A 49437-nucleotide genomic window follows, 5' to 3' on the forward strand; every position below is an offset into this window, starting at 1 on the left:
AGGGCATCCAGTTCGGCGTGGGGGGCATGGGTGATCTGGTTGAGGCGCTGAGAGCGCAGGGCTGGGCGGTCGGTCATGGGGCAGTCCTTGGAAAAGGGGCGTCTAGAGACAAGACGAAACAGCGGGGGTGGGACAGTAAAAAAATCGGGATTTCGTGTTGCCTGTACTGGCCTCTTCGCGGGCATGCCCGCTCCCACAGGTCCATCGCAGGCCCAAGGCTTGCGCAGTATCCGTGGGAGCGGGCGAGCCCGCGAAGAGGCCGGTACAGGCGCAAGGGGTCAGATATCCCAAACCACATTGATGCCGAAGTTGCGCCCCGGCATGGTCAGGCGGTCGATGTTGGCCGGCTGGGTCACGGCCGCTTCACCCTGGCCGTCGTAGCTGCGTACCGAATCCCACTGCCAGTACTTCTTGTCGGTGAGGTTGTACAGGCCGGCGTTGATGGTCACGTCGTCGGTGACCTTGTAGTAACCGGTCAGGTCCAGCACCCCATAGCCGGGGGTACGGAACTTGGAACTCGAGCCGTCGGGCGAGTAGAAGGTGCTGTCGTCGACGCGGGTCTTGCGCTTGACCAGTGTCCAGCTCAGCAGGCCGCCGTAGTGCTGTTGTTCGTAACCCAGGCCGAACACGCCCTTGAGCGGGTTGACGCTGTTCAGTGGCTCGCCGGTGTCATCGTTGCGGCCATAGGTGTAGGCGATCGAGCCCTGGGTAAACAGGCCCTGCGGCGCACCGAAGTGGTCGAGGTTCAGGCGGCCCTTGACCTCGGCACCCTTGATGGTGGCGTGCTTGATGTTGTTGGCCTTGAATGTCTGCTCCAGGTTGGCGCTTTTCACGGCGTCCTCGTCTATGAAGTCGCGGTACTTGTTGTAGAACACCGCCACATCGAAGTTGCCAGCGTCGAAGTTGCCACGCAGGCCGGTTTCATAGCTTTTGCTCTTTTCAGGCTCCAGCCCCGGGTTGCCTTCTACCCGGTAGCCCTGCTCGATGTTCTGAAACTTGCCGTACATGGATTTGGCAGTCGGGGTGCGGAAACCTTCGGCGTACTGGCCATACCAGGTGTAGTTGTCGTTGAAAGCGTAGGTCAGGCCGAATTTGGGTGAGACGCGGTGCCACTTCTTGTCCGAGTCGTCCTGAGAGGTAGGCGCGGTACCGGTGGACTCCAGGCCACGCAGGAACTCCTTGGTGAACCTGGGCTCCATGCGCGTGTAGTCGTAACGAGCGCCAGGCATGAAGGTCCAGTTGTTCCAGCGGATTTCATCCTGCACGAACAGGCTGTAGGTGTTCACGGTCGGGTCCGGGAAGTCGCTGACCAGGGCCTGGCCGTCTGCCGGGCGCTCGGCGCCAGCGCCGGAGCAATCTGAGCCAACGGCCAGGCAGGTGCCGGTGCCACTGCGCGAACCGGTGACCTTCTCGTGCTTGAGGGTGGTGCCGTAGGTCAGCAGGTGGTCGGTGGCGCCGAGGCTGAAGGCCTTGTCCAACTGGGCGTCGAATACCCACTGGCGGTCCTTGTAGAGGGTGTCGCGGGTACGCAGCACCTGACGGCCAGGCGGCACATAGACTTCCTCGGTGTGCTGGTCGGTCTTGGCGATCTGGTAGTTCAGGCTCCACTTCACATGGTCGGCCACCAGCGAATCCAGGCCGAACTCATGGTTGATGCCAAAACGTTCGCGGGTGATGGTGTCGTTGCCAGTGCGCGCCTTGTAGTAACCCGAGGCACCAAGGCCAGGAATGAACGGCCCGCCTACCGCACTGAGGATGTTCTGGTCGCGGTCATCCTTGTAGCGTTCGTAGGTGAAGCCCAGGCGCGCGTCGTCGGCGTAGTTCCAGCCCAGCTTGGCCAGCACGTTTGTGGTGCGCACGTCCATCGGGTTGGCTTCGGTACGGGCCAGGCCGTCACCGCTGTGGCCGCCGTGGGTCTCGGTTTCGTGGCCGTTGCGCTGGCTCAGGTGCAACAGGCCGTCGAAGTCGCCCTGGCGGCCGGCGACGGTGGCGGAGGTCAGCCAGCTTTCGTCGGCCGAGCTGTAGCCGGTCTTCAGGCGGGCGCCTGCGTCCTTGCCGGGCTTGATGATGTCGTCCGGGTCGAGGGTGAAGTAGCTCACCGCGCCGCCGATGGCGTTGCTGCCGTACAGCACCGAAGCCGGGCCGCGGAGGATTTCCACACGCTTGACGATCTCCGGGTCCACGTAGTTGCGCTGGGTCTGGGCGAAGGGGCCGAAGAAGAAGCTGTCGGGGATCGACACGCCATCGACCTGGGTGAGGATGCGCTCGCCGTCGATGCCACGGATGTTGTAGCCGTTCAGGCCGCTGCGCTGGCCGGTGCCGGCTACCGACACGCCCGGTTCGTAGCGCACCAGGTCCTGGATGTTGTTGACGTTCTGCCGGTCCAATTGCTCGCGGGTCTGCACGCTGACGGTGCTCGGCACCTGGCTGACGTCCTGGGCGCTGCGGGTGGCGCTGACGGTCACCTGCTGCAGGGCAATCACATTGGCGCTGGCCTGGCGTTCGAGTACCACATTGCCATTGCTGATCTTGCGAAAGCCCAGGCCGGTGCCGTGCAGCAGGCGCTTGAGTGCGGCTTCCGGCGGTAGCGAACCCTGCACCCCTGGCGATGCCACGCCGTCGGCCAGTTCGGCGCTGAAGCCGACCTGCCAGCCGGTGACCTGGCTGAAAGCATTGATGGCCGAAACCAGCGGCTGCTGGCCGATGCTGAAGCGGTAGTCGCCCATGCGCGGGCTGCTGGCCTGTGCCGGCTCGGCGGCCAGTGCCGGCAGGCTGATGGCGCCGCTGGCGAGCAGGGCTAGGCCCAGTAGGGAAAGGCTCAGGAGGGGCAGTTGCCCTCCATGGCGAGGAAGAGTGGAGGGGCGGGTAGGACCTGTGGACATCGGAAGCGCTCCCTGACGCGCGGACTGTTATAGGTGATGGCTGTCCTCGTTTTCAAACGAGAATCAGTTGCATTGGCTATAACGAGACGGGCGGGGTAGCGCGACTGCGTAAAAATAAATTCAGGGGGCCATGATCATGTGCTGCCTGCACGGGCCTCATCGCCGGCAAGCCAGCTCCCACAGGGAAATCGCATTGCTTGAGGCCAATGCGGTCGGGGTGGGAGCTGGCTTGCCGGCGATGAGGCCGAGACAGGCAAAAGATCAGTTCAGGATGACCAGCGCCGGGAACTCATGCAGCTGTGCCGAGGTGATGTGGGCCAGCGCGCGCAGGGTTTCCAGCGGCTGGTCGAGGCGGTAGTTGCCGGTGACCGCCATGTCTTCCAGCTGTGCATTGCGGTTGATGATCCAGCCCGGGTAGTAGCGTTGCACCTCGGCCAGCACCTGGCTCAGCGGGCAGTTCTCGAACACCAGGCGGCCGTCGACCCAGGCCAGGTCCTTGTGCATGTCGGGGCGCTGGCGCTGGCTGAACCCCTGGGGGCCGACGCTGATGCTGTCGCCGGCCCTCAGGCGGATGCGCTGGTCGCGGGCCCCCTGCAGGTCGACATCGCCGCGCTGCACCCGCACCTGTGCCTCGCCGTCGAGGTAGCGCACGGCAAAGTCGGTGTCGCGAACCTGCGCGCGCAACGGCCCGGCCTGCACTTCCAGTGGCAGCAGCGCGCCCTCGGGGACCTGGAAATAGGCCTCGCCTTGTAGCAGGCGGGCGATCTGGCGGCCTTCACGCTGCTCGCTGGCAAATGCCGAATTGGTGTTGAGCAGCACTTTCGCGCCGTCTTCCAGCTGCAGGCGCTGGCGCTCGCCCACCACCGTCAGGTGGTCGGCCTGCAGGCGCATGGGCAGGTTGCCGAGGGTGAACAGCCCGACCAGCAGCAGCGCCGCCGTGGCCAGGGGTTTCCAGTGGCTGCGCAGGCGCCCGCGCCACGAGCGGCGCTGTTGCTGATGCATCTGCACGGCCACCTGGTGCAGCGGTGCGCCGTTCCACAGGGCTTCTGCCTCGACATAGGCCTCGGCATTTTCCGGCGCTGCGCTCAGCCAGGCTTCGAAGGCCTGGGTGTCCTCGGCGTCGGCGCATTGCAGGCGCACCAGCCAGTCCAGCGCCTCGTCCATGGCACGAGCACGGGCGCTGGGCCCGGCGGGTGACGGGCGAGGGAGGCTGTCGGTCACGGTGAATCCTTGAATGGTTTTTTGCGAATGATCAAGGCTGAGGCGGGGCGTGGCAAGGGCTTTGCGTGGCCTCACTTGAGACGGTCGGCGACACCCATGCAGATCGCCATGATCAGTTTCAGTTCCTTCTGTACCGTGCTGGGCGAAACATTCAGTTGTTCGGCGATTTCCAGGTAGGTGGCCCCATGCAGGCGGCTGAGGATGAAGATGCGCTGCTGGCGTTCGCTCAATTGGTTGAGGCTGATGCTCAGGTGCTTGAGCAACTGCTCGGCATGGGCCGCATCCTCGCTGCTGGTGGCCGGCGCGGCCACGCTGTGCAGGACCTCGTCGGGCACGTCGTCGACCAGCATGCGCGATTGCACCCGGCGCGCGCGCAGGTGGTCGAGGGCCAGGTTGCGTGCGGTCTGGAACACGAACGGTTCGATGTGTTCGATGGGCCGCTCACCGAGGGCGCGGGACACCCGCAGGTAGGTTTCCTGCAGCAGGTCCTCGGCCGTATTGGGGTTGCCCACCATGCGCTGCAAGGTGCGCAGCAGTGTAAGGCGCTGGACGAGGAAGACAGAGTTGAACCGGGACTGACTCACTGGGGGACCTGGCCGACGAAAGGTTAATGATAATGCTTATCATCCATATCGAAGGTCAAGCCTGGAAATGTTAGGAAAAGGTAAAGATTGTGAGTCCCAGCCTTGCGCAGTCCCCGTGTAGGAGCGGCCTTGTGTCGCGATGGGCTGCGCAGCAGCCCCAGGATTTTGGCCGTGGCACAGATTGCAGGGGGCTGCTGCGCAGCCCATCGCGACACAAGGCCGATCCTACAGGGAGCGTGCCGAAGCTCAGCGGGCGCGGCACAACGCCAGGCAGTTATCCAGCATGCGGTTGGAGAACCCCCACTCGTTGTCATACCAGGCCAGCACCTTGAGCATGCGCCCGTTGGCCCGAGTATGGTTGGCATCGAAGATCGACGACAGCGGGTTGTGGTTGAAATCGCAGGAAACCAGTGGCAAGGCGTTGTAGCCCAATACCCTGGAATGCTTGCTGGCCTCGAGGAACAGCTGGTTGACCTGCTCGGCCGTGGCCTCGCGCTTGAGGTTGACGGTGAGGTCCACCAGCGACACGTTGATCACCGGCACCCGTACCGCCATGCCGGTAAGCTTGCCGGCCAGCTCCGGCAGCACCAGGCCCACGGCCTCGGCAGCGCCGGTCTTGCTCGGGATCATCGACTGGGTCGCCGAGCGCGCTCGGTACGGGTCGCCGTGGTACACATCGGTCAGCACCTGGTCGTTGGTGTAGGCATGGATGGTGGTCATCAGGCCCTGTTCGATGCCGAACTCGCGGTGCAGCACCTGGGCAATCGGTGCCAGGCAGTTGGTGGTGCAGGAGGCATTGGAAATGATCTGGTGCGAGGCCCGCAGGATGTCATGGTTGACCCCGTACACCACGGTGGCATCGGCGCCTTTGGCCGGTGCCGAGACAATCACCTTGCCAGCCCCCGCAGCCAGGTGTGCGGCGGCCTTGGCGCGCTCGGTGAACAGCCCGGTGCATTCGAACACCACGTCGATCGCCTCGGCCTTCCAGGGCAGTTCGGCCGGGTTGCGGATGGCACTGACCGCGATACGGTCACCATTGACCGTGAGGCTTTCGTGGTCGGCCTCGACGCTGGCGTCGAAGGTGCCGTGCACGCTGTCGTACTTGAGCAGGTGGGCATTCATGGCGCTGTCGCCCAGGTCGTTGATGGCGACGACCTGCAGGTCCTGGCGGTAGCCTTGGGTATACAGTGCGCGCAGGACGTTGCGCCCGATGCGGCCGAATCCATTGATGGCGATGCGTAGGGTCATGGCAGTACCTCTGGCAGTCCGAGTGAAACCTGTGGCACAAAGGAGCTTCACTGAAACGGTTTTGTTGTTTGAATTACAAGATTATTCACCTGCCGATAGAAAACAAGCCTTTTTAGTGGCAGTATTTTGTTTAAACATACAACGAGTGGTTGGGCGACGTGCCTCCACCGATGCAGCGGGCTCCTCTACCTTGAGCCTAGGCCGCAATCGTTTGGAGGGGAAATGCCCGGTAAACCGCCCTTACAATTAGCCTGGAGTCCAGTACATGCATCCGCGCATCCTTGAGGTCACCCAGCGGCTGGTCGAACGTAGCCGTGCCACCCGCGAACGCTACCTGCAACTGATTCGCGGCGCGGCCAGTGATGGCCCCATGCGTGCCAGCCTGCAATGCGCCAACTTCGCCCATGGCGTGGCCGGTTGCGGCAGCGACGACAAGCAGACCCTGCGCCTGATGAACGCGGCCAACGTGGCCATCGTCTCGGCCTACAACGACATGCTTTCGGCGCACCAGCCGTACCAGCACTTCCCCGAGCAGATCAAGCAAGCCCTGCGCGAGGTCGGCTCGGTCGGCCAGTTCGCCGGTGGCGTGCCGGCCATGTGCGATGGCGTGACTCAGGGCGAGCCGGGCATGGAGCTGGCCATCGCCAGCCGCGAAGTGATCGCCATGTCCACCGCCGTGGCCCTGTCGCACAACATGTTCGACGCCGCGCTGATGCTGGGCATCTGCGACAAGATCGTCCCCGGCCTGATGATGGGGGCGCTGCGCTTCGGCCACCTGCCGACCATCTTCGTTCCGGGCGGGCCGATGGTCTCCGGCATTTCCAACAAGCAGAAGGCCGACGTGCGCCAGCGCTACGCCGAAGGCAAGGCCAGCCGCGAAGAGCTGCTGGAGTCGGAGATGAAGTCCTACCACAGCCCTGGCACCTGTACCTTCTACGGCACTGCCAACACCAACCAGCTGGTGATGGAAGTGATGGGCCTGCACCTGCCGGGCGCCTCGTTCGTCAACCCGTACACACCGCTGCGCGACGCGCTCACCGCCGAGGCCGCGCAGCAGGTCACGCGCATGACCAAGGCCAGCGGCAGCTTCATGCCGCTGGGTGAAATCGTCGACGAGAAGGCGCTGGTCAACTCCATCGTCGCCCTGCACGCCACCGGTGGTTCGACCAACCATACCCTGCACATCCCGGCGATTGCCCAGGCCGCGGGTATCCAGCTGACCTGGCAGGACATGGCCGACCTGTCCGAGGTGGTACCGACCCTGTCCCACGTCTACCCCAACGGCAAGGCCGACATCAACCACTTCCAGGCCGCGGGCGGCATGGCCTTCCTGATCCGCGAGCTGCTCGATGCCGGGCTGCTGCACGAAGACGTCAACACCGTGGCCGGCCATGGCCTGCGCCGCTACACCCAGGAGCCGTTCCTCGACAACGGCAAGCTGGTGTGGCGCGAAGGGCCGCAGCACAGCCTGGACGAAAGCATCCTGCGCCCGGTGGCGCGGCCGTTCTCGGCCGAAGGCGGCCTGCGGGTGATGGAGGGCAACCTTGGCCGCGGTGTGATGAAGGTGTCCGCTGTCGCCCCCGAGCACCAGGTGGTCGAGGCCCCGGCGCGGGTGTTCCACGACCAGCAGTCGCTGGCCGATGCGTTCAAGGCCGGCGAGCTGGAGCGTGACTTCGTCGCCGTGGTGCGCTTCCAGGGCCCGCGCTGCAACGGCATGCCCGAGCTGCACAAGCTCACACCGTTCCTCGGCGTGCTGCAGGACCGTGGCTTCAAGGTGGCGCTGGTGACCGACGGGCGGATGTCCGGTGCCTCGGGCAAGATCCCGGCGGCCATTCACGTTTGCCCAGAGGCTTATGACGGCGGCCCGCTGGCACGGGTGCGTGATGGTGATATGGTGCGGGTCGATGGTGTCGAAGGCACGCTGCGGGTAATGGTGTCGGCCGAAGAACTGGCCAGCCGCGACCTGCCGCCAGCGCCACAGGGCAACGACCTGGGCTGCGGGCGCGAGCTGTTCGGCTTCATGCGCATGGCGTTCAGCCCGGCAGAGCAGGGCGCCAGTGCGTTCACCTCGGCCCTGGAGAACCTCAAATGAAGGACCTGCTGGTTGGCGACATCGGCGGCACCAATGCCCGTTTTGCGTTGTGGCGTGACAACCAGCTGCACGAAGTGAAGGTCTTCGCCACCGAGGACTACACCAGCCCGGAACAGGCCATCGAGGCTTACCTTGAAGGCTTGGGCATTACCCGCGGCGGCGTGACTGCTGCCTGCCTGGCGGTGGCTGGGCCGGTCGATGGCGATGAGTTCCGCTTCACCAACAACCACTGGCGCCTCAGCCGCGTGGCCTTCTGCCAGACATTGCAGGTCGAGCGGCTGCTGCTGATCAACGATTTTACCGCCATGGCGCTGGGCATGACCCGCCTGCGCCCCGGCGAGTTCCGCGAAGTGTGCCCAGGCCAGGCGGACCTGTCGCGGCCGGCCCTGGTCATCGGCCCGGGTACCGGGCTGGGCGTGGGTGCGCTATTGCGCCTGGGCGAACAGCACTGGCATGCCCTGCCGGGCGAGGGCGGGCACGTCGACCTGCCGGTGGGCAATGCCCGCGAAGCGGCGATTCACCAACAGATTCACGGGCAGATCGGCCATGTCAGCGCCGAAACCGTGCTCAGTGGCGGTGGCCTGCTGCGCCTGTACCAGGCAATCTGCGCGCTGGACGGCGACACACCCCGACACAAGACCCCGGCACAGATCACCGATGCCGCGCTCGGCGGCGAGCCGCGGGCGCTGGCGGTGATCGAGCAGTTTTGCCGGTTCCTCGGCCGAGTCGCTGGTAACAATGTTCTGACGCTGGGCGCGCGGGGTGGGGTCTATATTGTCGGCGGCGTGATCCCGCGCTTTGCCGAGCTGTTCGTGCGCAGCGGGTTTGCCGTGAGTTTTTCCGACAAGGGCTGCATGAGTGGCTATTTCGCTGGCGTACCGGTTTGGCTGGTGACGGCGGAGTTTTCCGGGTTGCTGGGGGCTGGGGTAGCCTTGCAGCAGGCGCTGGATCACTGACTGGGGCTGCTTTGCAGCCCTTCGCGGGCTTGCCCGCTCCCACAGGGATCGCACAAGTCATGGGCATAGCGACACACCTGTGGGAGCGGGCAAGCCCGCGAAGGGCCGCAAAGCGGCCCCAATAAGAAACAGGCAACAAAGACCTGTAACTAACAAAAGGACGGACCACCTTGAGCACTGCCGGCAAATCGATCCTGATGGTCGACGACGACCAGGAAATCCGCGAACTGCTGCAAACCTACCTGAGCCGCTCCGGCTTCCAGGTGCATGCCGAAGCCGACGGCAAGGGCTTTCGCCGCGCGCTGGAGTCCACCCCCTGCGACCTGGTCATCCTTGATGTCATGCTGCCCGACGAAGACGGCTTCAGCCTGTGCCGCTGGGTACGCCAGCACCCGCGCCAGGCACGGGTACCGATCATCATGCTCACCGCCAGCTCCGACGAAACCGACCGGGTCATCGGCCTGGAGCTGGGCGCCGACGACTACCTGGGCAAGCCGTTCAGCCCCCGCGAACTGCAAGCGCGGATCAAGGCCCTGCTGCGTCGCGCCGAGTTTGGCCAGGCGGCGCCGAGCAGTGCGGTGCTGGCCTTCGACGACTGGCGCCTGGACACGGTCAGCCACCGCCTGTTCCATCGCGACGGTGAGGAGGTGATTCTCTCCGGCGCCGACTTCGCCCTGCTCAAGCTGTTCCTCGACCACCCACAGCAGATCCTCGACCGCGACACCATCGGCAACGCCACCCGTGGCCGCGAGCCGATGCCGCTTGACCGCATCGTCGACATGGCTGTCAGTCGCCTGCGCCAGCGCCTGCGCGATACCGACAAACCCCCCCGGCTGATCCGCACCGTACGCGGCAGCGGCTACCTGTTGGCTGCCCATGTCTGTAATGCGCCCTGAGCGGCGCTGGCGACTGCTGCCGCGCTCGCTACTGGGGCGCATGCTGCTGCTGACCTTGCTGGTAGTGCTGCTGGCCCAGGGGTTGTCGAGCATCATCTGGGTTGCCCAATTGCGCGCCAGCCAGTTGCAGGGCCTGCGTGCCAGCGCCAGCAGCCTGGCTCATTCGATGAGTGCCAGTGTCAGCTACTTCCGTTCGTTGCCGGTGGCCTACCGGCCGATGGTCCTCGACCAGCTGCGCAGCATGGGCGGCACGCGCTTTTTCGTGTCGCTCAACGCCAAGCCGCTGGACATGCCGCTACTGCCCGTTACCCCGCGCAAGCAGGCAGTGATCGATGTGTTCCAGCAAGTGCTGCATGAGCGCCTGGGTTCGCAGATGGAAATTTCCGTGGAGTTCGTCGGGCCGGACGACCTGCGTATCTTCAACAGCGGCCTGAAGCTCGACGAACTGCCACGCTCCTGGGCGCATTACTCGCTGACCCTGGAGCCACTCAACCCGCCGGTGCTGGTCACCCAGATCCGCCTGGGCGAGGGTGAGTGGCTGTACATCGCCTCGCTGCTGCCCGAGCCCTACACCAGCCTGGAGGCCGAGCGCCTGCCGCGTCAGCAGATCGGCTTCATCGTGCTGACCACGGCCTTGCTGCTGTTGTTCATCGGCTTGCTGGTGCACTGGCAAAGCTGGCCGCTCAAGCGCCTGGCGCGGGCTGCGCGGGAGATGTCGCTGGGCGCCGATGTGGCGCCGGTGGCCGAAGGTGGTGGCAGCGAGGTGGTCGAGGTGGGGCGTGCGTTCAACAGTATGCGCGAACGCATCAGCCGCTACCTGACCGAGCGCAGCCAGCTGTTCAGTGCCATTTCCCACGACCTGCGCACGCCAATCACCCGCTTGCGCCTGCGCGTCGAGCTGCTGGAGGACGAGCGCCTGCAGGCCAAGTTCAGCCAGGACCTGGACGAGCTGGAGCTGCTGGTCAAAGGCGCGTTGCAGTGCGTGAAGGACACCGACATCCACGAGAACATCGAGCCGGTCGATCTCAACCAGGTGCTGGAAATCCTGGCCGAGCCTTACCTGGGCGATGGCCGCATCACGCTCGAAGGCCGGGCGCTGGCGCCGTACCCGGGCAAGCCGCTGGCGCTGCGGCGCTGCATCGGCAACCTGATCGACAACGCCATCAAGTACGGCGAGCGGGCACGGTTGCGCATCATCGACAGTGCCGAGGGGTTCGTGCTGCAGGTGGATGACCAGGGGCCGGGGGTGCCGCAGCAGCAACTGGAACAGGTGTTCGAGCCGCACTTCCGTCTGGCCGGGCAGCAGCAGGGGTACGGGCTGGGGTTGGGGATTGCGCGAAACATTGCCCATAGCCATGGGGGGGAGGTGAGTTTGCTGAACCTGCGTGAGGGCGGGTTGCGGGTGACCTTGTATCTGCCGCGGGGCATGGACTGAAGGGTTGTATTGCCTGTACCGGCCCTATCGCCGGCAAGCCAGCTCCCACAGGTACAGCGCAAGCCTTGAGATTTTTGCGGGCCTTGTTGAAGCAACTGTCTTGTGTTGCCTGTCAGTGCCTCATCGCTGGCAAGCCAGGCTCCTACAGGGACTGCGCATGGCTTCAGGTCGATGCGGTCGAGGTGGGAGCTGGCTTGCCGGCGATAGGGCCATTGCGGGTCACACAAATGTAACTACTCGGTGACAAACCCACTGTCCTTCGTGACAACCCACCCAACCCCGCTGGCTAGAATTCGCAGACGACTGGCAAGGATCAAGCTGGCCCATGAGCACCTCCAACCTGGCTTCCACCCGCTGGCTCGACGCCCCGGCCCACACCGCCTGGCGCATGGCCGAAGGGCAGCGCCTGCTGGCCTTCGCCACGGCTTCGAAACTGCCCGATGGCTTCGGCAGCCTCGACGCCGCAGGCCTGCTTGCCCCCGGTGCCCGCGCCGAAACCCTGATCACCGCCCGCATGACCCACTGTTTCGCCCTGGCCCACCTGCAGGGCGTGCCCGGCTACCTGGCCTATGCCGAACACGGTGTGGCCGCCCTGCGTGGCGCGCTGCAGGATGCCACCTACGGCGGCTGGTTCGCCCACCCCGGTGGCCATGACGACAGCGGCAAGGCGGCTTACCTGCATGCCTTTGTCGCCCTGGCCGCCAGCTCGGCGGTGATGGCAGGTGCTGGCGGTGCACCAGCCCTGCTGGCAGACGCGGTGCAGGTGCTCGAAGCGCATTTCTGGAGCGAAGAGGAGGGTGCCCTGCGGGAAGCCTTCTCCCGTGCCTGGCAGTTGCCCGAGCAGTACCGTGGCGCCAACAGCAACATGCATGCGGTCGAGGCCTTCCTGGCCCTGGCAGACGTCACTGGCGACAGCCTGTGGTTGCAACGCGCCTTGCGCATCGCCGAACGCATCATCCATACCCATGCCGCCGCCAACGGCTACCGGGTCATCGAGCATTTCGACGCCCTCTGGCAGCCACTGCCGCACTACAACCAGGCGCACCCGGCCGACCACTTCCGGCCTTATGGTTCCACGCCCGGGCATGCCCTGGAGTGGGCGCGGTTGCTGCTGCATCTGGAAGCCAGCCTGGAACGGGCCCGCCTGCATGCCCCGCAGTGGCTGCCAGACTGTGCCCGCGCGTTGTTCGATACAGCCTGCCAGCAAGCCTGGAACGTCGATGGCGCGCCCGGTTTCATCTACACCCTGGACTGGGACGATCGCCCGGTGGTGCGCGCACGCCTGCACTGGGTGCATGCCGAAGCCTGCGCCGCCGCCGCGGCCCTGTTGCAGCGCACGGGCGAGGCGCACTACGAGCAGTGGTACCGCCGTTGCTGGGACTTCATCGCCAACCATTTCATCGACCACGGCGCTGGCAGCTGGCACCACGAACTCGATGCGCACAACCAGCCGGCCGCGACCATCTGGCCAGGCAAGCCCGACCTCTACCATGCCTACCAGGCGCTGCTGCTGCCGGGCTTGCCACTGGCACCCAGCCTGGCCAGTAACCTGGCCGGCAATGTAACCAAACGATGACATTCACGCATCGCTTCGTTACCTGGCGAGGCGAGCACGCTGTTTAGACTTCATGCAACGCAAGCGATCGACTTGCACGGCATAACAACAAGAAAGGTGCTTCGATGAATTCCACGCTCCGTCTCGCTGCCGCAATCTCACTGGCCTCCTTGTTCCCGCTGAGTGCCTTGGCTGCCGATGCCAAAGGCAGTGTCGAGGTCGTGCACTGGTGGACCTCCGGTGGTGAAAAAGCGGCGGTCGATGTGCTCAAGGCCCAGGTCGAAAAAGATGGCTTCACCTGGAAAGACGGCGCCGTCGCCGGTGGTGGTGGTGCCACCGCCATGACCGTGCTCAAGAGCCGCGCCGTGGCCGGCAACCCGCCGGGTGTCGCGCAGATCAAGGGCCCGGACATCCAGGACTGGGCGGCCACCGGCCTGCTCGACGCCGATGTGCTCAAGGGCGTGGCCAAGGACGAAAAGTGGGACTCCCTGCTCGACAAGAAGGTCGCGGACACCGTGAAGTACGACGGTGACTATGTCGCCGTGCCAGTGAACATCCACCGCATCAACTGGCTGTGGATCAACCCCGACGTCTTCAAGAAGGCTGGCATCGACAAGGCGCCAGCCACCCTCGACGAATTCTACGCCGCCGCCGACAAGCTCAAGGCCGCCGGCTTCATCCCGCTCGCCCATGGCGGCCAACCGTGGCAGGACAGCACCGTGTTCGAAAGCGTGGTGCTGGCGGTGATGGGGGCCGATGGCTACAAGAAGGCCATGGTCGACCTCGACAGCGCGGCCCTGACCGGCCCGCAGATGGTCAAGGCGCTGACCGAACTGAAAAAGGTCGCCACCTACATGGACCCGGATGGCAAAGGCCAGGACTGGAACCTGGAAGCGGCCAAGGTCATCAACGGCAAGGCCGGCATGCAGATCATGGGCGACTGGGCCAAGAGCGAATGGACCCTGGCGAAGAAAACCGCCGGCAAGGACTATCAGTGCGTGCCATTCCCCGGCACCGACAAGGCGTTCCTGTACAACATCGACTCGCTGGTGGTGTTCAAGCAGAACGACGCCGGCACGTCTGCCGGCCAGCAGGATATTGCCCGCAAGGTGCTGGGCGAGGACTTCCAGAAGGTCTTCAGCAGCAACAAGGGGTCGATCCCGGTGCGCAACGACATGCTGGCCGACATGGGCAAGTATGGCTTCGACGCCTGCGCGCAAACCTCCGCCAAAGACTTCCTGGCCGATGCCAAAAATGGCGGCCTGCAGCCGAGCATGGCGCACAACATGGCCACCACGCTGGCCGTGCAGGGCGCGTTCTTCGATGTGGTGACCAACTACATCAACGACCCCAAGGCCGACCCGGCCGATGCGGCGAAGAAGCTGGCGGCGGCGATCCAGGCTGCCCAGTAAAACGCTGACGGCCCTATCGCCGGCAAGCCGGCTCCCACAGGATTTTCATTGCCTTTGAAAATTGTGGGTTACCTGTGGGAGCTGGCTTGCCGGCGATAGGGCCAGTACCGACAACACAAAAGGCAGTGCCCCACACTGCCTGGGCTTTGGGTACCAAATCATGACCACAGCAACCGCCCAACTGCGGGCCTCACCCCTGGACGCGCTACAGCGCTGGCTGCCCAAGCTGGTGCTGGCGCCGAGCATGTTCATCGTCCTGGTGGGCTTCTACGGCTACATCCTCTGGACCTTCGTCCTGTCCTTCACCACCTCGACCTTCCTGCCGACCTACAAATGGGCCGGCCTGGCGCAGTACGCCCGGCTGTTCGACAACGACCGCTGGTGGGTGGCAAGCAAGAACCTGATGCTGTTCGGCGGCCTGTTCATCGCCATCAGCCTGGTCATCGGCGTAGTGCTGGCGGTCTTGCTGGACCAGCGCATTCGTCGCGAAGGTTTCATCCGCACCATCTACCTGTACCCCATGGCGCTGTCGATGATCGTCACCGGCACCGCCTGGAAGTGGCTGCTCAACCCCGGCATGGGCCTGGACAAGCTGCTGCGTGACTGGGGCTGGGAGGGCTTTCGCCTGGACTGGCTGATCGATCCCGACCGGGTGGTGTACTGCCTGGTGATCGCCGCCGTGTGGCAGGCCTCGGGCTTCATCATGGCAATGTTCCTCGCCGGCCTGCGTGGCGTCGACCCGTCGATCATCCGCGCCGCGCAGATCGACGGCGCCAGCCTGCCGCGCATCTACTGGCGCGTGGTACTGCCCAGCCTGCGCCCGGTGTTCTTCAGCTCGCTGATGATCCTCGCGCACATTGCCATCAAGAGCTTCGACCTGGTGGCGGCCATGACTGCCGGCGGCCCAGGCTACTCGTCCGACCTGCCGGCGATGTTCATGTATTCGTTCACCTTCAGCCGCGGCCAGATGGGCATGGGCTCGGCCAGCGCCATCCTGATGCTCGGGGCGATCCTGGCGATCCTCGTGCCTTACCTGTACTCGGAGCTGCGGAGCAAACGCCATGCATAGCCCTCTCGACAAAGCGGTGCTTAGCCCGAGCCGCATCGCCATCCACGCGGTGCTGTTGCTGGCGGTGCTGCTGTACCTGGTACCGCTGGTGGTGATGCTGCTGACCAGCTTCAAGACCCCGGAAGATATCAGCACCGGCAACCTGCTGAGCTGGCCGGCAGTATTTACCGGCATCGGTTGGGTCAAGGCCTGGAGCACGGTCAGCGGTTACTTCTGGAATTCGATCATGATCACCGTGCCAGCGGTGCTGATCTCCACCGCCATCGGCGCGCTGAACGGCTATGTGCTGTCGATGTGGCGCTTCCGCGGTTCGCAGCTGTTCTTCGGCCTGCTGCTGTTCGGCTGCTTCCTGCCGTTCCAGACTGTACTGCTGCCGGCCTCGTTCACCCTCGGCAAGCTCGGCCTGGCCAGCACCACGACCGGCCTGGTGCTGGTACACGTGGTCTACGGCCTGGCCTTCACCACGCTGTTCTTCCGCAACTTCTACGTAAGCATCCCCGATGCGCTGGTCAAGGCCGCGCGCCTGGACGGTGCCGGGTTCTTCATCATCTTCCGCCGCATCATCCTGCCGATGTCCACGCCGATCATCATGGTCTGCCTGATCTGGCAGTTCACCCAGATCTGGAACGACTTCCTGTTCGGCGTGGTGTTCTCCAGCGGCGATTCGCAACCGATTACCGTGGCCCTGAACAACCTGGTCAATACCAGCACCGGGGCCAAGGAATACAACGTCGACATGGCGGCGGCGATGATCGCCGGCCTGCCAACCCTGCTGGTCTACGTGGTGGCAGGCAAATATTTCGTCCGCGGGCTGACTGCTGGCGCGGTAAAGGGGTAAGTCATGGCAACGCTCGAACTTCGCAATGTGAACAAGACCTACGGCAGCGGTTTGCCGGACACCCTCAAGGACATCCAGCTGTCGATCAAGGATGGCGAGTTCCTGATCCTGGTCGGCCCCTCGGGCTGCGGCAAGTCGACCTTGATGAACTGCATCGCCGGGCTGGAGCAGATCACCGGCGGCGCGATACTCATCGACCAGCAGGACGTCAGCGGCATGAGCCCCAAGGACCGCGACATCGCCATGGTGTTTCAGTCCTACGCGCTGTACCCGACCATGAGCGTGCGCGAGAACATCGAGTTCGGCCTGAAGATCCGCAAGCTGCCGCAAGCTGCAATCGACGAGGAAGTGGCGAGGGTGGCCAAGCTGTTGCAGATCGAGCACTTGCTGGCACGCAAGCCGGCGCAGCTGTCCGGTGGCCAGCAACAGCGCGTGGCCATGGGCCGGGCGCTGGCACGGCGGCCGAAGATCTACCTGTTCGATGAACCGCTGTCCAACCTCGATGCCAAGTTGCGCGTCGAGATGCGCACCGAAATGAAGCTGATGCACCAGCGCCTGAAGACCACCACCGTGTACGTCACCCATGACCAGATCGAGGCCATGACCCTGGGCGACAAGGTGGCGGTGATGAAGGACGGCATCATCCAGCAGTTCGGCACCCCGCAGCAAATCTACAACGATCCGGCCAACCAGTTCGTCGCCAGCTTCATCGGCTCGCCGCCGATGAATTTCATCCCGGTGCGCCTCACGCAACAGGACGGGCGCCTGCTGGCCGTGCTCGACAGCGGCCAGGCGCGTTGCGAGCTGCCCTTGGGAATGGCCGCGGACGAGATGGATGGCCGCGAGGTCATCCTCGGCATCCGCCCCGAGCAGATTGCCCTGGGCGCAGCCGAGGGCAATGGCCTGCCCGGCATTCGCGCCGAGGTGCAGGTGACCGAGCCCACCGGGCCAGACCTGCTGGTATTCGTCACCCTCAACCAGACCAAGGTCTGCTGCCGCCTGGCGCCGGATGTGGCGTGCCGGGTCGGCGATAACCTGAACCTGCAATTCGACCCAGCCCGGGTGCTGCTGTTCGACGCCGCCAGCGGCGAGCGCCTGCACCTGGCCACCACTGCTGCAACCATGAAAGACAACGTGGCGCACTTCAAGGGCCGATAACTCGTCTACACCATCAAATAAGAAAAAGAGGACGCAAAGGGATGGAACAGCGCAAACGCATCAGGACATTGGGCTCGCTGGCCTTGCTCGCGCCACTGGCGATGGCTGTTGGCAGCAGCGTTCAGGCTGCCGAAGCTTTCTCCAGCGAATCGAAGTGGATGACCGGCGACTGGGGCGGCACCCGCACCGAGTTGCTGGAAAAGGGCTATGACTTCACCCTCGATTACGTCGGCGAGGTTGCCGGTAACCTGCACGGTGGATACAACGACGACAAGACTGCGCGCTACAGCGACCAGTTCGCCCTCGGCGCGCACCTGGACCTGCAGAAAATCTTTGGCTGGCACGACGCCGAGTTCAAGCTGGCGATCACCGAGCGCAGCGGCCGCAACCTGTCCAACGACCGCATCAGCGACCCGCGCGCCGGGCAGTTCAGCTCGGTGCAGGAGGTGTGGGGCCGCGGCCAGACCTGGCGCCTGACCCAGATGTGGGTCAAGCAGAAGTACTTCGACGGCGCACTGGACGTCAAATTTGGCCGCTTCGGCGAGGGCGAGGACTTCAACAGTTTCCCCTGCGACTTCCAGAACCTGGCCTTCTGCGGCTCGCAGGTGGGCAACTGGGTTGGCGGCATCTGGTACAACTGGCCGGTCAGCCAGTGGGCGCTGCGGGTGAAATACAACATCACCCCGGAATTCTTCGTTCAGGTCGGTGCCTTCGAGCAGAACCCTTCCAACCTGGAAACCGGCAACGGCTTCAAGCTCAGTGGCAGCGGCACCAAAGGCGCGATCCTGCCGGTGGAAGCGGTGTGGTCACCCAAGGTCAATGGCCTGCCGGGCGAGTACCGCCTGGGTTATTACTACAGCACGGCCAAGGCCGACGATGTGTTCGATGACGTCAACGGCAACCCGCAGGCGCTGACGGGCGAGGCCTTCAAGTCGCACTCCAGCAAGCATGGCTGGTGGGTGGTGGCACAGCAGCAGGTCACTGCCCATGGCGGCGATGTAAACCGTGGCCTGAGCCTGTTCGCCAACTTCACCGTGCACGACAAGGCCACCAACGTCGTCGACAACTATCAGCAACTGGGCTTGGTCTACAAAGGCGCATTCGACGCCCGGCCCAAGGACGATATCGGCTTCGGCGTGGCGCGCATTCATGTGAATGACGATGTGAAGAAACGCGCCGAACTGCTCAACGCCCAGAGCGGCATCAGCGATTACGACAACCCAGGCTTCGTGCCGCTGCAGCGTACCGAGTACAACGCCGAGCTCTACTACGGCTTCCACGTCACCAACTGGCTGACCGTGCGGCCCAACCTGCAGTACATCAAGAGCCCCGGCGGCGTGGATGAGGTGGACAACGCGCTGGTCGCAGGGTTGAAGATTCAGTCGTCATTCTGAGAGCAATTGTTGTAAATTTACGCCAATCCACTTCGGTACCCGGCAACCACTGGTCTTCAGTGGTTGTCGGGGATAGGCCGAGACAGCGCTATCTCAAACAACAAGAGCTCTGAACCATGCCCGAACATCCGCTCCATCGCTTCTTCACCTCGCAGCGGCCCCGGCCGACATTCGAGTGGGAGCGTTACCAGCAGCGCGATGTGCTGATCATCGACCATCCCCGTTGCCAGGCGGTGTTCAGCCGCCAGGGTGCGCAACTGCTGCATTTTCAACCAGTGGGTGAACGGCCCTGGCTGTGGTGCGCCGAGCAGTGGCCGCAGGTGGGGGCGATCCGCGGTGGCGTGCCGGTGTGCTGGCCATGGTATGGACGCCACCCCAGCGAGGACTTGTGGCCCGCCCATGGCTGGGCGCGCCTGCTCGACTGGAAGCTGGTGGACAGCCGTGAGGACGAGGAGGGCGTAACCCTGAAATGGCGGCTGGACCTGTGCGACTGGCAGGTCGACCTGCATGCCCGGTTGGGTAGCCGCATGGAGCTGAGCCTGAGCACCGAGCACCAGGACAGCGAACCCTGTCAGCTGAGCCATGCCCTGCTGGCCTACTGGCGCATCAGTGACGTGTCCGAGATAGCGCTGTCCGGGCTGGAGGATATCGAAGGCTACGACCGTCTGAACCGCCAGGCCTGCCGTGAAGATGGCGCGCTGAAGCTCAAGGGCGGTTGCCAGAAGGTCTACCCCGGCACGCCGCGGGTGCAATTGCAGGACCCGGCCTGGCAGCGCGAGCTGTGCATCGATACCGGTGACAGCGACGACACGGTGGTGTGGCACCCGGGCAACCGCCCGCTGATGGGCGTGACCGGGCGTGAATGCCAGCGCTTCGTCTGTGTCGAGGCCGCCAGCGGCAGTGGCGAGGGCCTGAGCCTGGCGCCGGGGCAGCGTGCCCACCTGCGCCTGCAGGCGCACCGGCTCAGTTGAGCTCGTCGTCCTCGATCGGGTAGCGGCTGGCGTTGAGGCTTTCCTTGATCTTGCGCAGGTGCGGCTGGAAGTCCACGCCGCGACGCAGGGTCATGCCGGTGGCCAGCACATCGAGCACGGTCAGCTGGATGATCCGCGAGGTCATCGGCATGTAGATGTCGGTGTCTTCCGGCAGCGGAATGTGCAGGCTCAGGCTGCAGGCATTGGCCAGTGGCGAACCGGCAGCGGTCAGGCCCAGTACCGAGGCGCCGTTTTCCCGGGCCAGGCGGGCCACCTCGACCAGTTCACGGGTGCGCCCGGTGTAGGAGATGATGACGAACAGGTCGCCGGTGTGCGCCACCGAGGCCAGCATGCGCTGCATCAGCACGTCGGCGTGGGCCGATACTGCCAGGTTGAAGCGGAAGAACTTGTGCTGGGCGTCCAGCGCCACCGGGGCCGAGGCGCCCAGGCCGAAGAAGTGGATCTGCCGGGCCTGGATCATCATGTCCACGGCACGGCTGACCTGTTGCGGGTCGAGCTGCTGGCAGGCGCTGTCGAGCGAGGCGATGGCACTGGCGAAGATCTTCTGGGTGTAGGCTGCCGGGTCATCGTCAGCCTCCACCGCGCGGCTGACGTAGGCGGCGCCGCTGGCCAGGCTCTGCGCCAGCTGCAGCTTGAGCTCGGGGTAGCCGCTGACGCCGAACGAGCGGCAGAAGCGGTTGACGGTCGGTTCGCTGACCTTGGCCGCCTGGGCCAGCGCAGCGATGCTGAAACGGGTGGCTTGTTGCGGATTGAGCAGGATGACTTCGGCGACTTTGCGTTCGGCCTTGTTCAGCTCGTCGAGGCGGCCCTGGATCTGTTCCAGGAGGTTTCGCACGCGGTCCATGGGTGTGTCCTTGGGTCGGGAAGACAGCCGGCTGTTGGAGCAGCAGGCTTTTTGCACGGTCGTCTATCGTACTGTCGGCGCGGTTGACGTACCACTTGTCTGTAACACTTGTGTGTAATGTTGTGGTTTTTACTACATTATCCCTTGAAAACCGTATGTGAAAGCGGTATTCCTAGACCAACTTTAGGAAAGAACCAACATCATGGCTGCGATCAGTGTCGAACCTTGCACCTTTGCCCTGTTTGGCGCCCTCGGCGACCTGGCATTGCGCAAGCTGTTTCCTGCGCTCTACCAGCTCGACCGGGCCAACCTGTTGCACCCGGAAACCCGCCTGCTGGCGCTGGCCCGCGAGGCCGGTAGTGCGCAGGGCCACCTGGACAGTATCGAAGCGCACCTGCGCCGGCATGTGCCCGAGGCCGATATCGAGCCCGCCGCGCTGGGCCGTTTCCTCGCCAGGCTGAGCTACCAGCACCTGGACTTCCTCCAGCCCGAGGGCTACCAGGCCCTGGCCGAGCAGTTGCCGGGCGAGCTGCCGCTGATCGCCTACTTCGCCACCGCTGCGGCGGTGTACGGGGCCATCTGCGAAAACCTCGACAAGGCCGGGCTGGCCGAACGCACCCGGGTGGTGCTGGAGAAGCCCATTGGCCACGACCTGGAGTCGTCGCGCCGGGTCAATGATGCCGTGGCGCGGTTCTTCCCAGAGAGCCGGGTCTACCGCATCGACCACTACCTGGGCAAGGAAACGGTGCAGAACCTGATCGCCCTGCGTTTCGCCAACAGCCTGTTCGAAACCCAGTGGAACCAGAATTCCATCTCCCATGTGGAGATCACCGTCGCCGAGAAGGTCGGTATCGAAGGCCGCTGGGGCTACTTCGACAAGGCCGGCCAGCTGCGCGACATGATCCAGAACCACCTGCTGCAGCTGCTGTGCCTGATCGCCATGGACCCGCCCAGCGAACTGTCGGCCGATGCCATCCGTGACGAGAAGGTCAAGGTACTCAAGGCCCTGGCACCGATCACCGGTGAAGGGCTGAGCACCCGTGTGGTGCGCGGCCAGTACATCGCCGGCTACAGCGATGGCAAGCCGGTGCCTGGTTACCTGGAAGAAGACAACGCCAACGCCCAGAGCGACACCGAAACCTTCGTCGCCCTGCGTGCCGACATCCGCAACTGGCGCTGGTCGGGGGTGCCGTTCTACCTGCGTACCGGCAAGCGCATGCCGCAGAAGCTGTCGCAGATCGTCATCCACTTCAAGGAAACGCCGCACTACATCTTCGCCCCGGAACAGCGATTGCAGATCGGTAACAAGCTGATCATCCGCCTGCAACCGGACGAAGGCATCTCTTTACGGGTGATGACCAAGGAGCAGGGCCTGGACAAAGGCATGCAACTGCGCAGCGGCCCGTTGCAGCTGAATTTCTCCGATACCTGGCGCAGTGCACGGATTCCGGATGCATACGAGCGGCTGTTGCTCGAAGTGATGCGCGGTAACCAGAACCTGTTCGTGCGCAAGGACGAAATCGAGTATGCGTGGAAGTGGTGCGACCAGCTGATCGCCGGCTGGCGTAACGCGGGCGATGCGCCCAAGCCATACGCGGCAGGCTCTTGGGGGCCGATGAGCTCGATTGCACTGATCACACGCGATGGGAGGGCGTGGTATGGGGATATCTGAACTGAAACTGCCAGCGGCTGTGAAGGTACACGAGCTGGCGGATGCCAAAGCTCTGGCCGCAACCCAGGCCCATGACGTGGCCGAGCGCCTGCGTGCGGCCATTGCCGCCAAGGGCCAGGCCTGCGTGGTGCTGTCCGGTGGCCGCAGCCCGGTGCCGTTCCTCGAGCAGCTGGCCAGCGAAAACCTCGACTGGGCCAAGGTCACCGTCAGCCTGGCCGATGAGCGCTGGGTGCCGGTGGAGCACGCCGACAGCAACGCCGGCCTGCTGGCCCGCCACCTGTTCAAGGGCGCGGCGGCCAAGGCCCGCTTCGTTGGCCTTTACCAGCAGGCGGAGAACCTCGATGCCGCCGCGGGCAAGGCCGATCAGGCCCTGGCCGAGCTGCCGCCGATCGACGTACTGGTGCTGGGCATGGGGGATGATGGCCATACCGCTTCGCTGTTCCCTGCCAGCCCCAACCTGGAGGCAGGCCTCGACCTGGCCAACCCACGCCGCTGCCTGCCTTTGCTGGCACCGAGCGTACCGCGCCAGCGCCTTTCGATGACCCGCTCGCTGCTGGCCAGTTCCGCCTTTACCGCGCTGTCCCTACAAGGGCAGGGCAAACTCGCTACCCTGCGCGCCGCGCTGGCTGGCACCGACCTTTCCGAAATGCCGATACGCGCTTTTCTTCACGCCCCCCTGGACATCTACTGGTGCCCATGAGCCAAGGATCCACAGTCATGACCACCCTCGAACGCCCACAGCCCAAGCTCTCGATGGCCGACAAAGCCGCACGGATCGACGCCATTTGCAAAGAGGCGCGCATCCTGCCGGTGATCACCATCGCCCGTGAGGAAGACATCCTGCCGCTGGCTGACGCCCTGGCCGCCGGCGGTATCCGTACCCTGGAAGTGACCTTGCGCTCGCAATATGGCCTGAAGGCCATCCAGGTGTTGCGCGAGCAGCGCCCGGAGCTTTGTGTCGGTGCCGGCACCGTGCTCGATCGTGGCATGTTCGCCGCGGTTGAAGCTGCGGGTGCGCAATTCGTCGTTACGCCAGGCATTACCCAAGACATTCTCGAAGCTGGTGTGGACAGCGAGATCCCGCTGCTGCCAGGCATCAGCACGCCGTCCGAAATCATGATGGGCTACGCCCTGGGCTACCGCCGCTTCAAGCTGTTCCCGGCGGAGATCAGCGGCGGGGTAGCGGCGATCAAGGCCTTTGGCGGCCCGTTCGGCGATATTCGTTTCTGCCCTACGGGCGGGGTGAACCCGGCCAACGTGCGCAACTACATGGCGCTGCCCAATGTGATGTGCGTGGGTGGTACCTGGATGCTCGACAGCAGCTGGATCAAGAACGGCGACTGGGCGCGGATCGAAGCGTGCAGTGCGGAAGCGATGGCGCTGCTGGACGCCAACTGAATTTGTTGTGTGCTTTACGGCTTGTGGGGCGCTTGGTCGGCGCCCCTTTTTTTTGCCTGGAGATCTTGCAGCGCCTGTACCGGCCCTTTCGCGGGCTTGCCCGCTCCCACAGGATTGCGCCGCTCTCGGGAGCTGTGCAGTACCTGTGGGAGCGGGCAAGCCCGCGAAGAGGCCGGCACAGGCCAACAAAAAAGCCCGCATCAAACGATGCGGGCTTTCTCATTCATTGCGGTACGGCTCAGGCCGCCTTGGCTTCCTGCAGGCTCAGCGAGCGGTTCAGCGCGCTGAACAGTGCCTTGAAGCTGGCCGTGGTGATGTTTTCATCGATACCCACACCATGCACCGGGCGGCCACCGGCCACACGCAGTTCGATATAGGCCGCGGCCTTGGCATTGGTACCGGCGCCAATGGCATGCTCGTTGTAGTCCATGATCTCCACGGCAATCGGCAGGCCGGCCACCAGTGCTTCCAGCGCGCCGTTGCCCTTGCCGCGCCAGTGCAAGGTGGTTTCGCCTTCACCGGCAACTTCCACTTCCACGGCGCTGTGGCCGTTCTCTTCCTGCAGGCGGTGGCTGACCAGCGCGTACGGGGCGTTGGCCTGGAGGTATTCCTTGTGCAGCAGGCTGTAGATCTGCTGGGCAGTCATTTCCAGGCCCAGGCGGTCGGTTTCACCCTGTACTACCTGGCTGAACTCGATCTGCATGCGGCGCGGCAGGCTGATGCCGTATTCCTGCTCGAGCAGGTAGGTGATGCCGCCTTTGCCCGACTGGCTGTTGACGCGGATTACCGCCTCGTAGCTGCGGCCGATGTCGGCCGGGTCGATCGGCAAGTAAGGCACTTCCCACAGCTCGCCTTCCTGCTGCTTGGCGAAGCCCTTGCGGATGGCATCCTGGTGCGAGCCGGAGAACGCGGTGTGGACCAGGTCGCCCACGTACGGGTGGCGCGGGTGCACCGGCAGCTGGTTGCACTCTTCGACCACCTTGCGCACGCCGTCGATGTCGGAGAAGTCCAGCAGCGGGTCGATGCCCTGGGTGTAGAGGTTTAACGCCAGGGTCACCAGGTCGACGTTACCGGTACGCTCGCCGTTGCCGAACAGGCAGCCTTCGGCGCGATCGGCACCGGCCATCAGGCCCAGTTCGGTGGCGGCAATGCCGGTACCACGGTCGTTGTGGCAGTGCAGGCTGATGATCACGCTGTCGCGACGGCTGACATTGCGGCAGAACCATTCGATCTGGTCGGCGTAGATGTTCGGGGTGGACACTTCCACGGTGGCCGGCAGGTTGAGGATGATCTTGTGCTCGGGGGTCGGGTTCCACACCTCGATGACCGCGTCGCAGACTTCCTTGGCGAACTCCATCTCGGTGGCGCTGAAGGTTTCCGGCGAGTACTGGAAGGTCCACTGGGTTTCCGGCTGCTGGGCGGCGTACTTGACGAACAGCTTGGCCGCGTTCACCGCGATGTCCTTCACGCCTTGCTTGTCCTGGTTGAAGACGATGCGGCGGAACGACGGGCTGGTGGCGTTGTACAGGTGGACGATGGCCTTCTTCGCGCCGCGCAGCGACTCGAAGGTGCGGGCGATGAGGTCTTCACGGGCCTGGGTGAGCACCTGGATGGTGGTGTCGTCCGGGATGTGGCCGTCTTCGATCAGCGTGCGCACGAAATCGAAATCGGTCTGCGAAGCGGACGGGAACGAGGCTTCGATTTCCTTCACGCCAACCTGCACCAGGGTCTTCCAGAAGCGCAGTTTCTTCTCCGAATCCATTGGCTCGATCAGCGACTGGTTGCCATCACGCAGGTCGGAGCTGCACCAGATTGGCGCGGCGGTGATGGTCTTCGACGGCCAGGTACGGTCAGGCAGGTCGATAGTCGGGAAAGCGCGGTATTTCTTCGAAGGGTCTTTGAGCATGGTCATGGAAGCAATCCTTTTGTGTGCGGCCGAGATCGGGCCTGCCGAGCGATAACGAGATGAAAGGCGAGGCGACGCGATTCAGCCTGGTAGTCGGGCGCTGACCAGGCAGAGGCTGCGATGTTGTCGGAGCAGGATGAGGGTGCTGAAGGTTTTCATGCCTTCAACCCTAACCAGTGGGGTGGGGGATGGCAAGCGTTCAGGAAAAATTGAGAGGAATGCTTAAAAAAAGCTGAAAGGCGAGATTTTATCGCTGTAATTTTCTGAGTACTTCTCGATTTTTGCGCAGTATTTTTCGATGGCGCAACACCTTGGAAGCGAGTTTACCTGCTCTGGCCTCATCGCCGGCAAGCCAGCTCCCACAGGATTACCACAGGCCTCGAATCCTGCGCGGGACCTGTGGGAGCGGGCATGCCCCCGAAGCAGGCGCCGCGATCTCAGGGCTGGAACGCGCCAATGAAAATCGCCGGATCCACCCGCGCATCGTTCAGGCTGACGTTCCAGTGCATGTGCGGCCCGGTAGCCCGCCCGGTCGAGCCCACACGCCCCACCACCTCGCCCCGGCGCAACTGCTGCCCCACCTGCACATCGATCTTCGACATATGGCAGAACATGCTGATAAAGCCCTGCCCGTGGTCGACGAACACCGTACGGCCATTGAAGAAGTAATCGCCCACCAGAATCACCTTGCCATTGGCCGGGGTCTTGATCGGCGTGCCGGCCGGCACCGCGAAGTCCAGCCCGGCATGCGGGTTGCGTTCTTCGCCATTGAAGAAACGGCGCACGCCGAATTTGCTCGACAGCGGGCCACTGACCGGCTTGTCGAGGATCAGGTTGCTCGGCAGGGTCGGGCTGAAGCTGCGATAGGCCTTGATCTGCTCGGCCAGCTCACGGTCGATGCGCTTGAGGTCGGCCGGGTTCGGGTTGACCTGGCGGGTGTTCTTCAGGGTGATGCGCTGCTCGGGGTATTTCTTGCTACCGACCGTGAAGGGCAGGGTACGGCCGCCCTGGCTCAGCACCGCGGTGCCGGGCTTCTGGGTCAGCGGGATGCCAACGATGGCCAGCCAGTTGTCCTGTTCTTTCACCACCAGCACCGGCTTGCCGTCGAAGCGGGCGCTGGGCGCGCTGGCGGCGGGGCCGAGGGCGACCACCGCCACGCCGCCGGGTACCGGCTTGTTCAGCGTGCGGGTGATGTAGCTGGCCTGGGCGCCGCCGGCCAGCAGCAGGAGGGAAAGGGCAAGCAGGGGCGCGAGCAGGCGGGGCATGTGTCAGTCCAGAAGTGAGAGGGTGACCGGGGTCAGGTGGTTGTCTTCGACCCGCACCAACAGCTCGCCTTCGTTCAGGCGGGCGGTCAGGCGCTGGCCATTGCGGGTCTGTTCGGCGCTGCGGATGGCCTGGCCCTGTTCGTTCAGCAGGATGCTGTAGCCGCGGGCGAGGGTGGCCAGCGGGCTGACCACCTGCAGCGTCTGCAACTGGGCCTGGAAGCGCTGGCGGCGGTCCTTGAGCACCTCGCGCATGGCCCGTGGCAGGCGCTCGGCCAGGCTGTCCAGGCGTTGGCCCAGCAGTTTCAGGGTGCGCCCCGGGTGCTGCGCGGCGAGGCGGGTATCCAGGCGTGCCAGGCGCTCGTGGCGCTGGTTGAGGTTGAGCATGAACGCGCGGCGCAAGCGCATGTCCAGGTCGTCCAGGCGTTGGGCCTGCTGGCGCAGGCGCTCGCCCGGGTGGCGCAGGCGCCGGGTCAGCGACTCCAGGCGCAGGCGGTCGTGGGTCAGGCGGTTCTGCATGCGCAACAGCAGGCGCCGTTGCAGGCCATCCAGGCGTTGCTGCAGGCCACTGTTGTCGGGGGCCAGCAGCTCGGCAGCGGCAGAGGGTGTGGGCGCGCGCACGTCGGCGACAAAGTCGCTGATCGAGACATCGGTCTCATGGCCCACGGCGCTGACAATCGGCGTGACACAAGCGGCCACGGCCCGCGCCACGGCTTCTTCGTTGAAGCACCACAGGTCTTCCAGCGAGCCGCCGCCCCGGGCCAGGATCAGCGCATCGAACCCCAGGCTATCGGCCAGGCGGATCGCGCGCACGATCTGTGCAATGGCTTCGCGGCCCTGCACTGCGGTGGGGATCAGGTTCAGCTCCACCTGCGGGGCGCGGCGACCGAACACACTGATGATGTCGCGGATCACTGCACCGGTGGGCGAGGAAATGATGCCGATGCGCTGCGGGTGGGCTGGCAGCGGCTGCTTGCGTTCGGCGCTGAACAGCCCCTCGGCACCGAGCTTTTCCTTCAGTGCTTCGAAGGCCAGGCGCAGGGCGCCATCACCGGCCGGCTCGACGGTGTCGAGAATCAGCTGATAGTCGCCACGCCCTTCGAACAGCGAAACCTTGCCGCGTACCCGCACCGCCAGGCCGTCGCGCAGGGCCTGGCGCACCCGCGTGGCGTTCTGCCGGAACAGCGCGCAACGCACCTGTGCGCCGCTGTCCTTGAGGGTGAAGTACATGTGGCCGGACGCCGGGCGAGCGAGGTTGGAAATCTCGCCTTCCACCCACACGCTGCGGAACACGTCTTCCAGCAGCACGCGGGCGCGGCCGTTGAGTTGGCTGACGGTAAGGACCTCGCGGTCCAGGCCGAGTCGTTCGAAAGGGTCTCTGATCATGGCGGGCATCATAAAGGACATCGGACCCGGTTGTCTGTCCCGGCCCTATCGCCGGCACGCCGGCTCCCACAGGTATCGCGCTGGCTTGGGCCTCATGCTGTCCCTGTGGGAGCCGGCTTGCCGGCGATGGGGCCTTTCAGGCCTGCATCGCCGTCACGAACTGGCGCACCATCGAACCTGCATCCCGCCTGCAAGCCATCGCCACAGTACTCTCACACCCCCCCTCCAGCGCCACGAAGCTGACTGAGGCTGGCGCAATCTCACGCATGCATTCCGGCAACAACGCCACCCCAAACCCCGCCTGTATCAGCTGCAACTGGGTGGTCTTGCGCGACAGCACCTGCGCCGCGCGCGGGAAAAAGCCTGCCTCCATGCACATCGAGGCCGACAGGTAGCTCAGCCCGCCACGGTCCCGGTGCGGAATGGAAATGAAGCGCTCTTCCCGCAGTTGTTCCAGTTTCACCTGTGGCGCGCTGGCCAAGGGATGCGCGGCGGCGACCGCCAGCAGCAGGGGTTCGCTGAACAGTTCATGCAGCACCACCCCTTCATGCTGGCGCAGCACCGGCAAGCGCAGCAGGCCGATATCCAACCGCCCGGCAGCGATATCCTCCAGTTGAGCCTCCGACGACTGCTGGGCAATTTCCAGCGAAACCCCTGGGTTGTCGCGCAAGTAGCCGCCCAGGCGAGCCAGCAACGGGCCGGTCAGCGGTACGGTACTGGAGTGGTTCAGGCGCAGGCTGCCCTGCAACCCTTCGCCAATATCGCGGGTAACCCTCTCGGCCTGCGCCAGGTCGGCCAGCAAGCGCCGCGCCCGTTCCAGGAAGGCCTGGCCAGCCAGTGTCAGTCGCGGCAGGCGCGCGGTGCGCTCGAACAGCGGCGTGCCCAGTTGCTGCTCCAGTTCCTTGATCTGCCGGCTCAGCGCCGACTGGGCGATGTACAGCCGCTCGGCGGCAGCGCTGAAGCTGCCGCATTCGGCGATTTCCACGAAGTAACGCAATTGGCGGATCGACGTCATGTCATGCCTTTTCGAGATGAGTGTGGCGACAAAGGCATATTAGTCGGCATGGCTCATGGCTGGCTAACCTTTGCCTGTCTTCCCAGGAACTGCTGCCATGCTCGCCCAACTGTCGTTTTCCGGCCTTGACTGGCTGCCCATCCTGCTTGGTGTCGGCGCTGCCTACATCGTCTTCGGCATCGCCGGTTTCGGCACCGCGCTGGTGGCCGGCCCAGTGCTGATCCACTTCATGCCGCTGTCGCGGATCATTCCGCTGCTGGTGCTGCTGGATTTCGTCGCCGCCTTCGGCAACCTGCTGCCCTCACGCCGCGATGTCGTGCGCGGCGAACTGCTGCGGCTGCTGCCGTTCATGGCCATTGGCTGCACGCTGGGCGTGGTATTCCTGCTACAGCTGAAGTCCGACCTGTTGCTGCTGCTGATGGGCCTGTTCGTCACGGCCTATGCCCTGTACGGGCTGGCGGTGAAGGTGCGGCCGGCCAGTTTGTCGGGTTTCTGGGCAATGCCGATGGGCACGGCAGGCGGGCTGTTCGGTGCCTTGTTCGGCAGCGGCGGCTTCCTTTATGCCCTGTACCTGAGCGCGCGGCTGGAGGTGAAGGAGCAGGTGCGCGCTACCCAGAGCGCGCTGATCAGTTGCAGTACGGTGGTGCGCCTGACGCTGTTCCTGATCGCAGGCGTCTATGCCGACCAGAACCTGCTGCTGCTCGCGGCCTGCCTGTTGCCGGTCATGCTCGTCGGCCTCTGGGTAGGGCGCAGGCTCACCCACCGGCTGTCCCGCGAAGCTTTCGTGCGCCTGGTCACCTGGCTGGTGCTGGCCAGCGGCCTGGCGCTGATCGGTCGCTACCTGAGCGCCTGAGCAGGCGGTAGAATTGCGCCAATACCGCAGTTTTTCAGGCTTGTCCCGTTCATGAACACCCAGAGCATCATCGTTCCCAAGCTGTCTACCGTCCCGGTGCACGAAGCCCGGGCCCGCGCCATCCTGCGCTGGCTGGTGCGCGAGAAAGTCGTCGAGGAACAGCTGACCACCTGTGGCCGCACCGGCAACCGCATGGGCCATGCCCTGGCCGAAGGTGCCCGCAAAGTGGCCCTGCACCCGCAGAAACTGCCCTTCGGCGAGCAGGTCAACGGCCTGGAGGTGATGCTCAAGCGCTGCATCTATACCCCTACCGAAGGTTTCCTCGAAGAGGCCGGTTGCCCCGAGTGCCGGCGCGAGGTGGGTGAGCCGCTGTTCGAAAGCCTGGAAGAATGGATGCCGGCGGTGAGCGACAACTTCACCTGCCCGTTGTGCGGCTTCGAAGATGACATCAATGGCTTCATTTACCTGCAGCCATGTGCCTTTTCCAACCTGGGGTTCATCTTCAACAACTGGGGCGAGGCCGGGTTCACCCAGGCCTTTCTCGACAGCTTCGCCGACTGGCTCGACCAGCCGGTGACCGTGGTACAGGTAAAACTGCCACAAGGCTGACCGAAGGCCCTTATTTTGCATTGAGCGGCGCGCCGTGCATGAGTATAATGGCGCGCTTCCATTTTTCCCGCCCGGGAGCCCCCGCGATGCTGCGTATCAGCCAAGAAGCCCTGACCTTCGACGATATCCTCCTTGTACCTGGCTATTCCGAGGTACTGCCCAATGAAGTCAGTCTCAAGACCCGTTTGACCCGCGGCATCGAGCTGAACATTCCGCTGGTTTCCGCCGCCATGGATACCGTGACCGAAGCGCGCCTGGCCATTGCCATGGCCCAGGAAGGCGGCATCGGCATCATCCACAAGAACATGACCATCGAACAGCAGGCCAGCGAAGTCCGCAAGGTCAAGAAGTTCGAGGCTGGCGTGGTCAAGGACCCGATCACCATCGACGCCGACGCCACCGTGCGCGACCTGTTCGACCTGACCCGCCTGAACAACATCTCCGGCGTTCCGGTGCTGGCGAACGGCGACCTGGTCGGCATCGTCACCTCCCGTGACGTGCGCTTCGAAAGCCGCCTGGACGCCAAGGTCCGCGACGTGATGACCCCGAAAGAGCGTCTGGTCACCGTCCGCGAAGGCGCCGACAAGAACGAAGTCCGCGAGCTGCTGCACAAGCACCGCCTGGAAAAAGTCCTGATCGTTGACGACAAGTTCAACCTCAAGGGCATGATGACCGTCAAGGACATCGAAAAGGCCAAGGCCTACCCGCTGGCCAGCAAGGACGACCAGGGTCGCCTGCGCGTCGGCGCCGCGGTCGGCACCGGCAAGGACACCGGCGAGCGCGTTGCCGCCCTGGTGGCTGCTGGCGTTGACGTGGTGGTGGTCGACACCGCCCACGGTCACTCCAAAGGTGTGATCGATCGCGTTCGCTGGGTCAAGGAAACCTACCCGCAAGTGCAGGTGATCGGCGGCAACATCGCCACCGGCGCTGCCGCCAAGGCTCTGGCCGAGGCTGGCGCTGACGCGGTCAAGGTCGGTATCGGCCCGGGCTCGATCTGCACCACCCGTATCGTTGCCGGCGTCGGCGTGCCGCAAATCAGCGCCATCGCCAACGTTGCCGCTGCACTGGAAGGCACTGGCGTGCCGCTGATCGCCGACGGCGGCATCCGCTTCTCGGGTGACCTGTCCAAGGCCATCGTCGCCGGTGCTTCCTGCGTGATGATGGGTTCGATGTTCGCCGGTACCGAAGAGGCTCCGGGTGAAGTCGAACTGTTCCAGGGCCGTTCCTACAAGGCCTACCGCGGCATGGGCTCGCTGGGTGCCATGGCACAGGCGCAAGGCTCGTCCGACCGCTACTTCCAGGACTCCTCGGCCGGCGCCGAGAAGCTGGTACCGGAAGGCATCGAAGGCCGTGTTCCCTACAAGGGCGCCCTGGCCGCGATCATCCACCAACTGATGGGCGGCCTGCGTTCGTCCATGGGCTACACCGGCAGCGCAACCATCGAAGAGATGCGCACCAAGCCGGAATTCGTGCGCATCACCGGTGCCGGCATGGCCGAGTCCCACGTGCATGACGTGCAGATCACCAAAGAAGCCCCTAACTACCGCGTAGGCTGAGGCTTCAAGCAATACAAGCATGCGGGGCTGTCATGACAGCCCCGCGTCGTTTCCGATTTCCACTGACGAGATTGAGTCATGGCCCTCGACATTCACGCTCACCGCATCCTGATCCTCGATTTCGGTTCCCAGTACACCCAGCTGATCGCCCGCCGCGTGCGCGAAATCGGCGTGTACTGCGAGCTGCATCCGTTCGACATGGACGATGAAGCGATCCGCGAATTCAACCCGCGCGGCATCATCCTCGCCGGCGGCCCCGAGTCGGTCCACGAAGCCAACAGCCCGCGCGCCCCGCAGGCGGTGTTCGACCTGAACGTACCCGTGCTGGGCATCTGCTACGGCATGCAGACCATGGCCGAGCAGATGGGCGGCAAGGTCGAAGGTTCCGACCTGCGTGAATTCGGTTATGCCCGCGTGGACGTGGTCGGCAAGAGCCGCCTGCTCGACGGCATCGAAGACCACATCGACGCCGACGGCGTACTGGGCCTGGACGTGTGGATGAGCCACGGCGACAAGGTCACCCAGATGCCGGGCAACTTCCACGTGCTGGCCAGCACCCCGAGCTGCCCGATCGCCGGCATGTTCGACGACGCGCGCGGCTACTACGGCGTGCAGTTCCACCCGGAAGTGACCCACACCAAGCAGGGCGGTCGCATCCTGTCCCGCTTCGTGCAGGACATCTGCGGCTGTGAAGCCCTGTGGACTCCGTCCAACATCGTCGAAGACGCCATTGCCCAGGTGCGTGAGCAGGTCGGTTCGGCCAACGTCCTGCTGGGCCTGTCCGGCGGCGTCGACAGCTCCGTCGTTGCCGCACTGCTGCACCGCGCCATCGGCGACCAGCTGACTTGCGTATTCGTCGACAACGGCCTGCTGCGCCTGCACGAAGGCGACCAGGTGATGGCCATGTTCAAGGAGAACATGGGCGTCAAGGTCATCCGCGCCGACGCTGAAAAGCAGTTCCTCGACAACCTGGCCGGTGAAGCCGACCCGGAGAAGAAGCGCAAGATCATCGGCCGCACCTTCATCGACGTGTTCGATGCCGAAGCCAGCAAGCTGGAAAACATCCAGTTCCTTGCCCAGGGCACCATCTACCCGGACGTGATCGAATCGGCTGGCGCCAAGAGCGGCAAGGCCCACGTGATCAAGTCGCACCACAACGTCGGTGGCCTGCCTGAGGAAATGAACCTCAAGCTGGTCGAGCCGCTGCGTGAACTGTTCAAGGACGAAGTGCGCAAGATCGGCCTGGAGCTGGGCCTGCCGTACGACATGGTCTACCGCCACCCGTTCCCGGGCCCGGGCCTGGGCGTGCGTATCCTCGGTGAAGTGAAGAAGGAATACGCCGACATCCTGCGTCGCGCTGACCACATCTTCATCGAAGAGCTGCGCAAGGCCGACTGGTACCACAAGACCAGCCAGGCATTCGTGGTGTTCCAGCCGGTCAAGTCGGTCGGCGTCGTTGGCGACGGCCGTCGCTACGCCTGGGTCGTGGCCCTGCGTGCCGTCGAGACCGTGGACTTCATGACCGCGCGCTGGGCGCACCTGCCGTACGAGCTGCTGGAAACCGTCAGTGGCCGTATCATCAACGAAATCGACGGTATCTCGCGCGTTACCTACGACGTGTCGAGCAAGCCGCCAGCGACCATCGAGTGGGAATGATCCCGCCTCGCGGTTAATGAAACGGGCCTGCATTGCAGGCCCGTTTTTTTTGCCAAACCCTACTCGGCCCCGGGAGAATGCCCGAAATACGCCTTGTAGGCATGGCAGAAATTGGCAGGGTTGGCGTAGCCGACATGGTAGGCAACCTGCGATACCTGCCATCGACGCTCCAGCAGAAGGGCGCGGGCCAGTTCCATTCTTTGTTGCCGAACGTATTGCAGGAGCGACCGGCCGTATTCGTGGCTGAATGCGCGGCGCATGGTGGTTTCGCTCACCCCCAATTGGCGAGCGAGGGCTGCAGCAGTGGGCGGGGCGTTCAGGTTTTCGTCGAGCTGGCGGCGCGTTTCAACGGCCAGATCGCGGCGCCCCCGGTCCTGAATCTTCTCGGCAGACCTGTGCCCGATCAGGTGGTTGGCCAGCTCCAGCACGATGGCCAGGCTCAGGCTCTCGCAATGCAGGCGCCTGAGCCCGCCGGTGTAGGGCGACAGATAGAGCTGCTGGAACAGGCGGCTCACCGCTGGGCACTGTGGCAACTGGTCGAAGCGCAGGCCATCGGCGACCAGCGCCAGCAGAGGCTTCAGCTGCGCGTCGTCCCGGGCCAGCTCGTGCAGGTAATCGCCAGCAATACGTACCCCGGCCATACGGGCGTGACTGTTGGCGGGCAATTGGTCCTGCGCCTCCAGGCTTTCACCAAGGCCCAGCATGTGCAATTGGCCAGAGGCATAACTGTTGAGCCTTCCGTCCACCGTGTGCTGCCACGCCCCGTCGAACACCTGCACGATGCACAGGCTTTGCGGCAGCACTTTGTCGATCTTCAGCGGCTCCGGAAATTGCAGGTTGCAATCGAAGTACTGCAACCCGTCGTGTACCGTCTGCGCCCGATAGTGGCCGGACGCGCTGCCCATCACCCGTGCGCTGCTCGCGTCCAGCACACCGGCCTCGGCGAGTGACCCGGGGCTATCGAATGAAAAGTCGGTGTCGAGGTAGGGGCTGATCGATCGCATGTGCGCTAGGCATCCTTGGCTGAGGGCGGCATGGCCGGAAATGGTAACGCGTGCACATTTTCAGCGACAGCCATTGTGCGCACGGCGCTGTCTGTTGTGCGAACCGGTCAGCGGGGTTGGCTAGACGGACCAGGCTTATTTCAATGGGCGTTTGTTCCGATTCAGGATGGAAAAGACATGCTCGCTTATCGCAAATGGACTGCCCTTCTGGTGGCTGCGCTCAGCCTGTGGCTGGGCCAGGTTCACGCTGAAGAACGGCCGGAAGTGGCTGACCAGGTAGTTGCCTACACGGGGACGCAAGGTGCCAAGGTGTGGACGCTGCGCATCGGTGAACGCGCCGCCAACGAAGCGCTGGTACAAATCGAGGGCGTCGATCACGACTGGAACATGCGCATCCAGAAAATGCAGGTGGAGAAAACCAGCAGGGATACCCGTTACTCCACCACCGTGGATGGCAAGAAATACGTTGTGCTGATCATCCAGGGCAACTGGGGCGGCGAACTGTATCTGCCGGGTGAGGCTCAGGCAATGCAGGTCGGCTATTCGGAAGGGCTGTCGCATCAGGGCAATGCCCAGGCATTCCTTACCGATTACCTGGCAGCACAGAGCACGGAGGCGCAATGACCATGGGCGAGTTCAACGATCCGCTGTCCGAACTGTCTGGCTCGCTCGGTCAGGACTATGAGCAAAGCCGTGCCGCCCAGCGCGACCGAGTGATCGCTGAGCTCAAGCAAGTGATCGAGCGCGTGCCCGAGCAGAGCGAGTTCACCAACTCCCGGCGTTACCGGGTCTGGGGACCAGTATTGTTGCTGGGTTCCCTGATCATCACGGCCGTGACATTCAACCCTGAACGCTTGGGGGCGGTTGCAGCCGGTGTCTTCATCACCTTGATTGCAGCAGCGGTGACCTGGCAACACCGTAATGCCGGTACCCAGGTATTCATGCGCCTGACCCGCCGGCAATTGTTTGTCGATACGCTGGATGCACCGGTAGACCTGGCGGAAGTGGAAGACGTTTCGGTCAAGGATGAAGGGCTGGTCATGGTGCAGACGCTGGAAATGAGCAGCGAAGCCGTCCTGCCAAAGCATCATGTGGTGAAACTGCAGTTCTTCGGTAACCAGGCCATGGTGTTGAAGAAACCGCGACCGCAGATCCGCATCATGTCCGCAGGCCTGGCCAGCAACGGACGCAAGCTGGGGAACGAGGAAGTGCTCGCCCTGCTGGCGGCCTACCGCGATGCGGCACATGCGCAACGGCAACTGGATCTGTTGCAGACCGATGGATAACGGCGAACGCGAAGCCCACCTCGCGTACCTGCAGGAGCAGGCTGATGGCCCCACCGACAGCTTCGTACTGCTGGAGCGCTCGCTCGGCAAGGCGCTGGCCTGCGCTGTGACTGGCCTGCTGTTCGGTGCACTGGGGATATGGCTGACCGCTCTGGCGGTGCAGTTCAGTCCCGGTGCCAGCAGCGGTGTCATCTGGCTGATGTCTGGTTTCGGCCTCGGCCTGGCCGGCGTCGGGGTAGCGGGGCTAGCCTGCGCCGTCGTGCTATACCGCCGGCACGGCAAGCGGGTGCTGAGCGTAACGCCAGATACCCTGTGCTTCGCCAACGCGCAGGCGCCGACCCCATTGCATTCCTTCGACGGCTTCGAGGTCGAGCAGGGTTACTTCACTACCCGGCTGATCTTTACCGTGTCGGCGTTCAGCCATGCACCAGCGCTGGCACCGGCCTGTTTCAGGGCGCTGGCCTCGCCTGACGCGGTGGTCGTCGCGGGTGGCTTGCGCGTCAGGCTGTGGTTGTGCACGCCCGTCGTGGCCGGGCGACGCCTTGGCCTGCAGGAACTGGTGGATCTGCTTTATGCCTATGTGCAAGCGGCCCAGGCCAGGCGTACGTTGGCGCAGTTGTTTCCGGGCGTGGCGCGTCTGGGTGATGCGGCCAGATGAGCCTGATCGTGACCATTGGCGCTATGGGGCAATGAGGCGCTTCGGTTGGGGCCTGATCCTGCTGCTGCTGCCACTGGTGCTGTTCGGCTGGGGTAAAGTGCAGTACTGGCGGGCTGACACGGCGCAGGATCAGGCCCGGACCATACGGCAATGGCTGGCTGCCCCCAGTGAGACGTTGTTACGGCAATTGCCGTGGGAAGCCCGCAAGCAGCTTGCCAGGCATGTCGATCCGCGACAGGCCCTGCAGCGCCATCTGGACCTGCTCGATGCGGATCGCCACTGGGTAAGCGTACGCAAGATGATGGCCAGTGTGAGCTGCTGGCTGGCGGTGGCCGCTTTGCTGGCAGGCCTCTGGGCCTGGCTCAAGCTGAAGTTGGACGCCTGGCGGGCGCTGCGTTCTGCGGCCTACCTGCATGAGCGCATGATGGCCAGTTGGCAGGGCCTGGGCTGTTGCTTGAGCATTTACATGATCATGCTTGCCGGTTCGCTTTGCCTGTCGTTGCTCTACGAGGCCAGTTCCGGAGCGAGCCGCGCAGCGCAGGGCGGCATGACGGTGCTGATCGTGGTGCTGCCGCTGGCCTCTGTTCTGGTTGTGTGTGTTCGCCAGGTCTGGCGAATGCGTCGGCAGTGGCCGCTGATGCAGTCTCCGACCGCCAGTTTTCTAGCCCGCCCGCTCGGCAGGCAGGCGACCCCAGCGGTGTGGCAGTGGATCGAGACCTTGGCAGCGCAACTGCACGCGCCGGCCCCGGACCATATCGTGGTCGGGCTTGACCAAGGGTTTTTCGTCACCAGCGTTCCGATTCTGCTGCAGCCCGACGGGCAGGTCCTCAGGGGGCGCACATTGTATCTGCCTCTACCTTGCCTGGCCGCCTTGAGCCAGGCCGAGGCGGCCTCGATCATCGGTCACGAACTGGGCCATTTCAGGCGCCGTGATACGGAGCGGGGCAGCGAAACCAGTGCGCGATTCAGCCTGATGTGCGCGCATTATTCGGCCATGGTCGGCGACGAGGATGCTCCGCGCTGGGTGGTTCGGCCCACCTTGTGGCTGGCCGGGCAGTTCTTGCACCATTTCCAGCTTGCGGTTCATCACTGGGGGCGTGCACAGGAATTGCTGGCTGATCGGGCAGGTGCCGAGGTCGCTGGCCCGAAGCTGTTCGTACAGGCACTGTTACGGGTGATTGCCCTGGGTCAGGTGATCGACGGCTTGTTGGTCGCACACGGTGGCAGCAACCTTTTGCAGGCGCTGGCGGCGCACCTGCAAGGCACGCCGTTGCAACTGGGCGAGGAAGTGCTGGGGCTGGCCACTACCCATCCGTTCGATACGCACCCCGACCTCGCCACGCGCCTGAACAACCTGGACATCCTGCTCGACCCGCAATTGCTGCAGGCGGCCTTGCGCGTGCCGTCCGGTGGGGACCAGCAATGGTTCAACGACCTTTGTCTGGGCCCCGACAGCACGTGCGATAGCAAGGCTGCTGGCAGCATCCAAAGAGACTTCACTTAATATTTCCCATTTGCAGGTGTATCGTATTCGCCCTTCATCGTCAGCCATGCTGGCAGCTTGATTGCGCAGAACACGAGGTACCCGCACCGATGTCCTTCACCCGTCGACAAATGCTCAAGGGCCTGACCGGCCTGGTTGTGGTTGGCCTGGGCGCCGGTGGCGCGGCGCGTTACTGGCTGGGCAAGGTCGAAGATGACAACGCCGGCCACGACTATGAGCTGATCGCAGCGCCCTTGGACGTCGAACTGGTGCCTGGGCACAAGACCGAGGCCTGGGCCTTCGGCCCGTCGGCACCGGGTACCGAGTTGCGCGTGCGCCAGGGTACCTGGCTGCGGGTGCGCTTCATCAACCACCTGCCGGTCGAAACCACCATCCACTGGCACGGTATCCGCCTGCCGCTGGAAATGGACGGCGTGCCCTATGTGTCGCAGCTGCCGGTCAAGCCCGGCGAGTATTTCGACTACAAGTTCCGTGTGCCGGATGCCGGCAGCTACTGGTACCACCCGCACGTCAGCAGCTCCGAAGAGCTGGGCCGTGGCCTGGTCGGCCCGCTGATCGTCGAGGAGCGCGAGCCGACCGGCTTCCAGCATGAACGCACGCTCAGCCTGAAGAACTGGCACGTGGACGAGCAGGGCGCCTGGTTGCCGTTCAGCATCCCGCGTGAGGCGGCGCGCAACGGCACCGCCGGGCGCCTGATCACCATCAATGGCCAGGCCGATTCGGTCACCGAGCTGCCAGCCGGCCAGGTTGTGCGGGTGCGTCTGCTTAACCTGGACAACACCTGGACCTACCGCCTCAACCTCAAGGGCAACTGCGAGGCAAGAATCTATGCTCTGGACGGCAACCCGGTAACCCCGCGCCCATTGGACGATGACTACTGGCTCGGCCCAGGCATGCGTATATGCCTGGCTATCCGTATTCCCGAGGCGGGGGAGGAGATCTCCCTGCGCGACGGTTTCGTGCGTCTGGGCACCCTGCGTTCGGTGGCCAGTAACGACGCGCCGAGCGACTGGCCGCCGGCGCTACCGCCCAACCCGATCGCCGAGCCGGACCTGGAGAATGCCGAAAAGCTCAACTTCAATTTCGAGTGGGCGGCGAAAGTCTCGGTCACTACGGACCAGGATAGGCCGTCGAGCATGTGGCAGATCAACGGCCAGGCCTGGGATATCACCGACAAGACTTGCGCCGAGCGGCCGATTGCCACGCTGAAGAAGGGCAAGAGCTACATCTTCGAGCTGAAGAACATGACCCAGTACCAGCACCCGATCCACCTGCACGGCATGAGCTTCAAGGTGATCGCCTCCAACCGCCATGACATCAAGGAGCCGTGGTTCACCGATACCTACCTGCTGGGCAAGAACGAGCGCGCCCAGGTGGCGCTGGTCGCGGATAACCCGGGCACCTGGATGTTCCACTGCCACGTCATCGACCACATGGAAACCGGCCTGATGGCCGCGATCGCGGTGGTCTGATGCGCCCGCAGATCATCGATCGCAGCCGCGATCAGGAATTCATGCGCCTGGCCCTGGACCTGGCTGCCGAAGGCGCGGCCATGGGCGAGGTGCCGGTGGGCGCGGTACTGGTGCAGCATGGGCAGGTGATCGGGCAGGGCTTCAACCGGCCGATCATCGACAGTGACCCCAGTGCGCACGCCGAGATGGTGGCCATTCGCGCGGCGGCGAAATCCGCCAGCAACTACCGGCTGCCCGGCAGCACCCTGTATGTGACCCTGGAACCGTGCAGCATGTGTGCGGGGTTGATCGTGCATTCGCGGGTGATGCGGGTGGTGTACGGCGCGCTGGAGCCCAAGGCGGGGATCGTGCAGAGCCAGGGGCAGTTCTTCGGGCAGGGCTTCCTGAACCACCGGGTGATGGTGGAGGGCGGAGTGCTGGCGGAGGAGTGCGGGCAGATCCTCAGTGACTTCTTCAAGGCCCGCCGGGCCAAGGGGTAACCTGTCAGGGCCCTATCGCCGGCAAGCCAGTTCCCACAGGATATCTGCAGGCCTGGGGACAGTGGAGAACCTGTGGGAGCTGGCTTGCCGGCGATAGGGCCCTGACAGGCCTACATCGGCGGCGACTGCTCTGCCGGCTTGTCCTTGTTCACCCCGGGCACATGCAGGCTGCCCTCGGCCACCTGGCCTTCGAGCTGCGGCTGGGTCACCCAGGTGAGGATGTCGTAGTAGCGACGGATGTTGGCCACGAAATGCACCGGCTCGCCGCCACGTGCATAACCGTATTTGGTCTGCCGATACCACTGCTTCTGCGAAAGCCGCGGCAGCATCTTCTTCACGTCCAGCCACTTGTTCGGGTTGAGCTTCTCGCGCTTGGCCAAGGTGCGGGCGTCTTCCAGGTGGCCGGTGCCGACGTTGTAGGCGGCCAGGGCGAACCAGGTGCGGTCCGGTTCCTGGATGCTGTCGTCGAGCTCTTCTTTGATCTTCATGAAGTACTTGGCGCCGCCCTGGATGCTCTGCTTCGGGTCCAGGCGGTTGGACACGCCCATCGCCTGGGCGGTGCGCTGGGTCAGCATCATCAGGCCGCGCACGCCGGTCTTGGAGGTGACCTCGGGCTGCCACATCGATTCCTGGTAGCCGATGGCGGCCAGCAGGCGCCAGTCCACCTGCTCGACCTTGGCGTAGCTCTTGAAGTGCTTCTCGTACTTGGGCAGGCGCTGCTGCAGGTGCTGGGCGAAGGTGTAGGCCCCCACATAGCCCAGTACGTCGACATGGCCGTAGTAGCGGTCCTTCAGGCGTTGCAGGGTGCCGTTCTTCTGCGCCTTGTCGAGGAAATCGTTGACCTCGTTGAGCAGGCTGTTGTCTTCACCGGCCGCCACCGCCCAGCGCTGGTCGCGGGTGTCGCCCAGGTCGAAGGCAACCCGCACGTTGGGGAAGTACACCTGATTCATCGCCAGCTCGTTGGAGTCGACCAGGGTCAGGTCGATCTGGCCTTCGTCGACCATGCGCAGCAGGTCGACCACCTCGACGGCGTCGGATTCTTCGTATTCCAGGCCCGGGTACTGCTTTTTCAGCTCGGCCAGCTGGTCGGCGTGGCTGCTGCCCTTGAGCACCATGATCTTCTTGCCGACCAGGCCCTTGGCGTTGGTGGGGCGCGTGCGGCCGTTGCGGTAGATGACCTGTGGGGTCACTTCCAGGTAAGGGTGGGAGTACCTGACCTGGGCCTTGCGCCGTTCGCTGGTGACCAGGCCGGCCGCTGCCAGCACCGGGCCGGAGGGCTTGCCGAGGCTGTCGTACAGCTCGTCGAGGTTGTCGGCGGTCTCGATCTGCAGCTTTACGCCGAGATCCTCGGCGAAATGCTGGACCAGCTCGTATTCGAAGCCGGTTTCGCCGTTGCGGTCCTGGAAGTAGGTGGCCGGGCTGTTGCGGGTGATCACGCGCAGCACGCCATCCTCCTTCACGCGCTCGAGGGTGCTGGGTTTTTCAACGCAGGCACCGAGCAGCAGAAAGAGTCCGGTTGCGAAAAGCCATCTGGCGCAACGCTGGCGCAAAGCAGTGTGGGCGAACATAGGTTGCAGTATACGCAAAGGACTGGCCCAACCATATCTCGACAACTGTTAGCTTGTCTGGTAGCGCTTTATGTGCAATGGCGGCCTGGTCCCCTTGTAGGAGCGGCCTTGTGTCGCGATGGGGCGCGCAGCGGCCCCCAGATTTTAAGCTCTGCCGCAGATATCCCTGGGGCCGCTGCGCGCCCCATCGCGACACAAGGCCGCTCCTACAGGGCGAGCGAGGCAGGTGTATTTTTTTGACCCGCAAGTCCGGTTCCGCCGCCCGGCAGGCGTGGCTTAGAGCGGGTGCCGAAACCCTTCGAATTAGGCTAGAATGCACGGCCTCTAAGCACACCCCTTCCTGAGGCTGTCCCGACGATGTTGATCCTGCGCGGCGCTCCTGCCCTTTCTGCCTTTCGCCACGGTAAATTACTCGAGCAACTGAGCCAGAAAGTCCCCGCTGTTACTGGTTTGTATGCCGAATTTGCCCACTTCGCCGATGTCGACGGCGAGCTGACCGCCGACCAGCAGCAGGTGCTGGGGCGTCTGCTCAAGTACGGCCCGAGCGTGCCGGTACAGGAGCCGAGCGGCCGCCTGTTCCTGGTCGTGCCGCGCCTGGGCACCATTTCGCCGTGGGCCAGCAAGGCCAGTGACATCGCCCACAACTGCGGCCTGCAGTCGATCCAGCGCCTGGAGCGCGGTATCGCCTACTACGTTGCCGGCAACCTGAGCGAAGCCGACGCCGAACTGATCGCCGCCGAGCTGCACGACCGCATGACCCAGCGCGTGCTCGGCCAGCTGGAGCAGGCCGCTGACCTGTTCAGCCATGCCCAGCCCAAGCCGATGACCTCGGTGGACATCCTGGCCGGTGGCCGTGACGCCCTGGCCAAGGCCAACATCGACCTGGGCCTGGCCCTGGCCGAAGACGAGATCGACTACCTGGTCAACGCCTTCCAGGGCCTCAAGCGCAACCCGAACGACATCGAACTGATGATGTTCGCCCAGGCCAACTCCGAGCACTGCCGCCACAAGATCTTCAACGCCAGTTGGGACATCGACGGCCAGGCTCAGGAAAAGAGCCTGTTCGGCATGATCAAGAACACCTACCAGATGCACAACGAAGGTGTGCTGTCTGCGTACAAGGACAACGCCTCGGTGATCGTCGGCAACGTTGCCGGCCGTTTCTTCCCGAACCCTGAAACCCGCCAGTACGGCGCGGTGCAGGAGCCGGTGCACATCCTGATGAAGGTCGAGACGCACAACCACCCGACCGCCATCGCCCCGTTCTCCGGCGCCTCCACCGGCTCCGGCGGCGAAATCCGCGACGAAGGCGCGACCGGCCGTGGCGCCAAGCCCAAGGCTGGCCTGACCGGCTTCACCGTGTCCAACCTGCGTATCCCGGGCTTCGAACAGCCGTGGGAGCAGGCCTACGGCAAGCCTGAGCGCATCGTCGACGCCCTCGACATCATGATCGAAGGCCCACTGGGTGGCGCTGCGTTCAACAACGAATTCGGTCGCCCGGCGCTGACCGGCTACTTCCGTACCTTCGAGCAGGCCATCAACACCCCGCACGGTGAAGAAGTGCGCGGCTACCACAAGCCGATCATGCTGGCCGGTGGCATGGGCAACATCCGTGAAGACCACGTGCAGAAGGGCGAGATCACTGTCGGCGCCAAGCTGATCGTGCTCGGTGGCCCGGCCATGCTGATCGGCCTGGGCGGCGGCGCCGCTTCGTCGGTGGCTACCGGTGCCAGCTCGGCTGACCTGGACTTCGCTTCGGTACAGCGCGAAAACCCGGAAATGGAGCGCCGTTGCCAGGAGGTCATCGACCGCTGCTGGCAGCTGGGCGACAACAACCCGATCGCCTTCATCCACGACGTTGGCGCCGGCGGTATCTCCAACGCCTTCCCTGAGCTGGTCAACGACGGTGGCCGTGGTGGCCGCTTCGAACTGCGCAACGTGCCCAACGACGAGCCGGGCATGGCCCCGCACGAAATCTGGAGCAACGAATCGCAGGAGCGTTACGTGCTGGCGGTCAGCGCGGTCGACTTCGAGCGCTTCAAGGCAATCTGCGAGCGTGAGCGTTGCCCGTTTGCCGTAGTGGGTGAAGCGACTGAAGAGCAACACCTGACCGTAAGCGACAGCCACTTCGGCAACACGCCGGTAGACATGCCGCTCGACGTACTGCTGGGCAAGCCGCCACGCATGCACCGTTCGGTTACCCGCGAAGCCGAGCTGGGCGATGACTTCGACCCGAGCAAGCTGGACCTGGACAACGCCGTTCAGCGCGTCCTCAGCCACCCGGCCGTGGCCAGCAAGAGCTTCCTGATCACCATCGGCGACCGCACCATCACCGGCCTGGTAGCTCGTGACCAGATGGTCGGCCCGTGGCAGGTACCGGTGGCCGACTGCGCCGTCACCGCCACCAGCTTCGACGTCTACACCGGTGAAGCCATGGCCATGGGCGAGCGTACCCCGCTGGCTCTGCTGGATGCCCCGGCGTCCGGCCGCATGGCAATTGGCGAGACACTGACCAACCTGGCTGCCTCGCGCATCGAGAAGCTGTCCGACATCAAACTGTCGGCCAACTGGATGTCTGCCGCCGGCCACCCAGGTGAAGACGCCCGCCTGTACGACACCGTCAAGGCAGTCGGCATGGAGCTTTGCCCGGAGCTGGGCATTACCATTCCGGTCGGCAAAGACTCGATGTCGATGAAGACCAAGTGGAGCGACGAGGGCGTCGAGAAGAGCGTTACCTCGCCAATGTCGCTGATCATCACCGGCTTCGCCCCGGTCACCGACATCCGCAAGACCCTGACCCCGCAACTGCGCATGGACAAGGGCGAGACCGACCTGATCCTGATCGACCTGGGCCGCGGCAAGAACCGCATGGGCGCCTCGATCCTGGCACAGACCTACGGCAAGATCGCTGCCCAGGCACCGGACGTCGACGACGCCGAAGACCTGAAGGCGTTCTTCGCCGTGATCCAGGGCCTGAACGAAGATGGCCACCTGCTGGCCTACCACGACCGCTCCGACGGCGGCCTGGTCACCACCGTGCTGGAAATGGCCTTCGCCGGCCACTGCGGCCTCGACCTGCACCTCGACCCGCTGACCGACAGCCAGGGCGACGTGCCGGCCATCCTCTTCAACGAAGAGCTGGGCGCGGTCATCCAGGTTCGCCAGGATGCCACCCCCGACGTACTGGCACAGTTCAGCGCCGCTGGCCTGGGTGAAGGCTGCGTCGCGGTGATCGGCAAGCCGGTCAACAACGGTGAAGTGTCCATCAGCCTGAACGGCGAAGTGCTGTTCGACGACGACCGTCGCATGCTGCAGCGCCAGTGGGCCGAGACCAGCTACCAGATCCAGCGCCTGCGCGACAACGCCGACTGCGCTGACCAGGAATTCGACCTGCTGCTCGAGGAAGACAACCCGGGCTTGTCGGTCAAGCTGGGCTTCGATGTCAACGACGACATCGCCGCGCCGTACATCAAGAAGGGCGTGCGCCCGCAAGTGGCCATCCTGCGCGAGCAGGGCGTCAACGGCCAGGTCGAGATGGCAGCCGCCTTCGACCGTGCCGGCTTCGCCGCCATCGACGTGCACATGAGCGACATCCTCGCTGGCCGTGTCGACTTCGAAGCCTTCAAGGGCCTGGTCGCCTGCGGTGGCTTCTCCTACGGCGACGTGCTGGGTGCCGGTGAAGGCTGGGCCAAGTCGGCGCTGTTCAACAGCCGCGCCCGTGACGCCTTCCAGGCCTTCTTCGAGCGTACCGACAGCTTCGCCCTGGGCGTGTGCAACGGTTGCCAGATGATGTCCAACCTGCACGAGCTGATCCCGGGCACCGAGCACTGGCCGCACTTCGTGCGCAACCGCTCGGAGCAGTTCGAAGCGCGTGTGGCCATGGTCGAAGTGCAGAAGTCCAACTCGATCTTCCTGCAGGGCATGGCCGGTTCGCGCATGCCTATCGCCATCGCCCACGGTGAAGGCCATGCCGAGTTCGCCAGCGAAGAAGCACTGCTGGCAGCCGACCTGTCCGGTTGCGTGGCCCTGCGCTACGTCGACAACCACGGCAAGGTCACCGAAGCTTACCCGGCCAACCCGAACGGCTCGCCGCGTGGTATCACCGGCCTCACCAGCCGCGACGGCCGCGTGACCATCATGATGCCGCACCCGGAGCGTGTGTTCCGTGCCGTGCAGAACTCCTGGCGCCCGGATGAGTGGCAGGAAGATGCCGCACTGATGCGTATGTTCCGTAACGCACGGGTGTGGGTGAACTAAGGCGTGTACAAGCTCGCCTTCTTCGTCCCCGCCAGCCACGTCGAAGTGGTCAAGGCCGCTGTGTTCGCCGCGGGTGGCGGGCGCATCGGTGACTATGACCACTGCGCCTGGCAGACGCTGGGCCAGGGCCAGTTCCGCCCGCTGGACGGCAGCCAGCCGTTCCTCGGGCAAACCGGCCAGGTCGAGGTGGTGGAGGAGTGGAAGGTGGAGCTGGTGGTGGCTGACGACCTGATTGCCCAGGTCGTCGCTGCACTCAAGCAGGCCCACCCGTACGAGACGCCAGCCTACGAAGTCTGGCGGCTCGCCGAGTTCTAGACCGCATCAAGGCCATCGCCGGCAAGCCAGCTCCCACAGGAATATCGCAGTCATCAGAACCTGTGATATCTCTGTGGGAGCTGGCTTGCCGGCGATAGGGCCCTACAATCCAGCCACAATCTCCTTGCCCTGCCCAGGCCGCTTCAACCACCCACAAGCCAGCAACCCCACCTCGAACAGCACCCACATCGGCACCGCCAACATCGTCTGCGAAAACACATCCGGCGGCGTCAGGATCATCCCCACCACAAAGCAGCCGACGATCACGTAGGGCCTGCTGCGCCGCAATGTAGCCACATCGGCCAACCCCACCCAGACCACGATAAACGTCGCCACCGGTATCTCGAACGCCAGCCCGAACGCCAGAAACAGCGCCAGGATGAAGTCCAGGTACTGGCTGATATCGGTCATCATCGCCACGCCCTCCGGTGTAACGCTGGCAAAGAAGCCGAACATCATCGGGAACACCAGGAAGAAGGCGAAGGCCATGCCGGCGTAGAACAGCACGATGCTCGACACCAGCAACGGCAGGGCAATGCGCCGTTCACGGCGGTACAGCCCCGGTGCCAGAAAGCCCCAGGCCTGGTGCAGCAGCAGCGGCATGGCGACGAACACTGCACACATCGCGGTCAGCTTGAACGGTGTCAGGAACGGCGAAGTGACGCTGGTGGCGATCATGCTCGCGCCTTCCGGCAAGAAGCGCCGCAGCGGTTCGGAAATCAGCGTGTACAGCGTCTGGGCGAAGGGGAACAGCCCGGCGAACACCAGCGCCACCAGCGCCAGGCAACGCACCAGGCGTTTGCGCAGGTCGCGCAGGTGTTCGGTCAGCGGCATGCTCGCCGCCGGGTCCATGGCAATGCTCATGAAAGGTTTTCCTTGGGGGGAGCGACCGTGGCCGCATCATTGGCCGGCTCCGCGTTCAGGCTGATGCCTTGGCGGATCTCCTGTTCCAGGCGCTGCAAAGGCGCACTGTCGAGAGTGGGTAGCTCGACAGCGGGCAGTTCGATCTCCCGCTCCACCTGCGTGCGCAGGGCGTGCATGGCCCTGCGCGCCTGGCCCAGGCCACGCCCGAGGGTGCGTGCCGCCACCGGCAGGCGCTCCGGGCCTAAAACCAACAGCGCGACGATGCCGACCAGCAGCAACTCGCTGAAGCCTACCTCGAACATCAGGGCTGACGGTCCGCTTGCGGTTGCTGGGTACCCTGACCGGTCAGCGGGCACTGTTGCTGCACCTGCGTATGCGCTGGGGGAGTGGCGTCAGTGTCACCGCCCATGGACTTGCGAAAACCCTGGATCGCCTCGCCCACATCGCTGCCCAGGCCCTTGAGGCGCTTGGTACCAAACAGCAGGAATACGATCAGCAGTACGATCACCAGTTGCCAGATTCCAATGCCACCCATTGCGACCACTCCTGTAAGGTCATGAAAAGGAAAGACAATCCTGCCTCGCGCAGATGACGTACACATGACGAACGGCCACTGCCATCTACCTGCAACACCGGGCGTGTTGACTGGCGTCTTTATTCGGCGACAGAGGCAGGCAAGGATGGGTGGCAGGCAACAGCAGGGCGCGGCCCTGCTGATGGTGATGGTAGTGCTGGCGATGCTGGCGGCGGGCATGGCCTGGCTGGTGGAAGATGGCCGCCGCCAGGTCGATGACGTGCGCCTGTTGCACCAGCGGGTGCAGGCGCGAGCGATGGAGCAGGCCGGCCTGGCCTATGCCGAGCAGGCCCTGCGTGACCCCAGCTGGCGGCTTAGCCCGCTGTTCTGGCAAGCCTTGCGCGGGCAGCCGTTGAACTACGATTTTGGCGCCGGCCAGGCGCAGTTGCGGGTGCGCGACCAGCACACCTGTTTCAACGTCAATGCGCTGCTTGGCGCTGACGGCGAGCGTGCTGCGCGCCAGTTGCGTTACCTGCTGGGCGACGACATGGCTGCCGAGCGCCTGGTCGATGCCCTGGCCGACTGGCTGGATGCCGACAGCGATACCCGCCTGCAGGGCGCCGAGAGCGCCCAGTACCTGCGCCAGCAACCACCGCGCCTGGCGGCCAACCAGCCAATGCTCGATACCAGCGAGCTGAACCTGCTACTGGAGCCGGACGCCAGCCGCCAAAGCCGTTACCCGATGCTGTGCGCCTTGCCGCAGACCAGCGGCTGGCGGCTGAATGCCAATGCCCTTGGGCTGGAGCATCTGCCATTGCTGGAGGCGCTGTATGAAGGGCGCTATCCGCGCTCGTTGCTCAGCCGCATCATCAGCGGTCGCCCGGCGTCGGGGTATGTGGATGCAACTGCGCTACGCCAGGCCTTGGGGGCGGTGGATGACGAAACCTTCGAGCGCTTGAGTGAAGGGCTGCTGCTGAACAGCGGGTATTTCCTGTTGCAGCTGTCGTTCGCGGAGGAGGGGCGGGTGATACGCAGCGAGTTCCAGGTGGAGGCGCTGGGGGTGGTGCAATGGCATGCCCGAGTGCCGGCGCAGCAGGTGCGGGTGCGCAGCCGGGAGCCGATGGTGTGGTAGGGCTTGAGATTGCCGGGGCTGCTTTGCAGCCCTATCGCCGGCAAGCCAGCTCCCACAGGGTTACCACAGCATTCAGAAGCTGTGATGGGAGCTGCACATGACTTGAATCCGATGTGGTCGAGGTGGGAGCAACTGTCTTGTTCAAATTCTAAAAGTTGGCGCAATTCCCTGTGGGAGATTCTATGGTTGTGGGCAATGCTTTTTGCCCCCTTTGCTCATGTATTCGCCTTGAGTCTTCATCAAGGCGAATGCAATTCTGGCCAGCTTTCGGGACAGGATGACAAGGGCCTGAGTGGTTGCCTTACCTGTATTCCGATAATGTTCATACACCTCTTTCCACGCAGCTGTCTTGCTAGCCGCCATGGCTGCATTGTGCAGTAGCCGGCGCACTTCTGAGCAGCCTCGCTTGGTTAAGCATCGGCGTCCGGATTTCTGGCCTGATTCGGCAACTTTCAGATCCATGCCTAGAAAAGCGATGAATGAATCGCTGCGCTT

At 64.2% G+C, this 49437-nt stretch carries 43 protein-coding genes (1 of these 43 running past the window's edge); 27 read left to right on the plus strand and 16 right to left on the minus strand.

Annotated elements, in window-relative coordinates:
* The 5 genes from CAG22_RS10980 to gap all read right to left on the minus strand — a co-directional run.
* A protein-coding gene (locus CAG22_RS10980; protein WP_025337858.1) for a biliverdin-producing heme oxygenase crosses the window boundary here: on the minus strand, window positions 1-77 show its 5' end (the start). It extends 517 nt beyond the left edge of the window; 77 of the gene's 594 nt are visible here — the first part of the coding sequence; the start codon lies at window positions 75-77; the stop codon falls past the left edge of the window.
* Window positions 78-278: 201 nt separating this feature from the next.
* On the minus strand, window positions 279-2882 hold the full coding sequence (locus CAG22_RS10990; protein WP_085705464.1) for a TonB-dependent receptor: 2604 nt from the start codon (window positions 2880-2882) through the stop codon (window positions 279-281).
* Window positions 2883-3143: 261 nt separating this feature from the next.
* Window positions 3144-4103, minus strand: a complete 960-nt coding sequence (locus tag CAG22_RS10995) for a FecR domain-containing protein (RefSeq protein ID WP_085705465.1) — start codon at window positions 4101-4103, stop codon at window positions 3144-3146.
* A 71-nt stretch (window positions 4104-4174) separates the two neighbouring features.
* On the minus strand, window positions 4175-4687 hold the full coding sequence (locus tag CAG22_RS11000) for an RNA polymerase sigma factor (protein ID WP_025337861.1): 513 nt from the start codon (window positions 4685-4687) through the stop codon (window positions 4175-4177).
* Between the two features lie 246 nt (window positions 4688-4933).
* A complete protein-coding gene (gene gap / locus CAG22_RS11005) occupies window positions 4934-5935 on the minus strand; it encodes a type I glyceraldehyde-3-phosphate dehydrogenase (protein WP_041506241.1) in 1002 nt (333 codons plus the stop codon).
* A gap of 265 nt (window positions 5936-6200) precedes the next feature.
* Here gap and edd point away from each other — a divergent pair, with 265 nt between their 5' ends.
* The 11 genes from edd to CAG22_RS11060 all read left to right on the plus strand — a co-directional run bounded on the left by edd (window position 6201) and on the right by CAG22_RS11060 (window position 19711).
* Entirely contained in the window at window positions 6201-8027 is a 1827-nt protein-coding gene (gene edd / locus CAG22_RS11010) for a phosphogluconate dehydratase (protein WP_015269093.1), read from the plus strand.
* A complete protein-coding gene (locus CAG22_RS11015) occupies window positions 8024-8983 on the plus strand; it encodes a glucokinase (RefSeq protein ID WP_085705466.1) in 960 nt (319 codons plus the stop codon). Before edd ends, CAG22_RS11015 begins: the two co-directional genes overlap by 4 nt.
* A 170-nt stretch (window positions 8984-9153) precedes the next feature.
* Window positions 9154-9879 carry a two-component system response regulator GltR gene (gene gltR, locus CAG22_RS11020; protein ID WP_085587523.1) on the plus strand — a complete coding sequence of 242 codons (726 nt, stop codon included), beginning with the start codon at window positions 9154-9156 and terminating at the stop codon, window positions 9877-9879.
* A complete protein-coding gene (locus tag CAG22_RS11025; protein ID WP_085587525.1) occupies window positions 9860-11314 on the plus strand; it encodes an ATP-binding protein in 1455 nt (484 codons plus the stop codon). Before gltR ends, CAG22_RS11025 begins: the two co-directional genes overlap by 20 nt.
* Before the next feature lie 325 nt (window positions 11315-11639).
* Entirely contained in the window at window positions 11640-12890 is a 1251-nt protein-coding gene (locus CAG22_RS11030; RefSeq protein WP_085705467.1) for an AGE family epimerase/isomerase, read from the plus strand.
* Between the two features lie 104 nt (window positions 12891-12994).
* A complete protein-coding gene (locus CAG22_RS11035) occupies window positions 12995-14281 on the plus strand; it encodes an ABC transporter substrate-binding protein (protein WP_085705468.1) in 1287 nt (428 codons plus the stop codon).
* Between the two features lie 160 nt (window positions 14282-14441).
* A complete protein-coding gene (locus CAG22_RS11040; RefSeq protein ID WP_085705469.1) occupies window positions 14442-15350 on the plus strand; it encodes a carbohydrate ABC transporter permease in 909 nt (302 codons plus the stop codon).
* Window positions 15343-16188 (plus strand): carbohydrate ABC transporter permease, encoded by an 846-nt coding sequence (locus CAG22_RS11045; protein WP_085705470.1) that lies wholly within the window; start codon window positions 15343-15345, stop codon window positions 16186-16188. The genes CAG22_RS11040 and CAG22_RS11045 overlap by 8 nt, the downstream gene beginning before the upstream one ends.
* Window positions 16189-16191: 3 nt before the next feature.
* A complete protein-coding gene (locus CAG22_RS11050; RefSeq protein WP_013971127.1) occupies window positions 16192-17346 on the plus strand; it encodes an ABC transporter ATP-binding protein in 1155 nt (384 codons plus the stop codon).
* A gap of 101 nt (window positions 17347-17447) precedes the next feature.
* Complete coding sequence (locus CAG22_RS11055; RefSeq protein ID WP_230397116.1) at window positions 17448-18740, plus strand: carbohydrate porin; 1293 nt, start codon at window positions 17448-17450, stop codon at window positions 18738-18740.
* 116 nt (window positions 18741-18856) lie between these two features.
* Window positions 18857-19711: a D-hexose-6-phosphate mutarotase gene (locus CAG22_RS11060; protein WP_085705471.1), complete on the plus strand. Its 855-nt coding sequence runs from the start codon at window positions 18857-18859 to the stop codon at window positions 19709-19711.
* Here the strand turns inward: CAG22_RS11060 and hexR are convergent.
* The gene (hexR, locus tag CAG22_RS11065) at window positions 19704-20567 is read right to left on the minus strand and encodes a DNA-binding transcriptional regulator HexR (protein ID WP_169774905.1); all 864 of its coding nucleotides are present in this window, start codon (window positions 20565-20567) and stop codon (window positions 19704-19706) included. The genes CAG22_RS11060 and hexR overlap by 8 nt on opposite strands.
* A 211-nt stretch (window positions 20568-20778) precedes the next feature.
* On the opposite strand from hexR, the gene zwf reads away from it, so the two are divergent.
* From zwf to CAG22_RS11080, 3 genes are read left to right on the plus strand one after another with little or no spacing between them, the layout of a single operon-like run.
* Window positions 20779-22248: a glucose-6-phosphate dehydrogenase gene (gene zwf / locus CAG22_RS11070; protein WP_085616745.1), complete on the plus strand. Its 1470-nt coding sequence runs from the start codon at window positions 20779-20781 to the stop codon at window positions 22246-22248.
* Complete coding sequence (gene pgl / locus CAG22_RS11075; protein WP_085705472.1) at window positions 22235-22948, plus strand: 6-phosphogluconolactonase; 714 nt, start codon at window positions 22235-22237, stop codon at window positions 22946-22948. The genes zwf and pgl overlap by 14 nt, the downstream gene beginning before the upstream one ends.
* Before the next feature lie 17 nt (window positions 22949-22965).
* On the plus strand, window positions 22966-23646 hold the full coding sequence (locus CAG22_RS11080; protein ID WP_015269102.1) for a bifunctional 4-hydroxy-2-oxoglutarate aldolase/2-dehydro-3-deoxy-phosphogluconate aldolase: 681 nt from the start codon (window positions 22966-22968) through the stop codon (window positions 23644-23646).
* A 238-nt stretch (window positions 23647-23884) separates the two neighbouring features.
* Here CAG22_RS11080 and leuA read toward each other — a convergent pair whose 3' ends face one another.
* From leuA to CAG22_RS11105, 4 genes are all read right to left on the minus strand, one after another.
* Entirely contained in the window at window positions 23885-25558 is a 1674-nt protein-coding gene (gene leuA, locus CAG22_RS11090) for a 2-isopropylmalate synthase (RefSeq protein ID WP_075043907.1), read from the minus strand.
* A 431-nt stretch (window positions 25559-25989) separates the two neighbouring features.
* Complete coding sequence (locus tag CAG22_RS11095) at window positions 25990-26817, minus strand: M23 family metallopeptidase (protein WP_085587547.1); 828 nt, start codon at window positions 26815-26817, stop codon at window positions 25990-25992.
* Between the two features lie 3 nt (window positions 26818-26820).
* Complete coding sequence (gene xseA, locus CAG22_RS11100; protein ID WP_085705473.1) at window positions 26821-28200, minus strand: exodeoxyribonuclease VII large subunit; 1380 nt, start codon at window positions 28198-28200, stop codon at window positions 26821-26823.
* Window positions 28201-28336: 136 nt separating this feature from the next.
* On the minus strand, window positions 28337-29215 hold the full coding sequence (locus tag CAG22_RS11105; protein ID WP_013971136.1) for a LysR family transcriptional regulator: 879 nt from the start codon (window positions 29213-29215) through the stop codon (window positions 28337-28339).
* Window positions 29216-29312: 97 nt separating this feature from the next.
* Here CAG22_RS11105 and CAG22_RS11110 point away from each other — a divergent pair, with 97 nt between their 5' ends.
* The 4 genes from CAG22_RS11110 (at window position 29313) to guaA (ending at window position 33889) form a co-directional block, all read left to right on the plus strand.
* On the plus strand, window positions 29313-30068 hold the full coding sequence (locus tag CAG22_RS11110; RefSeq protein WP_025337879.1) for a sulfite exporter TauE/SafE family protein: 756 nt from the start codon (window positions 29313-29315) through the stop codon (window positions 30066-30068).
* 51 nt (window positions 30069-30119) lie between these two features.
* Window positions 30120-30677, plus strand: a complete 558-nt coding sequence (locus CAG22_RS11115; RefSeq protein ID WP_075043909.1) for a sugar ABC transporter ATPase — start codon at window positions 30120-30122, stop codon at window positions 30675-30677.
* 86 nt (window positions 30678-30763) lie between these two features.
* On the plus strand, window positions 30764-32233 hold the full coding sequence (guaB, locus tag CAG22_RS11120) for an IMP dehydrogenase (RefSeq protein WP_013971138.1): 1470 nt from the start codon (window positions 30764-30766) through the stop codon (window positions 32231-32233).
* Window positions 32234-32311: 78 nt separating this feature from the next.
* Window positions 32312-33889, plus strand: coding sequence for a glutamine-hydrolyzing GMP synthase (guaA, locus tag CAG22_RS11125; protein ID WP_013971139.1), 1578 nt, complete (start codon window positions 32312-32314; stop codon window positions 33887-33889).
* A 59-nt stretch (window positions 33890-33948) separates the two neighbouring features.
* Here guaA and CAG22_RS11130 read toward each other — a convergent pair whose 3' ends face one another.
* Entirely contained in the window at window positions 33949-34893 is a 945-nt protein-coding gene (locus CAG22_RS11130) for a helix-turn-helix transcriptional regulator (RefSeq protein WP_085705474.1), read from the minus strand.
* 177 nt (window positions 34894-35070) lie between these two features.
* On the opposite strand from CAG22_RS11130, the gene CAG22_RS11135 reads away from it, so the two are divergent.
* The 6 genes from CAG22_RS11135 (at window position 35071) to tadA (ending at window position 40292) form a co-directional block, all read left to right on the plus strand.
* Window positions 35071-35517: a hypothetical protein gene (locus tag CAG22_RS11135; RefSeq protein WP_085705475.1), complete on the plus strand. Its 447-nt coding sequence runs from the start codon at window positions 35071-35073 to the stop codon at window positions 35515-35517.
* Window positions 35514-36179, plus strand: a complete 666-nt coding sequence (locus CAG22_RS11140; protein ID WP_354316173.1) for a hypothetical protein — start codon at window positions 35514-35516, stop codon at window positions 36177-36179. The genes CAG22_RS11135 and CAG22_RS11140 overlap by 4 nt, the downstream gene beginning before the upstream one ends.
* Window positions 36139-36837 (plus strand): hypothetical protein, encoded by a 699-nt coding sequence (locus tag CAG22_RS11145; protein WP_256582421.1) that lies wholly within the window; start codon window positions 36139-36141, stop codon window positions 36835-36837. The genes CAG22_RS11140 and CAG22_RS11145 overlap by 41 nt, the downstream gene beginning before the upstream one ends.
* 76 nt (window positions 36838-36913) lie before the next feature.
* Window positions 36914-38341, plus strand: coding sequence for a M48 family metallopeptidase (locus tag CAG22_RS11150; RefSeq protein WP_256582422.1), 1428 nt, complete (start codon window positions 36914-36916; stop codon window positions 38339-38341).
* Window positions 38342-38430: 89 nt separating this feature from the next.
* On the plus strand, window positions 38431-39813 hold the full coding sequence (locus CAG22_RS11155) for a multicopper oxidase family protein (RefSeq protein WP_085691736.1): 1383 nt from the start codon (window positions 38431-38433) through the stop codon (window positions 39811-39813).
* Window positions 39813-40292, plus strand: a complete 480-nt coding sequence (tadA, locus tag CAG22_RS11160; RefSeq protein WP_075043916.1) for a tRNA adenosine(34) deaminase TadA — start codon at window positions 39813-39815, stop codon at window positions 40290-40292. Before CAG22_RS11155 ends, tadA begins: the two co-directional genes overlap by 1 nt.
* 110 nt (window positions 40293-40402) lie before the next feature.
* Here tadA and mltF read toward each other — a convergent pair whose 3' ends face one another.
* Complete coding sequence (gene mltF / locus CAG22_RS11165; RefSeq protein ID WP_085587563.1) at window positions 40403-41860, minus strand: membrane-bound lytic murein transglycosylase MltF; 1458 nt, start codon at window positions 41858-41860, stop codon at window positions 40403-40405.
* 357 nt (window positions 41861-42217) lie between these two features.
* On the opposite strand from mltF, the gene purL reads away from it, so the two are divergent.
* Together purL and CAG22_RS11175 are read left to right on the plus strand one after the other, a co-directional pair.
* The gene (gene purL / locus CAG22_RS11170; protein ID WP_025337889.1) at window positions 42218-46117 is read left to right on the plus strand and encodes a phosphoribosylformylglycinamidine synthase; all 3900 of its coding nucleotides are present in this window, start codon (window positions 42218-42220) and stop codon (window positions 46115-46117) included.
* Between the two features lie 3 nt (window positions 46118-46120).
* Window positions 46121-46432 carry an NGG1p interacting factor NIF3 gene (locus CAG22_RS11175; RefSeq protein WP_085664542.1) on the plus strand — a complete coding sequence of 104 codons (312 nt, stop codon included), beginning with the start codon at window positions 46121-46123 and terminating at the stop codon, window positions 46430-46432.
* A 102-nt stretch (window positions 46433-46534) separates the two neighbouring features.
* Here CAG22_RS11175 and tatC read toward each other — a convergent pair whose 3' ends face one another.
* The 3 genes from tatC to tatA are packed head-to-tail and all read right to left on the minus strand — an operon-like array spanning window position 46535 to window position 47831.
* Complete coding sequence (tatC, locus tag CAG22_RS11180; RefSeq protein WP_047594772.1) at window positions 46535-47296, minus strand: twin-arginine translocase subunit TatC; 762 nt, start codon at window positions 47294-47296, stop codon at window positions 46535-46537.
* A complete protein-coding gene (gene tatB / locus CAG22_RS11185; RefSeq protein WP_025337891.1) occupies window positions 47293-47598 on the minus strand; it encodes a Sec-independent protein translocase protein TatB in 306 nt (101 codons plus the stop codon). Before tatB ends, tatC begins: the two co-directional genes overlap by 4 nt.
* The gene (gene tatA, locus CAG22_RS11190; RefSeq protein ID WP_013971163.1) at window positions 47598-47831 is read right to left on the minus strand and encodes a twin-arginine translocase TatA/TatE family subunit; all 234 of its coding nucleotides are present in this window, start codon (window positions 47829-47831) and stop codon (window positions 47598-47600) included. Before tatA ends, tatB begins: the two co-directional genes overlap by 1 nt.
* A 145-nt stretch (window positions 47832-47976) precedes the next feature.
* Between tatA and gspK the strand changes: the two genes are divergently transcribed.
* Window positions 47977-48942, plus strand: a complete 966-nt coding sequence (gene gspK, locus CAG22_RS11195) for a type II secretion system minor pseudopilin GspK (RefSeq protein ID WP_085691731.1) — start codon at window positions 47977-47979, stop codon at window positions 48940-48942.
* Window positions 48943-49122: 180 nt separating this feature from the next.
* Here the strand turns inward: gspK and CAG22_RS11200 are convergent.
* Window positions 49123-49437: transposase (locus CAG22_RS11200; RefSeq protein WP_139833438.1), on the minus strand; the 315-nt coding region annotated here is incomplete at its 5' end.

The sequence above is a fragment of the Pseudomonas sp. B8(2017) genome, from assembly GCF_002113575.1.
GTDB lineage: Bacteria > Pseudomonadota > Gammaproteobacteria > Pseudomonadales > Pseudomonadaceae > Aquipseudomonas > Aquipseudomonas putida_Z.

Coding starts and splice junctions, on each gene's coding strand:
- CAG22_RS11135 (WP_085705475.1), top strand. CDS start 35,071: ATGCTCGCTTATCGCAAATGGACTGCCCTTCTGGTGGCTGCGCTCAGC.
- CAG22_RS11025 (WP_085587525.1), top strand. CDS start 9,860: ATGTCTGTAATGCGCCCTGAGCGGCGCTGGCGACTGCTGCCGCGCTCG.
- CAG22_RS11145 (WP_256582421.1), top strand. CDS start 36,139: ATGCGCAACGGCAACTGGATCTGTTGCAGACCGATGGATAACGGCGAA.
- CAG22_RS10990 (WP_085705464.1), bottom strand. CDS start 2,882: ATGTCCACAGGTCCTACCCGCCCCTCCACTCTTCCTCGCCATGGAGGG.
- CAG22_RS11110 (WP_025337879.1), top strand. CDS start 29,313: ATGCTCGCCCAACTGTCGTTTTCCGGCCTTGACTGGCTGCCCATCCTG.
- gspK (WP_085691731.1), top strand. CDS start 47,977: ATGGGTGGCAGGCAACAGCAGGGCGCGGCCCTGCTGATGGTGATGGTA.
- CAG22_RS11055 (WP_230397116.1), top strand. CDS start 17,448: ATGGCTGTTGGCAGCAGCGTTCAGGCTGCCGAAGCTTTCTCCAGCGAA.
- guaA (WP_013971139.1), top strand. CDS start 32,312: ATGGCCCTCGACATTCACGCTCACCGCATCCTGATCCTCGATTTCGGT.
- CAG22_RS11035 (WP_085705468.1), top strand. CDS start 12,995: ATGAATTCCACGCTCCGTCTCGCTGCCGCAATCTCACTGGCCTCCTTG.
- purL (WP_025337889.1), top strand. CDS start 42,218: ATGTTGATCCTGCGCGGCGCTCCTGCCCTTTCTGCCTTTCGCCACGGT.
- mltF (WP_085587563.1), bottom strand. CDS start 41,860: ATGTTCGCCCACACTGCTTTGCGCCAGCGTTGCGCCAGATGGCTTTTC.
- xseA (WP_085705473.1), bottom strand. CDS start 28,200: ATGATCAGAGACCCTTTCGAACGACTCGGCCTGGACCGCGAGGTCCTT.
- CAG22_RS11105 (WP_013971136.1), bottom strand. CDS start 29,215: ATGACGTCGATCCGCCAATTGCGTTACTTCGTGGAAATCGCCGAATGC.
- pgl (WP_085705472.1), top strand. CDS start 22,235: ATGGGGATATCTGAACTGAAACTGCCAGCGGCTGTGAAGGTACACGAG.
- CAG22_RS11030 (WP_085705467.1), top strand. CDS start 11,640: ATGAGCACCTCCAACCTGGCTTCCACCCGCTGGCTCGACGCCCCGGCC.
- tatB (WP_025337891.1), bottom strand. CDS start 47,598: ATGTTCGAGGTAGGCTTCAGCGAGTTGCTGCTGGTCGGCATCGTCGCG.
- leuA (WP_075043907.1), bottom strand. CDS start 25,558: ATGACCATGCTCAAAGACCCTTCGAAGAAATACCGCGCTTTCCCGACT.
- CAG22_RS11045 (WP_085705470.1), top strand. CDS start 15,343: ATGCATAGCCCTCTCGACAAAGCGGTGCTTAGCCCGAGCCGCATCGCC.
- CAG22_RS11015 (WP_085705466.1), top strand. CDS start 8,024: ATGAAGGACCTGCTGGTTGGCGACATCGGCGGCACCAATGCCCGTTTT.
- tatA (WP_013971163.1), bottom strand. CDS start 47,831: ATGGGTGGCATTGGAATCTGGCAACTGGTGATCGTACTGCTGATCGTA.
- CAG22_RS11115 (WP_075043909.1), top strand. CDS start 30,120: ATGAACACCCAGAGCATCATCGTTCCCAAGCTGTCTACCGTCCCGGTG.
- CAG22_RS11040 (WP_085705469.1), top strand. CDS start 14,442: ATGACCACAGCAACCGCCCAACTGCGGGCCTCACCCCTGGACGCGCTA.
- CAG22_RS11155 (WP_085691736.1), top strand. CDS start 38,431: ATGTCCTTCACCCGTCGACAAATGCTCAAGGGCCTGACCGGCCTGGTT.
- tatC (WP_047594772.1), bottom strand. CDS start 47,296: ATGAGCATTGCCATGGACCCGGCGGCGAGCATGCCGCTGACCGAACAC.
- CAG22_RS11140 (WP_354316173.1), top strand. CDS start 35,514: ATGACCATGGGCGAGTTCAACGATCCGCTGTCCGAACTGTCTGGCTCG.
- zwf (WP_085616745.1), top strand. CDS start 20,779: ATGGCTGCGATCAGTGTCGAACCTTGCACCTTTGCCCTGTTTGGCGCC.
- guaB (WP_013971138.1), top strand. CDS start 30,764: ATGCTGCGTATCAGCCAAGAAGCCCTGACCTTCGACGATATCCTCCTT.
- CAG22_RS11080 (WP_015269102.1), top strand. CDS start 22,966: ATGACCACCCTCGAACGCCCACAGCCCAAGCTCTCGATGGCCGACAAA.
- tadA (WP_075043916.1), top strand. CDS start 39,813: ATGCGCCCGCAGATCATCGATCGCAGCCGCGATCAGGAATTCATGCGC.
- gap (WP_041506241.1), bottom strand. CDS start 5,935: ATGACCCTACGCATCGCCATCAATGGATTCGGCCGCATCGGGCGCAAC.
- CAG22_RS11095 (WP_085587547.1), bottom strand. CDS start 26,817: ATGCCCCGCCTGCTCGCGCCCCTGCTTGCCCTTTCCCTCCTGCTGCTG.
- CAG22_RS11130 (WP_085705474.1), bottom strand. CDS start 34,893: ATGCGATCGATCAGCCCCTACCTCGACACCGACTTTTCATTCGATAGC.
- CAG22_RS11060 (WP_085705471.1), top strand. CDS start 18,857: ATGCCCGAACATCCGCTCCATCGCTTCTTCACCTCGCAGCGGCCCCGG.
- edd (WP_015269093.1), top strand. CDS start 6,201: ATGCATCCGCGCATCCTTGAGGTCACCCAGCGGCTGGTCGAACGTAGC.
- CAG22_RS11050 (WP_013971127.1), top strand. CDS start 16,192: ATGGCAACGCTCGAACTTCGCAATGTGAACAAGACCTACGGCAGCGGT.